This is a genomic window from Azospirillum oryzae (assembly GCF_900177515.1).
Lineage (GTDB): Bacteria > Pseudomonadota > Alphaproteobacteria > Azospirillales > Azospirillaceae > Azospirillum > Azospirillum oryzae_A.
Window position 1 is genome coordinate 110,001 of record NZ_FXAK01000002.1, and the last position, 57,671, is coordinate 167,671.

General features: G+C 68.5%; 41 protein-coding genes and 1 rRNA gene (2 of these 42 cut by a window edge). 21 read left to right on the forward strand and 21 right to left on the reverse strand.

The window, feature by feature from the left end:
* Positions 1–659: ribosomal RNA gene (locus B9N97_RS03650) — 23S ribosomal RNA — on the forward strand (it extends 2,087 nt beyond the left edge of the window).
* A gap of 148 nt (positions 660–807) precedes the next feature.
* Here B9N97_RS03650 and B9N97_RS03655 read toward each other — a convergent pair.
* From B9N97_RS03655 to B9N97_RS03705, 11 genes are all read right to left on the reverse strand, one after another.
* Positions 808–1,914, reverse strand: coding sequence for a GNAT family N-acetyltransferase (locus B9N97_RS03655; RefSeq protein WP_085083491.1), 1,107 nt, complete (start codon positions 1,912–1,914; stop codon positions 808–810).
* The gene (gene nadE, locus B9N97_RS03660; protein ID WP_085083493.1) at positions 1,911–2,915 is read right to left on the reverse strand and encodes an NAD(+) synthase; all 1,005 of its coding nucleotides are present in this window, start codon (positions 2,913–2,915) and stop codon (positions 1,911–1,913) included. The genes B9N97_RS03655 and nadE overlap by 4 nt, the downstream gene beginning before the upstream one ends.
* Before the next feature lie 54 nt (positions 2,916–2,969).
* Positions 2,970–5,021, reverse strand: coding sequence for an asparagine synthase (glutamine-hydrolyzing) (gene asnB, locus B9N97_RS03665; RefSeq protein ID WP_085083495.1), 2,052 nt, complete (start codon positions 5,019–5,021; stop codon positions 2,970–2,972).
* Positions 5,022–5,090: 69 nt separating this feature from the next.
* Positions 5,091–6,680, reverse strand: a complete 1,590-nt coding sequence (locus B9N97_RS03670; RefSeq protein WP_085083497.1) for a class I adenylate-forming enzyme family protein — start codon at positions 6,678–6,680, stop codon at positions 5,091–5,093.
* Positions 6,681–6,748: 68 nt separating this feature from the next.
* Positions 6,749–7,042: an acyl carrier protein gene (locus B9N97_RS03675; protein WP_085083499.1), complete on the reverse strand. Its 294-nt coding sequence runs from the start codon at positions 7,040–7,042 to the stop codon at positions 6,749–6,751.
* A 345-nt stretch (positions 7,043–7,387) separates the two neighbouring features.
* A complete protein-coding gene (locus tag B9N97_RS03680; protein ID WP_085084641.1) occupies positions 7,388–8,320 on the reverse strand; it encodes a polysaccharide deacetylase family protein in 933 nt (310 codons plus the stop codon).
* A gap of 80 nt (positions 8,321–8,400) precedes the next feature.
* Positions 8,401–9,567, reverse strand: coding sequence for a glycosyltransferase family 4 protein (locus B9N97_RS03685; protein WP_244560538.1), 1,167 nt, complete (start codon positions 9,565–9,567; stop codon positions 8,401–8,403).
* Between the two features lie 378 nt (positions 9,568–9,945).
* Positions 9,946–11,082: a glycosyltransferase family 4 protein gene (locus B9N97_RS03690; RefSeq protein WP_244560539.1), complete on the reverse strand. Its 1,137-nt coding sequence runs from the start codon at positions 11,080–11,082 to the stop codon at positions 9,946–9,948.
* 90 nt (positions 11,083–11,172) lie between these two features.
* A complete protein-coding gene (locus tag B9N97_RS03695) occupies positions 11,173–12,138 on the reverse strand; it encodes a glycosyltransferase family 2 protein (RefSeq protein ID WP_085083502.1) in 966 nt (321 codons plus the stop codon).
* Positions 12,139–12,220: 82 nt separating this feature from the next.
* Entirely contained in the window at positions 12,221–13,549 is a 1,329-nt protein-coding gene (locus B9N97_RS03700; RefSeq protein ID WP_085083504.1) for an O-antigen ligase family protein, read from the reverse strand.
* Positions 13,550–13,797: 248 nt separating this feature from the next.
* Positions 13,798–15,249 (reverse strand): exopolysaccharide biosynthesis polyprenyl glycosylphosphotransferase, encoded by a 1,452-nt coding sequence (locus tag B9N97_RS03705; RefSeq protein ID WP_085083506.1) that lies wholly within the window; start codon positions 15,247–15,249, stop codon positions 13,798–13,800.
* An 817-nt stretch (positions 15,250–16,066) separates the two neighbouring features.
* Here B9N97_RS03705 and B9N97_RS03710 point away from each other — a divergent pair.
* A complete protein-coding gene (locus B9N97_RS03710; RefSeq protein WP_085083508.1) occupies positions 16,067–17,572 on the forward strand; it encodes a lipopolysaccharide biosynthesis protein in 1,506 nt (501 codons plus the stop codon).
* Positions 17,573–17,602: 30 nt separating this feature from the next.
* The gene (locus tag B9N97_RS03715) at positions 17,603–18,250 is read left to right on the forward strand and encodes a serine acetyltransferase (RefSeq protein WP_085083510.1); all 648 of its coding nucleotides are present in this window, start codon (positions 17,603–17,605) and stop codon (positions 18,248–18,250) included.
* A gap of 85 nt (positions 18,251–18,335) precedes the next feature.
* Here the strand turns inward: B9N97_RS03715 and B9N97_RS03720 are convergent, their stop codons facing one another.
* The 5 genes from B9N97_RS03720 to B9N97_RS03740 form a co-directional block, all read right to left on the reverse strand.
* Positions 18,336–20,858, reverse strand: coding sequence for a cellulase family glycosylhydrolase (locus B9N97_RS03720; RefSeq protein WP_085083512.1), 2,523 nt, complete (start codon positions 20,856–20,858; stop codon positions 18,336–18,338).
* 221 nt (positions 20,859–21,079) lie between these two features.
* The gene (locus B9N97_RS03725) at positions 21,080–22,045 is read right to left on the reverse strand and encodes a class I SAM-dependent methyltransferase (RefSeq protein ID WP_085083514.1); all 966 of its coding nucleotides are present in this window, start codon (positions 22,043–22,045) and stop codon (positions 21,080–21,082) included.
* A gap of 158 nt (positions 22,046–22,203) precedes the next feature.
* Positions 22,204–23,484, reverse strand: a complete 1,281-nt coding sequence (locus B9N97_RS03730) for an endo-1,4-beta-xylanase (RefSeq protein ID WP_085083516.1) — start codon at positions 23,482–23,484, stop codon at positions 22,204–22,206.
* A 135-nt stretch (positions 23,485–23,619) separates the two neighbouring features.
* The gene (locus tag B9N97_RS03735; protein WP_085083518.1) at positions 23,620–25,962 is read right to left on the reverse strand and encodes a GumC family protein; all 2,343 of its coding nucleotides are present in this window, start codon (positions 25,960–25,962) and stop codon (positions 23,620–23,622) included.
* A 3-nt stretch (positions 25,963–25,965) separates the two neighbouring features.
* A complete protein-coding gene (locus tag B9N97_RS03740; RefSeq protein WP_244560540.1) occupies positions 25,966–26,802 on the reverse strand; it encodes a WecB/TagA/CpsF family glycosyltransferase in 837 nt (278 codons plus the stop codon).
* Between the two features lie 410 nt (positions 26,803–27,212).
* Between B9N97_RS03740 and B9N97_RS03745 the strand changes: the two genes are divergently transcribed.
* Positions 27,213–29,501 carry a helicase-related protein gene (locus B9N97_RS03745; protein ID WP_085083522.1) on the forward strand — a complete coding sequence of 763 codons (2,289 nt, stop codon included), beginning with the start codon at positions 27,213–27,215 and terminating at the stop codon, positions 29,499–29,501.
* Between the two features lie 31 nt (positions 29,502–29,532).
* Here B9N97_RS03745 and gpmA read toward each other — a convergent pair whose 3' ends face one another.
* Positions 29,533–30,294 carry a 2,3-diphosphoglycerate-dependent phosphoglycerate mutase gene (gpmA, locus tag B9N97_RS03750; protein ID WP_085083524.1) on the reverse strand — a complete coding sequence of 254 codons (762 nt, stop codon included), beginning with the start codon at positions 30,292–30,294 and terminating at the stop codon, positions 29,533–29,535.
* A gap of 279 nt (positions 30,295–30,573) precedes the next feature.
* Between gpmA and B9N97_RS03755 the strand changes: the two genes are divergently transcribed.
* The 4 genes from B9N97_RS03755 to B9N97_RS03770 all read left to right on the forward strand — a co-directional run bounded on the left by B9N97_RS03755 (position 30,574) and on the right by B9N97_RS03770 (position 35,530).
* The gene (locus B9N97_RS03755; protein WP_085083526.1) at positions 30,574–30,975 is read left to right on the forward strand and encodes a cyclic nucleotide-binding domain-containing protein; all 402 of its coding nucleotides are present in this window, start codon (positions 30,574–30,576) and stop codon (positions 30,973–30,975) included.
* Positions 30,976–30,995: 20 nt separating this feature from the next.
* Positions 30,996–31,340 (forward strand): hypothetical protein, encoded by a 345-nt coding sequence (locus tag B9N97_RS03760; RefSeq protein WP_085083528.1) that lies wholly within the window; start codon positions 30,996–30,998, stop codon positions 31,338–31,340.
* 573 nt (positions 31,341–31,913) lie between these two features.
* Positions 31,914–34,172 (forward strand): hybrid sensor histidine kinase/response regulator, encoded by a 2,259-nt coding sequence (locus B9N97_RS03765; protein ID WP_085083530.1) that lies wholly within the window; start codon positions 31,914–31,916, stop codon positions 34,170–34,172.
* A 62-nt stretch (positions 34,173–34,234) separates the two neighbouring features.
* Positions 34,235–35,530 (forward strand): pentapeptide repeat-containing protein, encoded by a 1,296-nt coding sequence (locus tag B9N97_RS03770; protein WP_085083532.1) that lies wholly within the window; start codon positions 34,235–34,237, stop codon positions 35,528–35,530.
* Positions 35,531–35,540: 10 nt separating this feature from the next.
* Here B9N97_RS03770 and B9N97_RS03775 read toward each other — a convergent pair whose 3' ends face one another.
* The gene (locus tag B9N97_RS03775; protein WP_085083534.1) at positions 35,541–35,759 is read right to left on the reverse strand and encodes a hypothetical protein; all 219 of its coding nucleotides are present in this window, start codon (positions 35,757–35,759) and stop codon (positions 35,541–35,543) included.
* 192 nt (positions 35,760–35,951) lie between these two features.
* On the opposite strand from B9N97_RS03775, the gene B9N97_RS03780 reads away from it, so the two are divergent.
* From B9N97_RS03780 to B9N97_RS03835, 12 genes are all read left to right on the forward strand, one after another.
* Positions 35,952–37,550 carry a glycosyltransferase gene (locus tag B9N97_RS03780; RefSeq protein WP_244560541.1) on the forward strand — a complete coding sequence of 533 codons (1,599 nt, stop codon included), beginning with the start codon at positions 35,952–35,954 and terminating at the stop codon, positions 37,548–37,550.
* A 109-nt stretch (positions 37,551–37,659) separates the two neighbouring features.
* Positions 37,660–38,718, forward strand: a complete 1,059-nt coding sequence (pseI, locus tag B9N97_RS03785; protein ID WP_085083538.1) for a pseudaminic acid synthase — start codon at positions 37,660–37,662, stop codon at positions 38,716–38,718.
* Complete coding sequence (locus B9N97_RS03790; protein ID WP_085083540.1) at positions 38,711–39,457, forward strand: cytidylyltransferase domain-containing protein; 747 nt, start codon at positions 38,711–38,713, stop codon at positions 39,455–39,457. Before pseI ends, B9N97_RS03790 begins: the two co-directional genes overlap by 8 nt.
* A 32-nt stretch (positions 39,458–39,489) precedes the next feature.
* Positions 39,490–39,723: an acyl carrier protein gene (locus B9N97_RS03795; RefSeq protein ID WP_085083541.1), complete on the forward strand. Its 234-nt coding sequence runs from the start codon at positions 39,490–39,492 to the stop codon at positions 39,721–39,723.
* 3 nt (positions 39,724–39,726) lie between these two features.
* On the forward strand, positions 39,727–40,578 hold the full coding sequence (locus B9N97_RS03800; RefSeq protein WP_085083543.1) for an alpha/beta fold hydrolase: 852 nt from the start codon (positions 39,727–39,729) through the stop codon (positions 40,576–40,578).
* A gap of 7 nt (positions 40,579–40,585) precedes the next feature.
* On the forward strand, positions 40,586–40,834 hold the full coding sequence (locus B9N97_RS03805) for an acyl carrier protein (protein ID WP_085083545.1): 249 nt from the start codon (positions 40,586–40,588) through the stop codon (positions 40,832–40,834).
* Positions 40,831–42,009, forward strand: a complete 1,179-nt coding sequence (locus B9N97_RS03810; RefSeq protein WP_085083547.1) for an AMP-binding protein — start codon at positions 40,831–40,833, stop codon at positions 42,007–42,009. The genes B9N97_RS03805 and B9N97_RS03810 overlap by 4 nt, the downstream gene beginning before the upstream one ends.
* Positions 42,006–42,779 (forward strand): SDR family NAD(P)-dependent oxidoreductase, encoded by a 774-nt coding sequence (locus tag B9N97_RS03815; RefSeq protein ID WP_085083550.1) that lies wholly within the window; start codon positions 42,006–42,008, stop codon positions 42,777–42,779. Before B9N97_RS03810 ends, B9N97_RS03815 begins: the two co-directional genes overlap by 4 nt.
* A 39-nt stretch (positions 42,780–42,818) precedes the next feature.
* The gene (locus tag B9N97_RS03820; RefSeq protein WP_085083551.1) at positions 42,819–43,877 is read left to right on the forward strand and encodes a 3-oxoacyl-ACP synthase III family protein; all 1,059 of its coding nucleotides are present in this window, start codon (positions 42,819–42,821) and stop codon (positions 43,875–43,877) included.
* 200 nt (positions 43,878–44,077) lie between these two features.
* Complete coding sequence (locus B9N97_RS03825) at positions 44,078–45,940, forward strand: flagellin N-terminal helical domain-containing protein (protein ID WP_085083553.1); 1,863 nt, start codon at positions 44,078–44,080, stop codon at positions 45,938–45,940.
* A gap of 142 nt (positions 45,941–46,082) precedes the next feature.
* On the forward strand, positions 46,083–46,526 hold the full coding sequence (locus tag B9N97_RS03830; RefSeq protein WP_085083555.1) for a flagellar biosynthesis repressor FlbT: 444 nt from the start codon (positions 46,083–46,085) through the stop codon (positions 46,524–46,526).
* Positions 46,523–52,492: a tetratricopeptide repeat protein gene (locus B9N97_RS03835; protein WP_085083557.1), complete on the forward strand. Its 5,970-nt coding sequence runs from the start codon at positions 46,523–46,525 to the stop codon at positions 52,490–52,492. The genes B9N97_RS03830 and B9N97_RS03835 overlap by 4 nt, the downstream gene beginning before the upstream one ends.
* 121 nt (positions 52,493–52,613) lie before the next feature.
* Here B9N97_RS03835 and B9N97_RS03840 read toward each other — a convergent pair whose 3' ends face one another.
* The 3 genes from B9N97_RS03840 to B9N97_RS03850 all read right to left on the reverse strand — a co-directional run bounded on the left by B9N97_RS03840 (position 52,614) and on the right by B9N97_RS03850 (position 57,273).
* On the reverse strand, positions 52,614–52,793 hold the full coding sequence (locus B9N97_RS03840; RefSeq protein WP_042694032.1) for a YdcH family protein: 180 nt from the start codon (positions 52,791–52,793) through the stop codon (positions 52,614–52,616).
* Positions 52,794–53,026: 233 nt separating this feature from the next.
* Positions 53,027–53,719: a tetratricopeptide repeat protein gene (locus tag B9N97_RS03845; RefSeq protein ID WP_085083559.1), complete on the reverse strand. Its 693-nt coding sequence runs from the start codon at positions 53,717–53,719 to the stop codon at positions 53,027–53,029.
* Positions 53,716–57,273 (reverse strand): tetratricopeptide repeat protein, encoded by a 3,558-nt coding sequence (locus B9N97_RS03850; RefSeq protein WP_085083561.1) that lies wholly within the window; start codon positions 57,271–57,273, stop codon positions 53,716–53,718. The genes B9N97_RS03845 and B9N97_RS03850 overlap by 4 nt, the downstream gene beginning before the upstream one ends.
* Before the next feature lie 150 nt (positions 57,274–57,423).
* Here B9N97_RS03850 and B9N97_RS03855 point away from each other — a divergent pair, with 150 nt between their 5' ends.
* A protein-coding gene (locus B9N97_RS03855) for a tetratricopeptide repeat protein (RefSeq protein WP_085083563.1) crosses the window boundary here: on the forward strand, positions 57,424–57,671 show its beginning. Its footprint extends 1,006 nt past the window's final position; only the first 248 of its 1,254 coding nucleotides appear in the window; the start codon lies at positions 57,424–57,426; the stop codon falls past the right edge of the window.

Here is a 57,671-nt window from a genome sequence, read left to right on the forward strand (position 1 = left end):
TGCATGGCGGGTAGTTTGACTGGGGCGGTCGCCTCCCAAAGTGTAACGGAGGCGCGCGATGGTGGGCTCAGAGCGGTCGGAAATCGCTCGTCGAGTGCAATGGCATAAGCCCGCCTGACTGCAAGACTGACAAGTCGAGCAGAGACGAAAGTCGGCCATAGTGATCCGGTGGCTCCACGTGGACGGGCCATCGCTCAACGGATAAAAGGTACGCCGGGGATAACAGGCTGATGACTCCCAAGAGTCCATATCGACGGAGTCGTTTGGCACCTCGATGTCGGCTCATCACATCCTGGGGCTGGAGCAGGTCCCAAGGGTTCGGCTGTTCGCCGATTAAAGTGGTACGTGAGCTGGGTTTAGAACGTCGTGAGACAGTTCGGTCCCTATCTGCCGTGGGTGTCGGAGTTTTGCGAGGATCTGTCCCTAGTACGAGAGGACCGGGATGGACATACCTCTGGTGCACCGGTTGTCACGCCAGTGGCATGGCCGGGTAGCTAAGTATGGACGGGATAACCGCTGAAAGCATCTAAGCGGGAAACCCACCTCTAAACCAGAGCTCCCTTGAGAGCCGTGACAGACCATCACGTCGATAGGAGGCATGTGGACGGACAGCGATGTCTGAAGCTAAGCCTTACTAATCGCTCGATCGGCTTGATCTCACCGGACGCCATGCACAGCGGTAAGCCGCTTCATGGACGATCTGAAGACGCATCCCGTCACTTAAAACTCGATTTTATCGCGATCAGCGAAAAGGCCGCCTCCCTCACGGGAAGGCGGCCTTTTCGCGTCTGGAGTTTCGGCTTTCGCCTACTCTCCCAAGCTCCTGAAGCCCATGTCGCTGTCGGCGACGGTGACGAACCAGTTCTTAGGATCGCCGACCGTGCCGGCAAGTTCCGGCTGGTCGAGCGCCGGCCGCACCATCATGCGGGTGGGCGTGCGCAGGCCGTTCTTCAGACACAGGAAGCCCATCATCGACAGCGGCCGCGCCGCCTGGGCGTTCAGCGTCCGGCACATCAGCGCGACCATGCCCTGCCGGCGCGCCAACTCGGTCATCAGCGAGAAGGCCGCCACCAGCCAGCCCGGCCGGGCCAGATAATCGCAGACCACGCCGACCGGCTCGCCCTTCCAGTAATCGACCCGCAGCACGACATAGGCCAGCACGGTCTCGCCCCGCATCACATAGAATCGGCGGAAGCGCTCGGCCTGCGGCGTGAGGTCGAATCGCCAGTTCAGGAAGGCCCAGTCGCGTCGGGCGATCACCGGATGCTGCGCCGAGGCCGCTTCCCACAGGTCGTCGACGCGATAGTCGAAGCGGTCGATCTCCACCAGCTTCGCGCCGAGCAGCTTGGCCGACAGTCCATAGCCCATGGAGGCGGTGGCCAGCGCCGGCTTGCCCACCCTGGCGACCAGCTTGGCCAAACCGCCGCCATAGGGACTAACGCGCAGGCAGCGCAGCGGATCGATCACCCGCAGATAGGTCGGCACATTGCCCAGATCGAGCCAGCCGGCGCGCTTGTACGACTTGTAGGCGGCCTCCGTCATCGACAGCGACACGGCGAGGTCGCTGGCCGCGGAGTGGGTCTCCGACAGGGCGGGCCCGACGCCGCGCAGGCGCCATTCCGGGGCGACCATCAGGTCGATCGCCCAGGAAGCCCGCCGGTTGCGTTCGCCCACCTTCAGGGCGAAGGGGATGCCGCCCTGTTGGCCGACCACCGCGCCATTGCGCTTGCACAGCCAGAGTTGCGGCCCCTCATGCTCCCGCTCCGGCGGTTCTTCGAACAGCCAGTGGAAATGGTCGGGACAGAGCTGGATCGCCTCGGCACCGAAATGCGCGCGCTGGAAGCTATCCAGTGCGGCATGGTCGCCCGGTTCATACCGGGCGACGCCACGTTGCTTCCAGTCGATGACGCTCATGCCTCATCCCCGACGGACACCGGCTGCACCAGATGGGCATTGCGCAGGATGCGGGCCGACGTGCGACGCTTGGCGATGATGTCCTTGTAGACGCGGTGAACCTGCGGAACGGTCAGGTTCAGCGCAGCCGCGGCTTCCTCCTCGCTGGCGCCGCGACCATAGGCGCAGAGCGCCAGGTCCAGCTTGTCGTAGGGCAGGGCGTAATAGAACTCCTCCTGCGACTGCGGCAGGGTATAGGTGTCGGTGCTGGGCGACTGCGCCTGGATTTCCGCCGGCAGGCCGAGATAGGCCGCCATCTGGTAAACCTGCGACTTGTAGAGATGGGCGATCGGCTTCAGGTCGGCCAAACCGTCGCCGCCGCGCACGAAGAAGCCCAACTCGTACTCCAGCCGGTTCGGCGTGCCGAGCACTGCGTAGTTCAGGCGATCGGCGTGGGTGTATTCGACCGTCTTGCGGATGCGCTGCTTCAGGTTGGTGGCGGCGACCACGTCGAGATAGACGTCCACCGGCATGCGGCTAGTCTGGCGCTCGCCCTCCGGCGACTCGACGGTCAGGGTGAAGTAGTTGACTCGGTCGGCGTCCAGCAGGTTGCCGGCCAGACCGATCTTCTGCTTCCAGCCCGGACCGAATTCCGGGAACAGCCGGCGGATGGCATTGTCGCGCCGCTCGTAGCAGCCGAGCGCCTCCAGCGGGCCGGTGATGTTTTCCATCGCCGGGGTGACGCCGAGATGCTCGCAGAGCAGGGTGCCGAGGCGGGTGCTCTTCGGCGAATTCTCCTTTTCCGGCATCAGGATGCACTGCACGCGCTCCGGCCCCAGGGCGCGGACGGCCAGCGTGGCGCAGACCGAACTGTCGATGCCGCCGGACACGCCGAGCACGATGCCCTGGCGGCGCAGATCATGGGCGACGATGCGTTGGATGGCGGCTTCGATTTCGCGCGCCGCGGACGCGCAATCCAGATCGAGGGCCTTGGAGTCGAACGAGGACAGGGCGTTCAGCATGGTCACGGTTCCCGATGGGGGTTGATGCATCGTCGGTCAAAAGGGGACGCGGCGTCAGGCCGCGGTAGGCTGGGCAATGGGCTGGGGCGTGCCGGTCCGGGCTTCGCCAGTCCGGTCCTCCAGCACATGTATTTCGGCGCGGTCCAAAGCATCGCGCTGGTCGCGGATTCGCTGGGGCAACTCGTCGTGCACGTAATGGGCGAGAATCTGCAGGGTCAGCGTGCCGACCAGGGCCATCTCCTCGCGCTCGCCGGCCATGCGGCCGTTCTGGCGGTGGGCCTTGTCGGCCAGCGCCGAGACGGCGTCGGTGTCGGTCAGGCCGTAGCGGGCGAGCGCCTCCGGCGACAGCAGGTCGCGGACATAGTCCGGGGCTCCGTCGCCGAACAGCGCGGTGGTCATCGGCGCGCGATAGGGCCGCTTCGGCCGCTGGAAGATCTCGGCCGGCAGGTGGCGGGCGGCGAGCCGGCGCAGTGCAAGCTTGTCGCGCAGCCCCAGCATCTTCACCCGATCCGGCAGGGCGGCGCACAGGTCGTCGACCGCCGGGTCGAGGAAGGGATAGCGGACCTCGATGCTGTTGGCCATGGCGACGCGGTCGCCCTGGGCCGACAGCAGATAGGGGGTCATGAAGGTTGCGATCTCCGCCCATTGGCTGCGCGCCAGCGGCGACCAGCGCGACCAGCCGTCCGGCAGATGGGCCGCCACATGCGCCTCGAAGGCGGAATCGTCGGCGGTGGCCTGGACATCGGCCGACAGCAGGCGCTGCGACCATCCGGTGTTCCGCCAGCGGGTGCGGTGGGCGTAAAAGGTCTCGTCGGTGTCCATCATCCCGCGCCTGAAGAAGGCCTGCCACAACGGGCTGTCCTTCTGGCCGTTGACGGCGGCGAAGGGATGGACGCGGCCCAGCAGCTTCGGCCGCGCCTTGCTGTCGGGCTGGCGCGCCCAGAAGCGGCGGACCTTGTCCTCCTTGAAGATGTCGTAGCCGGCCAGCCACTCGTCGGCACCTTCACCGGACAGCACCACGCGGATGCCGCTCTCGCGCACCAGACGCGACAGCAGGAACAGCGGAGCCGGAGCGGTGCGGACCAGCGGCGCCTCGCCGTGGCGGATGACGTCGGGCAACGCGGACTGGATGTCCTGCGGGCTGCAGAGGATGTCGTGATGGTCGGTCCCGACATGGCCGGCGACCAGCCGCTGCTGCGGAGTCTCGTCGAAGCCGGCGTCGGTGAAGCGGACGCCGAAGCTGTGCATGTGGGTGGTGTCGAGCTTGCGGGCCAGTGCCGCGATCACCGAGCTGTCGAGCCCGCCGCTGATATAGACGCCGACCGGCACGTCGGCGCGCAGCCGCAGGCGGATGGCGTCGAGCAGCTTCTCCTCCAGCCGGTCGGCCGCCTCGTCCAGCGACAGGTTGGCCAGCGACGGGTCGGTGACGAAATCCGGCTGCCAATAGCGGTCGACATGCAGCGCCAGTGTCGAGTCCACGCGGATGGCGGTGGCCGCAGGCACACTCTCCACCCCGGCAAAGACGCTGCCGTGCGGCGCGGTGCTCCAATGGGTGAAGACCTGGGCGAGGCGGGCCGGGTCGAAGGCCGGCGTTACGCGACCGCCGCCGAACAGAGCCTTGGCCTCCGAGGCGAAGACCAGATGGTCGCCGCGGCGGGCATAGAACAGCGGCAGGATGCCGAGCCGGTCGCGGACCAGCCACAGCTCGCGCCGGGTGGTGTCCCACAGGCAGATGGCGAACTGGCCGTTCAGCTTGGCCCAGGTGGCGGGGCCGTATTCCTCGAAGGCGTGGACGATCACCTCGGTGTCGGTCTGGGTGTAGAAGCGGTGGCCGCGCGCCTCCAACTCCCGCCGCAGTTCGACATGGTTGAAGATCTCGCCGTTGAAGCTGATCCAGAGGGTGCGGTCCTCGTTATGGATCGGCTGGAAGCCGCCGGCCAGACCGACGATGCTGAGCCGCGCATGGGCAAGCCCGATCCGGTCGTCACAGTAGAAGCCGTAGCCGTCCGGGCCGCGGTGGCCCAGCATGGCGATCATGCGCTTCAACTCGTCCAGACCGGCCGGTTCGGCACGCGATCCTGCGAGAACTCCGGCGACACCACACATGAGCGTGCTCTCTGTCCTGGGGTGGGTGTTGTTCTTGGTGTTCGAGGGTGGGAAGGCTTTGCCCTCTCCCTATCCCTCTGCCGCTGCGCGGGAGAGGGGACTGGTGCCGGTGTGGGACTGCACCTCCTCCACCAGCTCCGCCCGCCGGATCTTGCCGGAGTCGGTCTTCGGCAGGCTGTCGCGGAACTCGATGAATTTCGGCACGAGGTGGCTCTCCAGCCGGCCACGGCAATGCTGCCGGATGGCCGCCTCGGAAATGGCGGCGCCGTCGCGGGGGACGAGGAAGGCCTTGACCGCAAGACCGTCGGCATCGTCGGGAACGCCGATGACACAGGCCTCGAGCACGCCCTCCAACTCGTACAGCGCGTTCTCGACCTCCTTGGGGCTGACCTTCTCGCCGCGGCACTTGAACACGTCGTCCTTGCGGCTGACGAAGTAGAGGTGCCCCTCGGCGTCCTGGGTGAACAGGTCGCCGGTGAACAGCAGGGTCTCGCCCTGGGGGCCGCGGCGCAGGCGGCGGGCAGTCTCCTCCGGCCGGTTCCAATAGCCGCGCATCACGTTGGCGCCGCGCACCACCAGCTCGCCCACCTGACCGGGAGGAAGGCGGTTGCCGTCCTCGTCGGCGACGAACGCCTCGCAATTGGGGATGGCGCGTCCTACCGAGGCCGGCTTGACGTCCAGATCGGCGGGGTCGAGCGTGCTGATGCGTGTGCAGCACTCGGTCATGCCGTACATGGAATGGAAGACGGCCTGCGGGAAGCGCTCGCGCAGCCGGCGGAGATGGGCGGACGGCAGCGGGGCGGCGGCATTGGTCAGGTAGCGCAGGCTGCCGAGATCGGCGGTCTTCGCCGCCTCCAGCCCCAGAAGGGTGGAGAAGACGGTCGGGACGCCGGGCAGGCCGGTGACCCGATGCTGCACCATCCGCTTCAGCGTCTCCATCGGGAAGGCGAAGGAGCGCTCCAGCACCAGGGTGAAGCCGACGCGGGCGCCGGTCAGCACCTGCGACAGGCCGTAACCGAAGGTCAGCGGCAGCACGCACATCACCACGTCGTCGGGGGTGTTCCCCAGATATGTGGAGATCGACCAGCTGGTGTTGACGTAGTTGCCGTGGGTCAGCATCACGCCCTTCGGCCGGCCGGTGGTGCCGGAGGTGTACATGATCGCCGCCAGATCCTGGTCGATCAGACCGGGATCGGCCGGCCGGCGATGAGGAGCGGTCAGTGCGTCGGCGTAAAGCAGACCGGATGCGCCGGCCGGCAGCCCGGCGCCGACCCACAACACCGCCGGCGGCGTTTCCACCGCCTCCAGTGCCGGCAGGACCTGCCGGGCCAAGGCCGCCGGCGCGATCAGGACCCGGACGCCGGCATCGGCCAGCAGGTAGGTCAGCTTGTCGGACTTGGTCGAGGGGTTGACGGGCACGAACACGCCGCCGGCCTTCAGCGTGCCGAACAGGCCGGCGACATATTCGATCGAGTTCTCCAGCATCACCGCCACGCGGTCGCCGCGGGCCACCCCGGCCGACTGGAGCGCGCAGGCGACGGCGTCGCTCTCGCGGTCCAGTTCGGCGAAGCTGCGGCGGGCATCCCCGGCGATCAGCGCGGTGCGGGAGGGATCCCGACCGGCCGTCTCGCTGAGGAACTGGTGAACCAGATGGGCCATGGAACCGTCCTTCTTGCCGTCGCTCTTCCGCTGGGCCTGTCCGTTGGCGCCCGCCGCTCGACCTTCGTTCAGGCGGCGTTGCGGAGTTCCTGCTTGCGGTCGACGAAGCTGGCGATGCGGTCCACCGATTCCAGGTTGTCGGCGATCATGTCGTCATCGTCGACGGCGATGCCGAAGCGCTCTTCCAGGAAGGCGACGACGTGCATGATGCCGGTGCTGTCGATGATCCCCGACTCCAGCAGGGATTCGCTGTTGTCGAAGCCGGAGTCCTTGCCGAGCAGGAAATTCTCCACGATGAAGGCGCGGATTTCCGGCAGGGCGGGAGCGGTCAGGGTCGTGTCGGTCAGGGTGGCGGTCCGCATGTCTCTGAAAACTCCTGCTGGGTTCGGTCGACTTGGGTTGGGTCGAAACGATGTCTAACGAGGTCTGTCGAAATGGGTTCGGTATGGTCGGTGCCGGGTGGCTCGCGGGGGTTACGTCGGGGGCTGGGGGGTGTGGGTCCGGCCGTCCCCTTTCATCTGTCCCGCGGTGGATCGGCTCCTTGTTTTCGCATCCGCGTGATATGCAATTTTATTGTGATGATTGCGGCGGTTTGCGAGGGATCAAAGGATAGGAGTGGATTGAAGTCTGTGGTTAGCCACTCTGTTGTCCGGTAATAGGGCTTGTCGCTTGCCGCTTGACCTTCGGCTTGGCGCGATCGGTGCCGGTCATACGCCTGCGGATTTGGGCTTTGCCATGGACCCTGCCCATTCGGGCATGGCCTCTCCGGCCGGGCTGCCGGCGGTGGCGGCCTTGCGCTTGCGCAGCCAGGCCGGAATGCCGGTCAGCTGGACGCTGAGCCAGTCCACCGTCGCGTCGTCGGACACGGGGAAGGCCTTCAGGCGCAGCGGGTCGGTGGAGGCGTCGTTCCAGCCGGGATCGATGGTTCGGGCGGTGCGGTATCCGGCACGCCGGATCTCCTCCACCTCGCGGTCGCTGAAGTCGCCGTTGGGGAAGGCGAAATGGCGGCAGGGCCGGCCCAGCGCCTCCTCCAGCTCGGCGCGGCACAGCGCGATCTCGTCGGCGCAGCGGCCGTCGTCGCATTGCAGCAGGATCGGGTGGGTGCGGGTATGGGCGCCGTAGTCGGCGACATCGGTCATCCGCGCGATCTCGTCCCAGGTCATCGCCTGACGGTCGGCGCCGTCGCTGTCCGGATCGTCGCCGGCTTCGGCCAGCAGGCGGCGGCGTTCGGGATCGGGCACCCGCTTCAGCCGCTCCACGCCGATGTCGTCGGCGGCGGCGGTCTTCCACCAATAGGGGCGGGCGGTGCCGACGATCTGGCTGCAGAGATAGATCGTCGGCCGCAAATCGAACTCGCGGAACACGGGCGCCAGCGCCGTGTTGTTCCGATGCCCGTCGTCGAAGGTGATGACCAGCGGATAGGCCGGCAGCTTGTCCCAGCGGCCGGTCTCCATCGCGGCGGCGACGGCGTCCAGCGTGGTGAAGCCGTAGTGCTTGGCGTACCAGCGCAGATGCTCGCGCAGCACCTCAGGGGCCGGGTCGTGGTAGACCACGATGGTCACGGCGTGCCGCGCCTTCAGGAACCGCTGCATCGCGCCGAATCCCGACCAGCGCACCAGATTGGCGATGGCGTTTTTCATGGTGCCCCCCTCCTTCATGTCGATGCTTCCGGCTCCGGCCGCGTACGGCCTTGGCCGGAAGCGGCCTGCCGCTCTCCGCGTCAGCCGGTCGTGCTTTTCGTATGGCCTGCCGGTCCGGAGGCCGGCACCGGGCCGGCGGGAACGGCGGGCGTCGTAAGGCTGCCGCGGGCATTGCGGCGGTAGATCTCCAGCAGACGCTCGCGGAAGACGGCGACGTCGAACTGGCGCTCCCACCGCGCGCGGGCGCCGGCGCTCAGATTGCGGCGCAGGTTGCGGTCGTCGATCACCCGTGCCAGCGCGTCGGCCAGCGCGGCAACGTCGCCCGGCGGCACCAGCAGCCCGGTCTCGCCGTCGGCGATGGCGTCCGGTACGCTGCCGACGGGCGTCGCGACGATGGTCAGCCCCTCCGCCATCGCTTCCAGCACCGACATCGGCAGGCCTTCGAACATCGAGGGCTGGACCAGCACATGGGCGTTGGCCAGCTCGCGCCGGCAGCCGGCCTGATCGAGCCAGCCGGTGAAGCGCACGCGCTCGGCGATCCCAAGCTCGGCGGCAAGGCCGCGGTAGGTCTCCAGATCGCCGTCACCGGCGATGGTGACCTCCCAGTTGCGGTCGCGGCAGGCGGAAGAGGCCAGCGCATTCAGCAGGACGTCGATGCCCTTCAGCTTGATCAGCCGGCCGAGGAACAGCAGACGCACCGGACCGGAGAAACCCTCCTCCGCGTCGTCGCGCACCGGCGGGGATGCCGGGCCGGGCACGGCATTGTGCAGCAGGGTGGTGCGCTGCCGCATCTCCGGCCCGAAGGCCTCCGCCACCCAGTCGCGCCAGAATTCGCCCAGCACGACGATCTCGCTGGTCATCGCCATCATGCGGCGGATCGCCCAGCGCATCAGCGGGCTGCTGTCCTTGAAGTGCTTCGGGAAACGTCCGCCATGCAGATGCAGGACGACCGGCACGCCGAAGCTGCGGGCCATGGCGATCAGGATGCCCTTGCGCAGGACACTGCCATATTCCGCCATATGGATGTGGACGAGGTCGGCCTTGCCGGCGGCGAAGCAGCCGGCTAGACGGGCGGTCGCCCGTGCGAAATAGAGCGGCATCAGGTGGAATTTGCCGGGACCGTAGCTGTCGACCACCTCGAACTTCACGTCCGGGCAGTTCTGCCGCAGATCCGTCGTGAAGTTGTCGACCACACGTCCCATTCCGCCTTTCTCCTGCGTGCCGCCGGGGGAGACGATATAGATCATGTCCGCTCCTGATCCTTTCCCGGCCCGCCGTTCCTGCGTTGCGCCCCGGCTTTTACCGTGTGACGACCGTCCTGCGACGGCTGCGGCGGGCTTGTTATGTTTTTGGCCTCGGTCCCAGATCGGCTTGCTTTTCAGGCCGTGCCGGGAGGTGCGTGGTGGTGCGGCCGGTCGGCTGCCGCCGGTTGGGACATGCCGCGGCCGCAGGCCGGGCGACGTCCGCGTGCAAGTTTACGCGATACGTCACCCGCACGCTGTGGAGCGACCGAACGGGTTGGCTTGCCGGTATGGTTACCCAACCTGTGCATGTGCATCTTCCTTCCGGTCATACTCACCCTGATTGTTTTCCAGCCCGATCATCGAGGCCGCCATGACTTTGGATCACCGCCGTTTGGAGGCGGTGGCAGCCGATCCGGCCAGCTTATCCAACTCCCCCGACAGCTCGGCGCCGCTGCGGTCCAGCTCCTGGTAGATCGCCAGCAGGGACTTGGCGTAGGCGTCGATGACGAACTGCTTCAGGAACAGGCGCCGGCCGTTTTCGGCGAGGCGGCGATAGAGAGCCGGGTCGTGGCCGACCTGGACGACGGCCTCGGCCAGGGCGTGGGGATCGTTCACCGGGATGATCCGGGCGGTCTCGCCATCGGTCAGCACCTCCGGGATCGAGCCGACCGGCGTGGTGATGACCGGCAGCTGCGCCGACAGCGCCTCCAGGATCACCATCGGCAACCCTTCGTGGGTGGAGGGCAGCAGCAGCATGTCGTGGGAGCGGATGTGCGCATGCGCCTCCTCGCGGCCGATCCAGCCCAGGAAGCTGCACTCCTCCGCGATTCCCAGCTCCGCCGCCATCGCGCGATAGCCCTCCACGTCGCCGCCGCCGCCGATGGTGATGCGGAAGTGCTGCCCACGCTCCTTCAGCAGCGCGCCGGCGCGCAGCAGCGTGCCGATGCCCTTGCGCTCCGACAGGTTGGCGAGCACCAGCAGCGACAGGACCGCGTTCGGCTCCGGCGGCACCGGCGGGCCGAGGTCGGCGCCGACATCGGGCACGGCGTTGTAGAGGACCCGGATCTTGCGGGGATCGGTGCGGACCGACTGCACCAGGAAATCGCGCCAGTTGTCGCCCAGCACCACCACCCGGCCGCAGCGGTTGAACAGCCAGCGGCTGATGGCGCGCGCGAAGATGCCGCCCTCGAAGAATTCGACGAAGGACGCGCCGTGCAGGTGGACCACGGTCGGGCAGGACATCAGTCCCGCCACCGCCTGGACCGCCGCCTTGCGCAGGAAGCTTGCCCGCTCGGACACGTTGATGTGCACGACCGAGGCTTTGCGACGCGCCAGGATCCAGGCCATGCGCGTCAGGGTCAGGCCGAGATATAAGGGTGACAGCAGAACGCTACCGGTGCCGCGTGTATCGAGGATGATGGATCGGGTCGTGCCCGACTTGTCGAACTGGTCGACCACGTAACCCGTCATGCGGCCGATGCCGCCGCCGCCGTCGAGTGCACCCGGCGTCGCGAACACGATCGCGATCCGGTGGGATGCATCCGGCGGGCTTGCGGGGATACGGCTGTCGTTTGTGCTGTCCATAGGCGTCTGGGTCCTTTTTCGTGCTCAGGCGGCGTCGGACGCGGAAAACAAGGCTTGCCGCAGGCGGCGGCGCAGGCCGACCGGCATCAGCGAATGCATGGTGAAGGTGGCGAGCGCCATCGGCGTCGGCTGTCCGTCGCGCAGCGCGGAGTTCAGGATGCGCCAGCGCGTTCCGGCGGTGCGGGCAGCCTGTTCGCCGCCGGTCGCCTGCAGCAGAAGGCTGGCATAGGCGCGCGGCGACAGGTGGTCGCGCATCGACTCCGCCCATTCCAGGGCGTGGTTGATGTTGTGGCAGGTCGAAAGCGTGACGCGGTTGTTCTCGGTGTAATGGACGGCCATCACCTCGGGGATGTGGACCAGGGCCACGCCGTCGATCCGGCCGCAGGTGATCAGCCATTCCCAGTCATCGAACCGCGATTCGGGAATGGGGTTGCGCAGCAGCAGCGCCTTGGGCGCCAGCAGCGTGGTGGTGGGGGCGAAGGTCTCGCCCTTGAACAGGCCGCGGCGGACGAACAGGTAGTCGCCGATGGCGTCGGCCGGGGTGGCGAGCCGTCGCGGCCAGGCGAATGTGCCGCGGGCGGTCACCACCTGACAACGGCAGCTGACGATGGGAAGGCGGATGCCGGCCGGGCGGGCGGCCATCTGCAGCGCCACCTTCTCCGGCATCCAATGGTCGTCGTCGTCGAGGAAGGCGATCCAGTCGCCCTGCGCGCCGCGCACGCCGATGTTGCGCGCCTCCGCCGCCCCGTGGTTGGTCTCGAGTTCCATCACCGTCAGCCGCGGATCGGCGAGCGTCGCCAGATGGGAGGCGGTGGCCGGATCCGGCCCGTCGATCACCACGACGACGTCCAGGTCCCGATAGGTCTGGTCGAGCGCGCTGCGCACCGCCCGCATCACCATGTCCGGGCGATTGCGGGTCGGGATCACGACGGTCACCTTTTCATTGCTCGCCGGGTGGTAACTGTTCGCCGGTTCTTTCTTCGGGCTCATGGGTCTGCCTTCGGTCGAAGCAAAATGGGAAGGGTCGCTGGGAAAGGGGCCTGGGGCCCGAAATCGATGGTCAGGTCCGGGTCTAGAGCGCCCGGCTCTGGCCGGCATAGGCGGGGGCGACGGCCGTGGCGACACTGGCGGGCGCATGGTGGCGGCGCAGGCGATGCTGTTCCTCCGCCCGGTCGTTCAGCAGGCGCTGCCAGCGGCTTTGCTGGATCAGCCGGACCACGGCGATCGTCGCGATCACCCAGTTCATGGAATGGCGCTCGGCGAACACGCTTTCCGAAACCGACACCGCCAGCAAGGCGCAGCCGACGGCGAAGGCCCAGGCGGCCTCGGGCCGGCTGTTGCCGTAGCGGGCGGCGAAGAAGCCCTGGAACAGCATGCGGCTCAGCACCACCAGCACCAGCGCCACGCCGACGAGGCCGAGGTCGAGCGTCAGCTCCAGCCAGCCGCTGTGGGCCGAGGTGATGCCCCAGTCGCGGGTGAAGCTGGCGCCCGGCCCGTTGAAGCCGAACCAGTAGGCGGCATAGCCGTAGCCCAGCAGCGGCCGTTCGGTGACCGATTGGACGATGTGCTGCCACAGCACGGTGCGTCCGGTCAGGGTCGGGTCGCGGCCCAGGGCATAGAGCACGTCGTACCAGAAGGTGGCGCCGGCCGTGACCATGATGACCAGAAGGGCCGTCAGCAGCGCCATGGTCGGGGCGAAGTTGCGGATGCTGCCGCGCAGCATGGTGGTGGACAGCAGGGCCACCGACACCAGGACCGAGGTGACCAGACCGGTGCCGGACCGGCTCATCACGATCAGCAGCATCGCCAGCAGGATCAGCGGCCGGGTGACCCAGCGGCTCTGCTCCTTCTGCCAGTCCAGCCAGACCAGCGCCAGCACCAGCCAGACCATCATGCGGCCGGTCACGTTCTTCTGGAAGAACACGCCCTTCCAGGCGCCGACATGCTGGGTGCTGTCCAACCCGATCGAGGGCATCGCGAAAATCATGTAGAAGGACACGAACATCAGGAACGACAGCCCGATCACCAGCAGCCGCATGATCTCCGGGAAGCGGAAGCGCAGGGCGAGCCAGATGCCGAACACCGTCGTGAACATGAAGGCGATCGACCGGCGCAGCGTCACGTCCGGAAACAGCGACCAAAGCGCGGTCAGGAAGGCGAAGGCGATCATCGCCGTCAGCGCCGGGCTGGCGAAGGGAATCTGGAAGGCGATGCCCGGCCGCATCGCGACGGCGGCTAGCACCAGCAGATAGAGGCCGCCATAGAGGACGGTGACGCCGGCGGACTCAAGATCGCCGGCCAGGGGGTCGCCGCCGGTCAGCATCAGCGGAAGCACCGAGCCTCCGAAGGCGATGATGCCGATGACGGCGATGCTCTTTTCCAGAAAATCGAGGACTTTCATCGGCTTTCCCTTGCTGCCGTACCGCGTTCGGCTGTGCAGACCTGAAGATGCGGTTGGCACACCCCTTCTCGTAGCCGGGCGGTGGCATTAGACCGAAGGAGGCCGGACCCGAAAGAGGTAGCCGCTTTCGCGCTCTCCCCTTCCTTTGCCGGCCGAAAAAGGGAATGGAGCCGAAGCATTCCAACAAAGAGACCCCCGCGCGGGTGGCGCGGGGGTCCGGCTGGCATCCGGTTCGGGGGTGGGTCGGGTTACGACCCGTCGCCCTTCAGCACCATGACGGCGGTCTTGCAGAGGATGAAGAAGTCGAACAGCAGGCCGCAGTTGCGGACATAGAAGACGTCCATCGCCACGCGTTCCTGGAAGGTGGTGCGGTGGCGCCCCGATACCTGCCAGTAGCCGGTCAGGCCCGGACGGACGGTGCCGATCACCGCGGCGGAGTCACCCACCTCCGGCAGTTCCTTCGGCATGTAGGCGCGCGGGCCGATCAGGCTCATGTCGCCCATCAGGATGTTCCACAGCTGCGGCAGCTCGTCGAGCGAGGTCTTGCGCAGGAAACGGCCGAGCGGGGTGATGCGCGGATCGACCGTCAGCTTGTGGTAGGTCATGTACTCTTCGCGGGCGACCGGGTCGTTCTCCAGCAGCTGCTGCAGCTGCTCCTCCGCATCGACATGCATGGAGCGGAACTTCAGCAGGTCGAAGGTCTGCTTGCCGCCGGCCCAGCGCTTCTGGCGGAACATCACCGGGCCGGGGCTGTCCAGCTTGATGGCGACGGCGAGACCCAGCATCAGCGGCGCCACCAGCACCAGCAGGATCGCCGACAGCACGATGTCCATGGCGCGGCGGATGCGCAGGTAGCCGGTCGGCGGACGGACGCTGACGCGCAGGGCCAGCGAGCCGTGCAGATTGTGGTACGTCGCGTCGACCGCGCTGACATTCCCCTCGCCCAGCACGCAATAGACCTGGCGGAAGGGCAGGGTGCGTACCAGGCCGGTCAGGTCGCTGCCGTGGCGGCCCATGTCGGCGACGATGGCGGCGCTGGCCTGGTTGGCGACGGCGGGCGACTTTGCCAGCAGTTCCACCGGACCCATCACCGGCAGGCCGGAGACGCGGGTCTGCCACAGGCTGTCGTCGTCGTCGACGAAGCCGACCGGACGCATGCCGAGCCAGGGCAGGCGCTGCAGCTTCTCGGCGATGGCGGCACCCTGCGGGCCGGCGCCGACGATCACCACCGGCGTGCGCCAGTCCAGCGCGCTGGACAGCAGCCCCTGGATCAACAGCAGGTCGGCGACATAAGTGACCGCGAAGCCGAGCAGCGCGATCGACAGCGCCTCCACGAAGAAGGAGCGGAAGCCCTCCATCACGATGAAGGGAACGGCCAGCACGGCGCAGCACAGGAAGGCCGCCTGAAACGTCCGCCGCGTCCGTTCCATATAGTCGAAGCGGCCCAGCGTGTAGATGCCGAACACCGACTTGACCAAAGGCACCAGCATCAGGCCGGTCACCAGCGACCGCTGCCACGCCGCGGCCTCCAGCGGCTCCGTCAGCGCGTCGGCGCCGAGGAAATGGTTGAGCGTCCACCCCACCAGGGCGAGGACCAGCCCGTCGGACAGTGCAAGCAGCAGCCCGGGGGCGATCGTCGGGATCGTTGCCTTTTTCGCCGAGGTCAGATCGATGACCACATCTGGGTCCAGTTTGCTCATCGCAGGTCCCGTGGTTGAAGGGAATGCCAGCCACCGCACGGCCATTCGTGCGGATGGTCGCTCGTCATCAGCGTCTCTTGGGATTCGGCCGGTCTTTACTTTGCTGCGCCGCCTCAATCTCAGCTGCGCATTTATGTAAAGATCGCTCTTTCATGATTTCGATCGGCCGATCCGCGGTTCGTTGAGGACGAATTAGGATGAGGAGGCTCGGCCAGCAACAGTGCATACGGGCGTTGATTTCGCGTCCGCGATACCACTGGGGTTTCAAAGGGTGCGGGTGCCCGAATATTTAAGGGGATACTTTCGGATGCCGGCCCCGGCGGGGATAGCGTTTCGGGTTAGCGGTAAGGTGGTGTCGCACCCCCAGCGGCACGTCCGGTCCCCGCAATTTTTGGGTAGTGGTCGGCGAACCCCACCCCGACCGGCCGGAACCGGTGGGCGCGAAGGGGGGTGATCGCCGAACTTGTGGAGTGGGTCGGCCACCTGGATTTACCGAAGGGAGGCGCCGGGCAATTCCGAGCGGGGGCGTGGCGCGAACGCACCCTTGCCTGTTGCGGGGCGTAGGAGGCAGCGTGCGGGCTCGCCGGAAAGCCTAATCGGAACGTCCTGGTTCACTGACCGAAGCCGTGGTGACTAGCACCGAAGAGTGCTGCGGTCGCTTCAAGGCCGAATTGACGCTTTCTCAGCCGCCGCCAAGATTTGGCGCGTTCTTTTTCCTTATCTGCGTCCCCACCCCATGCGACTTGGCGGACGCAGGCGCTCCCCTCTCGGGCGGGACCGGGAAAAGAAGCGGACTATAGGGGGCGAAGGAAACCGGATGGCTCTCGAAGCTGGTACGATCATCAAACATGGCTGGATGTTCATGGTGGCGAATGTGGTCAACCGCGCCGCGGGACTGCTTCTGCTGCCGCTCTATACGAAGGTCCTGTCGCCGGCGGAGTTCGGCGTCTATGCCCTGATCAGCGTGGTGGGCGACATCGTCGCGGTCATGCTGATGATCGGGATGATCAACGCCTTCACCGTCGTCTATTTCGAACATGCCGACACCCGTGGCCGAAGCCGGGTGGTCAGCACCACCATGATCGGGCTCTGGGCGGCCTCGCTGCTCCTGCTGGCGGTGGCGCTGCCGGCGGGATGGGGTGCCAGCCACCTGCTGTTCGGCGGCGGCGAGCAGGCGCCGATCATCGCCTTTGCCTTCGCCGGCATCGCCTTCAGCGCGGTGTTCGAACTGGCGCTCGCCTATTACCGGGTCCACAAGCGGTCGGGCACCTGCCTGCTGATCTCGGTCGGCAAGGCGGTGGGGCTGATCGGCCTCAACCTCACCTTCCTGCTGGTGATGGACCTGGGCGTGACTGGCATCTTCCTGGCCAACGCGATCACCTTCGTCGGGCTGGGCATCGCGCTGACGGTCGCGATCCTGGGCGCGAACGGCGTCGGCTTCTCCTTCGGGATCCTGAAGCGGGTGTCGGTGCTGGGCCTGCCCTTCATGCCGCAGACCATGCTGGACATGGGCAACCAGTTCGCCATGCGCTATCTGGTCAACCTGCTGATGGGTGTGGCGGCGGTGGGCGTGCTGTCCTTCGGGCTGCGGCTCGCCACCATGCTCTACATGTTCCTGACCGCCTCCTTCCTGCAGATCTGGTCGGTCAGCCGGATCGAGGCCCAGCACGATGTCGGCGACAACAACAACGCCGGGCGCGAGCAGTCGGAATTCGTCTTCTACCTGTTCCTCGTCCTGCTCTCGGCGGCGGCGCTGGGCATGGCGCTGACCTCGCCCGAGGTGCTTTGGCTGATCGCCTCCAGCGAATACGACACCGTGCTGCCCTGCATGCCGCTGCTGGTGCTGGCCTATGTGCTGCACGGCGTGCGCATGCATGCCGAGGTCGGGCTGGTGAAGACCAAGAAGGTCGGTGTCTTGCCGGCGATCTCGCTGGGCGGGCTGGCGGTCGGCACCGCGATCATGGGGGTGACGCTGGGGCCGCTCGGCCTGATGGGCGGTGCCATCGGCGTGCTGGGGCGCGAGCTGGTGATGCTCTGCGCCACCGAGACGCTGTGCCGCCGCCTCAGCCCGAAGGAACCGCCGCTCAGCGTCCTGCGGGTGACCGGCATCCTGGCGCCGGCCGCCATCGCCTATCTGGCCGGCCTCGCCCTGTTCGGGTTCGAGGTGAACCCCACCTTCACCGCGGCCAAGGTCGGGCTGACCATGCTGTTCGCCGTCGTCACCCTGTTCGGGCCGAGCTTCGGCAAGACCGACCGCGCCATGCTGTTCCGCATGCTCGGCCGATTTTTTCGCCGGCCGCAGGCGGCCGAACGATCGGCCTGACAATCTTTGAACCGGGAGGATTCCACCGCGATGCAGGATGTTCCGCGCTACACATATCGGCAGACGGTCGCGGCGGATGCCATCCGCTATGGCGGCGGTTCCGGCCTCGGGGCGGTGCTGAAGCTGCTGGCGGGCAACCGCATGTTCCGGGTGACTTTCACCTTGCGCAGCTGCCAGGCGGCCGACCGGATGGGCGGGCCGCTGCGCAAGCCGCTGCTGGCCGCCTGCCGACTGCTGCACCGCTGGACCCAGCATTCCGCCGCCATGGATCTGCCGTGGGAGACGAAGGTCGGACCCGGCCTGCGCATCCTGCACGGCTGGGGGCTGGTGGTGAACGCCAATGCCCGCATCGGCGCCAACGTCACCTTGTTCCACGGCGTCACCCTGGGCCAGAAGGACGATCTGCTCCCCAGCGGCCGGGTCACCCATTACCCGGAGCTGGGCGACGGCGTCTGGGTCGGTCCGCATGCGGTGATCATCGGCGTCAGCGTCGGTGACGAGTGCATCGTCGCCGCGTCCTCCGTCGTCACCAAGCCGATGCCCCGGCGCACCGTCGTTGCCGGCAATCCGGGAAAGGCGGTGGCGGAGGTCACCATCCCCGACATTCCGCACCCGGCTCCTGTCGGCGTGCCCGCCACCCATACGACCGCCGCACAGGCGTCGCCCGTTCCAGGCTGATCGTCGGACGCAAAACGGAAAGGGGCCGGCAGCATCCTGCCGGCCCCTTCCGTCGTCGTTACACCGGTTGCGGTGAAGCCGGTCCTCAGGCCGCGTGGGCCATCGGGTCGTGCCACTCCACACCATGATAGGCGGTGTCGTAGGCGGTGTGCGACAGGTCGGTGACCGAGCTGTCGATGCTGGCGACGGTGGCCGTCGGCAGGTCGCCGCCGGTCGTGTCGTTGGCGGCCGTCACCGTGTGGGCCAGCAGGTCGGCCGAGCTGAGCGAAGCAGCGGCGGCCTTGGCGGCGGAGGCGTCGACGATGGTGCCGGTGCCGGTGGCGTCGGCCAGCGTCGCGGCGGTCGGGTTGGAAATCTTCAGGCTGAAGGTCTCGTTGCCTTCCGTCACGCTGTCGCTCAGCACCTTGACCGTCACGGTCTTACTGGTTTCGCCGGCGGCGAAGGTCAGCTTGCCGCTGGTGGCGGTGTAGTCGGAGCCGGCCTTGGCCGTGCCGTCCACCGTGGAGTAGTCCACCGTGACCGGGCTGCTGGAAGCAGCCGACAGCTTGACCGTGAAGGTGGCGTTGGCGGTGTTGGCAGTGGTGGTCGGGGTATCGAAGACGGCGCCTTCCATGGCGGGCTTGATGATGTTGATCTTGTTCTGGTTGATCGTCTTGTAGTCGTCCATCAGGATGCCGCCGACGTCACCGGATTCCGGGGTCCAGGCCCAGAAGGTCCAGCTCATGCCCTTGTCGCCGGCCGCGATGTCGCTCTTGCCGTCCAGGTTCCAGTCGCCGTTCAGGTACTTGCCCATGGTCCGGGCCCAGGTCTGCTCGGCCGAGCTGTTGAACAGGCCACCCCATTCGCCCAGCAGGATCGGCGCGGTGTCGTTCTTGTACAGGTAGCCCCACATCTTGTCGTACTGGGCCGGCAGGTTGTTCGGATAGGCCGGGTCGTTCAGCCAGCTGAAGTTGCCGACGCTATGGCCGTAGGCATGCGGCGAATAGACGAGCTTGTTGGGGGTGTCGAAGTGGATCGGGCGGGACTGCGCACCGGCCAGCGTGCTGCTCCACTCCGTGCCTTCGACGAACAGCAGCCAGTCCTTGTTCACGGTCTGGATGGCGTTGCCGATGCGCTCGGCGGCCGAGGCCCAGTCGGTGGCGGCGTTGCCGCCCCAGGTGGCGGTCACGCTCGGCTCGTTGTGCAGGTCGGCGCCGATGACGGTCTCGTTGCCGGCATAGTGCTTGGCCAGCATCTTCCAGTTGGCAATCACCGTCGATTCCGGGTGCTTGCTGGTGTACCAGAGGCCGTGTTCGTTGGTGCCGGCGCCGCCGTCGTTGCGGTGGTGATCGAGGATCACCTTCATGCCGAGCTTGCCGGCATAGTCGATGACCTTGTCATAGACCTGCAGGCGGGTCAGCCCGACCAGATCCGGGTTCTTCGAATAGTCGATGCCGTTGGTCACCGCGCTGCTGTCGAACATCTCGTCCGACATGGTCAGGCGGATGGTGTTGAAGCCGACCGACTTCATCTTTTCCAGGTGGCCCTGGTAGCTGTCGGCCCACAGGCCGGCGGGCACGTAGTTGTAGCCCTCGCCGCCGAACCAATTGATGCCGGTGAGGCGGACGGTGTTGCCGGCCTCGTCGACGATCTGGTTGCCCTGGGTGTGCAGGAAGCCCTCGATGCCGCCGGCGGTCTTCGAACCGGTCGGCTCCGTCACCGTCGCGTCGCTGACCGACAGGCTCGGCTGCGACGGGTTGGTGGGCGTGGTCGGGGTGGAGGTGCTACCGGCGAACCAGGACTTGTCGGCCTTCACCTCCATGGTGCCGTTCCACCACAGCGCCTTCTGGCCGGCGACGACGTCCTTGCCGTCCAGCGCGCCCTTGTCGATCGACACGATGCTGTCGGTCGGGGCGACGGCATGGCCGCCGATGGTGACCTTGTTGACGTGCAGGTTGCGGTCGACGCCGCCGACAACGCCGTCGTTGTCGTACTGGATCTGGACCTTGTGGGCGACGTCGGCGGCGACGTTCGCGTTGAAGGTGAAGTCCTTGGCGGCGGTGCCGGCGGTGCCTTCACCGATCTGCTTGCCGTCGACCAGGACCTTGAAGTGGGCGTTCACGCCGCCGGCCGCCGTGCCATACGCATTCACGACGATCGGCGTGCCGCCGGTGGTCGGGGTGGTCGGCGTCGTGGGGGTGGTCGGCGTGGTCGGGGTCCCGGCGGCGCTGGCGAACATGTCCTTGGACATGTTGAAGTCGAGCGAGCCGCTCCAGGACAGCATTTCGCGGCCGGACAGCGTGCCCTGGCCATCGGCGGCGTAGGAGACCGCCGAGTGGGTCGAAGCGATGGTCTTGCCGTTGACTTCGATCGACTTGACGATCAGGTCGCGGTACATGCCGGACTTATCGGTCGACATCCAGTCGTTGTCGTACACGACCTGGACCTTGTGCGCGGCGTCGGGGGCCACCTTCGTGGTGAAGCTGTACCGGCCGGCGCTGGTGGAATTGACCGTCGCCTGGCCGACGGCCACGCCATCGACGAGGAACTTGAAGTGCGGCCAGACTCCTCCGGCAGCCACACCCGAGGCATTGACTACGAAGGTCGTATCGACGGGGCTCGTTGCCATTGGAAGTATCCTCTTTTCCGTGTTTTCGCTGGAGCCCAGACTGGCCGGAAAAGGTTAACGAGCTATTTCAAATTTTAGCGAAATGCGGCTCGAATGCCACTGTCACTTGTGAAAAGAAAGAGACACGAAAAACCCCTTTGTCGATGCATCGCAGCAACAAAGGGGTGAATTGTCAGGTATGTATTTGAAATATAACGGACTTTTCTGTCCGCTTGGAACCGTCAGCGCGGTTTGTGCGCGACCAGGAACACCTCCGGGCGGAACAGATAGAGCTGGCCTATCCTTCCGAGCTTGCGATTTAGGGTTAACGGCAGCTGTCCCAAAAATGCCTCAACCACCCGCATGTAGCCGAAATAGGCGCGGCTGGCGAAATGCAGGTTCAGGTGGCGGCGCACCACCATCGGCACGACATAGGCCGCCTCCACGCGGTCGAAGCCGGCTTCGCGCAGCATCGCCGCCGTCTCGCCCCAACCATATTCGCGCAGATGCATGCAGACCGGCTCGTGCAGTCCGAACACCTCCGACAGGTCGGCGGGACCGGCGAACTTGTGCGGCATGCTCAGGACGTATTTGCCGCCCGGTTTCAGGATGGTGTGGACGTTCGTCATGTGGGTGACGACGTCATCGGGGTGCATGTGCTCCACCACATGGGTGGAGACCACGCTGTCATAGCGGCCGGCCGGTTCGAACTGGGCCAGATGCACGCCGTCGCTGTTCTTCCAGGCGACGTTGGAGTCCTGTTCGATCCAGCTTGCGCCGCGCTCGCGCGTCACTTCCGTCGCGACGCAGCGGTAGCCGTGGCGGGCGAGGTAGCGCAGCAGCCGCGCCTTGCCCGACCCGACCTCGTAGACGTCCTGCGGCCCGCCCAGCAGGGTCAGGAAATGACGGAAGTCCAGATCGTCATTGCGGGTGTGGGCATCGTCCTCCGCCTCGTTCAGCCAGGGGCAGCTGGTGTAGAGCGTGGTGTAGGCCTTCTCGAAGGCGTCCCACCGCTCTTCCGGCTTGGTCTCCATCAACTCGCGGGCAAGCTGACGTTCCAGGGTCCAGTGGCGCTGCACCATCTCCACGGTCAGCGGATAGGTGGGCGAGAGGTGGAATTTCCGCCGGTAGCGCTCGACGAGAGCGTCGTCGGTCCTTCGGCCGGCGGGCAGGCGATCCATCGGCAACGTGTCGGCTGTATTCTGCACGATCGACCTCTCCATCAGGGGGGTGCCGGACGCAATGAGGGACTCTAATCGGGCAGGGGAACCGGCGCCCGCACGCGAAGGAGAAAAGGCGTGAACCTGTCGGAGGGGGAGGCGGCCGACAGCGGCTTACCTCCCCTGCGCAATACGTCCGCCGGACATCAGCCCGACCGCACCCTGCCGGTGCGCGCCTTCTCCCGCAGCGTGTCCACGACCGCCGTGTAGAGCGGCAGCGGCCGGGAGTTCTCGTCGTAGGGGGAGGGGTGGGGGTGCAGGTCGGGATGTTCGCGCGCGATGAAATTCAGGTCGGAGCGCAGGTGCCACCAGCACAGCTCCTCCACCCGCGCATTGTCCAGCATGTCGGCCAGATAGCTGCGGGCCAACTGCGCCATCGCCCGGTCCTTCTCCTCCCGCGACCAGGAGCGGGGCAGGCGCGTCTCGTCGACGTCCATTTCCGTCAGATGGACGGCGAGGCCGAGCTTGTCGACGGCGCGCAGGAACTTGCGCATGCCGGCGCTGTCATAGGGCTTGCCGCCGATCAGGTGGCTCTGCAGCCCGATGCCGTGGATCGGCACGCCGCGCTTCACCGCCCCGGTCAGCCAGTCGAGCAGATAGGCGCGCTTGCGCTGCTGCCAGCCCTCGTCGATCTCGATGCCGAACTCGTTCAGCACCAGCTTCGCCTTGGGGAAGGCCTTGTGCACGTGGTGGAAGAAGGGATCGAGCCATTCCGGTCCCTTCTCCGCGCCGCCGGCCGCCACCCACCACATGCCGCGGCGGAAGCCGTAGCGGTCCTGCTGGCGCGGATGGCTTTCCGCCGTTTCCCAGAAGAAGACCTCGTTGGCGACGTCGATGCGGTAGAAGATGTCGCCGTAGCGCTGCCGGACCGCCTCGACCACGCCGGTGAAGCGCGGCCAGACATTTTCCTCGCTCAGCGTGCCCTCCGGCGAGAAATAGGCGTTCTCGGAGATGCCCAGCTCCGCCTGCCGGGCCGCCGGCAGCTTCATGTAGGGCGGCATGCCCATATGCTGCCAGATGATGGTGTGCCAGTTCGGCGTCGCGCCGATGCTGCGCGCCAGTTCCACCGCCGCATCGAAGCGGCGCCAGTCGAAATTCCCCTCCGTGTGCTGGAAGACGCCCCATTTGCCGCCGTTCTCCGGGGTGACGACGTCGCATTCGCGCGCCATCAGCCGGTCGAGCATGGGGTCTTCCGGATCGACGAAATGGTCGCGGGCGGCACCGTGGCGGATCCCCAGCGCCCGGCAGGCCTCGCGCAGGGTCACCGCCGGCTCCGCCGCATCCGCATGGCTGGCGGCGGCCTCCGCCGGGGCCGGGCCGCTGGCGCCGCGGCAACTCGCCAGCACGGCGCCTGCGGCGGCGGTCCACATCAGATCGCGCCGGCTTGGACGCCATTTGGGAAAACCGGACTTCGGACTCTCGGTCATGCGGAGGGACTCTCTCTTCCGGATTTAGGGGCCGGTCGCGGGTACCGGTCACGAAGAGACCCCTCCCTCCGGGCGCCGCAGCGACGGGGAGGGAAGGGCCTCTGGTCGAAGGAGCTTCAGGTCACCCCGCCTGCCTTACGGAGCGGTCCGCAGGGTGGTGTCGCCATAGTATTTCCGGGTCGCCATGTAGCTGTTGTAGGGACCCTGGTAGCCGCGCGAGGCCGCCTTCTTCAGGTTCACGTCGGTCATCACCGCCACGAACTTGCTGTGGTCGATCGGACCCAGGTCGGCGACCGCCTGCAGGTCGCTGGCCGTGGTGTGGCCCCAGCGGCTGACGAACATCACCTTCGACGCGGCGCCGCAGACGATGCGGGCATCGGACACGGCCAGCGCCGGGGCGGTGTCGAACACCACCAGATCGAAGTGGGGCGACAGGCCGGCCATCAGGTGGATCAGGCCGTCGACGTTGAAGCGGTCCAGCGTCTCCGACATCAGGCGGCCGGCCGGGATCATCGCATAGGGCGCGTCTTCGCTGCTGTGCACGATCTCGTCCAGGGTGGCGGTGCCGGAAATCCAGTCCGACAGGCCCTTCTTGGCCGAGAGGTTGAACAGGGCGTCGATGCGCGACCGGCGGAAGTCGGTGTCGACCACCACCACCCGGCGGCCGGCCTGGGCCGCGACCTGGGCGACGGCGAGGCTCATCGAGGTCTTGCCGTCCTGCGGGCGGGCCGAGGTGACGGCGATGGAGCCGACCGGACCCATATCCGCCAGATGGTTGCGGAACAGGGCGCGCATCGATTCGGAGAACAGCGAGAAGGGGTGGTTCTGGAAGATCTGGTCCAGACGGCCGCGGGAGCCGCGGGTGGAGTGGTGCGGGACGATGTGGACCGTGCCCACGCCCAGAATGCGGCGGACGGCTTCCGGGGTGCGGATGCGGCGCTGGAACAGCTCGATGCCGAAGACGATGAAGACGGCGACGGCGAGCGAGGCGAAGAAGCCGGCCAGCAGCAGCAGCAGGCGGTACGGACCCGACGGCTCATGCGGGACCTGCGGCGCCGAGACCAGCTTGACGGCGGTCGGAAAGGCGCGGTTGTCCTGTTGGGCCTGCACCTCTTCCAGACGGCCGAGCAGGCTGTCCAGCAGCTGGCGCTTGGCCTGGGCCTCGGCCTCCAGCGTGCGCAGCGGCACCGCTTCCTCGGCCATGGTCTGATAGCCGGATTCCAGCTTGGCGATCATGCCCTTCAGGGCGTTTTCCTGCTCGACGGCGACGTTGGCCGCCTCGCGGACGCCGGCGATCTCGTGACGGACCTCCTGCTGCAGCGAGGAGTTCGCCTCGTTCAGGCGGGCCTGCAGTTCCTGGATGCGCGGGTGCTTCGGACCATACTGGCGCGACAGCTGGGCCAGCTCGGTGGAGATCGAGGCGACGGTGGCGCGCAGCTGGGCGACGACCGGGGAGGCGAGGCTGCCGCCGTTGCCGACGCTGCGTTCCAGCGTCTGGGCCTGGGCGACGGCGCGGGCGCGGTTGGCCGAGGCTTCGGCCAGGCGCAGGCGGGCCTGCTCAAGCTCGGTGGTGGCCATCAGGCCGTTGGTGCCGTTCTTGACCAGACCGGCCTTGAAGCGGACAGCGTCGACCTTGGTGTCGGCCTCGGCCACTTCCTTGCGCAGGGTGGCAATGCGGTCTTCCAGCCAGGCGATGGCGCTGGTGGACAGGTCGCGGTCCATCTGCTGGCGGGTTTCCATGTAGCGGTGGACGACGGTGTCGACCACCTTCTGGGCGATTTCCGGATCGCGCGAGGTGTAGCGGACCTGGATCACCCGCGACCGGCCGACGATGCCGACTTCCAGATTGCGGCGGACGCGGTCCAGGACGCCGTCGATGCTGTCGGCGGCGCGGGTCTCGCGCAGGTGGGTGTCCTTGGTCATGTCGTCGCCATGGGCCAGGACGGCATCGACGACGCCCGGCAGGTCGGGACCGAAGACGGCATGGGCCTGCTCACGCGTCCAGGCGGTGGCGCGCTCGACGAAGGGCTTGCTGTCGTCGGCCTGGACCGGCGGGTTGAATTCGGGGTTGGTCGCCAGCCCCAGATCGGCGATCGTCTGGGTCAGCACCGCCGTCGACTTCAGGATCTCGATCTCGCTGAGGATCGCGCTGTCTTCCGGCGTGATCGCGTTCAGCGCCTGATCTTCCGCGCGGACGACGCGGACCTGCCGGTTGTCGACCAGCAGAAGAGCCTCGGAGGTGTATTTGTCCTTCATCAGCGAGACGCCGAAGGCCGACAGCGCGGTCAGCGCCAGCACGATGGCGGCGATCAGCGTCTTGTGGGCAGCCAGCACCCGCAGGATGAAGCGGAAGTCGGGACCCATCGCGGGGGCCGGGCCGTCAAACTCGCGCGGCGTGTGATGGCCGACCTGGGCGGGCCATGACGGAGCCGGCGGGCCGCCCGGGCCACCGTTGTTGATCTGGGGAAGGTTTTCCACGTCTCAAAGCTCCTTCTGGATAGGCGACCGGCGGATCGTCGATTGGGTGATCCGGGGGGAGATCCGGGTGGAAGCGGGCGCTGCGGCGCCCGGTCCGCGGGTGCGGAGGGATGCGGCACGGCGAAGGCGGATGGTGCTCCAGGCGAAGCCGAAGGCACCGATGCAATAGCGGCGGAACAGGCGGCGGGGCTCCTGCGCCAGACGGAAGGCCCATTCCAGGCCGGAGCGCTGGACCGCCTCCGGGGCGCGCTTGAAGCGGCCCGCCAGGAAATCGACGATGGCGCCGCCGTTGACGATCAGCACCGGATGGTCGAGAGCGCGCTTCAGCTCAGTCGCGACCTCTTCCTGCTTGGGCATGCCCATGGCGAGCAGGATGACGTCGGGGCGGGTGGCCCGCGCCTGGGCGATGTAATGCTCCGTCGGGTGGAAGCCGTGCTGCAGGTCGGCGTAGCGGTGCGGGGTGGCCGCTTCCAGGACGACGCGGGCACGGTCCAGCCACGGGGTGGCGGTGCCGTAGATGGCGACGCTGCGGGGGGGCAGCGATTTCAGCAGCAGCGGGATGAAGTCGGTGCCGTTCATGTTCAGGCCGGCCGGCCGGCCGAGCACCGGCAGCACCGCCTGCAACCCGATCCCGTCGCGCAGCAGGACGTCCGACGAGGCGAAGGCGGCCAGCGCCGCGTCCGAGCCCATGCAGACGTTTAGGCCATGCGCGTTCAGGAAGGACAGCACCGTCGGACGGTCCACCGCGCCCAGATGGTCGATCAGGGCCCGGCGCTCGCCGTCGTTCGAAATGCACCGCATGCGCTCGATCAGTTCCAGGACCTCACGAGGGTTCGGCATGCGCATCTCCCAAAAAAATTAATCGGAACAAAGCATTGACCGGTTCGCGACCGATGCGGCCCGGCCCGGTGCCGGGCCTGTCCGCCGGGCGGCGGCGGCTAACCCGTTGGGGCCGGCCACCAAACCTGCGTGGCTCTATGTGGCCGGTCCTCCCCCCTTTTCGCACGGGCGAGATCGGCGAAACGGCGACGGATTCGAATTAGCCCGGGCTTGCTCCCTTCGGGGGATTCGGCTTGCCGAATCGACCGGTCAGACCCATAAAGAGGGACCCCTGCCATAAAGAGAGACCCTGGCGCTCTATGGCTGTTGTCCGGGGCAAGGGCGTATCCGCGCCGCCGGATCGGCCTCCCGGCCGATGATCCTGGCCGAAGCGCTTGCATGACCGGGGCAATTCCAAGAAAAGACGATCCATGACCGACGACACTTCCGACAACGCCCGTTCGGGCCGCACCCCCGGCACCGCCGACGAATTCGACCGCCGCGACGCCCTGCGCGCGGTGGCCGCGGTGGTGCGCGGCGACGGGATCGAGGTGGACGCCGACAGCACCCCGGCGCGCTGGTCGGTCGCGGTCAACCACGTCGTCCAGATCCCCGGCACCGACCGCAAGCTGAAGCTGCGCTTCAAGGTGGCGCTCGGCCCGTTGCCGGACATCGAGGCCGACCTGTGGGGCCTGCTGACCATCGACGAGGGCTTCGGCCGGCCGCAGGCCAAGGCGCTGGGCAAGCGGGTGAAGGGCGCCTGCCTGTCCTCTCCCGCCATCCCCAAGGCGAAGGACCGGGTCGACGGCTGGTTCGCCTCGATGGCGCAGCGGGCGGCCGGCTTCGGCGAGTCCTGGCGGCCGAAGGGCTTCGCCGACGAGTTGGGCCGCGTCGTCGGCTTCGGCGGCCGGATCCCGCGCCTGCAGACCCTGCTCGACGCGATGGAGGAGGCCTTCTCCACCGCCGCCGCCCGCGCCGGCCTGAAGGTCCGGCGGGAACGGCTGGAGAATGCGTCCGGCATGGGCGTCTATCTGGACAGCTTCGCCACCGCCCGCGCGATGATCCGCAAGCTGCGGCTGTTCGTCGGCCCGACCAATTCGGGCAAGACCCACGCGGCGATGGACCGGCTGGCGGAGGCCGAGAGCGGCTGTTACCTCGCGCCGCTGCGCCTGCTGGCACTGGAAGGGCAGGAGGCCCTGGAGACGCGGGGCCGTCCCTGCAGCCTCGTCACCGGCGAGGAGCGCGACGTGCGGCCCGGTGCCGCCTTCACCTCCTCCACCATCGAGATGGTCAACACCTCCAAGGTGTGGGGCGCCTGCGTCATCGACGAGATCCAGATGATCGGCGATCCCGACCGCGGCTGGGCCTGGACCCAGGCGGTGGCCGGCGTGGCCGCGCCGGAAATCCTTATGACCGGATCGGCCGACGCCATCCCCTACGTCAAGCGTCTGGCCGACGCGATGGGCGAGGAGCTGGAGGTGGTCGAATTCACCCGCAAGTCGCCGCTGCGCGTGCAGGAGGAGCGGGTCAAGCTGGAGGATGTGAAGCCGGGCGACGCCCTGATCGCCTTCTCGCGCAAGGACGTGATGGCGCTCCGCCACGACCTGCTCGGCCGCAACCACAATGTCGCGGTGATCTACGGCGCCCTGTCGCCGGAGGTCCGCCGGGCCGAGGCGCGCCGTTTCCGCGAGGGCACCGCCGACGTGCTGGTGGCGACCGACGCCATCGGCATGGGGCTGAACCTGCCGGTCGCCCGCGTCGTGCTGTCCACCACCCGCAAATATGACGGGCGCGAGGAGCGCGAACTGACCGCGTCGGAGATCCGGCAGATCGGCGGGCGCGCCGGCCGCTTCGGCATGCATGAGGAAGGCCGCGTCGCGGTGCTGGAGGGGGAGAGCATCAACCCGGTGCGCCGGGCGCTGACCTCGCCGCCGGTGCCGCCGGAAGACCCGCGCTCCTGGATTTCGCCCAACCTCAGCCATGTCGAGGCCATTGCGCGGGAACTGGACACCGACAGCCTCGCCAAGGTGCTGCGCACTGCGGGTCAGGAGCTGCTGCGCGCCAACCAGACCTTCCGCATGACGGACCTGGAACAGCGCATCCAGGCGGCGGCGGCGGTGGACCGCGCCAAGCTGCCGCTGGCGCAGCGCGACATGCTGGCCCGCTGCCCGATCGACACCCGCGACCAGAACAACCTGCGCCTTCTCGGCGGCTGGGCGGTCAACCAGGGCAAGGGCATCCCCAACGCCGCCCCCGACGCCGCCGAGCGCTTCCGCCACAGCGTCGGCACCGATGTGGAATTGGAAAAGGCCGAGCGCGCGGTGAAGGAGCTGACCGCCTATGCCTGGCTGGCCTACCGCTTCCCCGATGCCTATCCCGAGATGGATCTGTGCCAGGAGCGCCGGGCGCATCTGAACGCCTTCATCGAGCGGACGCTCGCCGAGCGCTCGCTCGCCCGCGCCTGTCCGGTCTGCGGCACGCGGCTGAAGGCCAACCACCGCTTCCGCGTCTGCGACAATTGTTACAGCAGCCGTGTCGAGGAACGCCGCGGCGGCCGTCGCGGCGGGCCGGAGCGCGGCAACGGCGAGAAGCCGGGCGGCCACCCGCACCATTTCCACCATCCGGTGGCGAAGGAAGGCGGTCGCGACACCGGCCGGGGCGGGCCCCGCACTGGCCCCCGCACCGGACGTGGACCGAAGCGGCGCAGCGCGACGCCGTAAGGCGCCCTCTCCCGCACCGGAAGAGGGAAATTCACGCCGCCGCGCTGCTGCCCGGGTTCGCCCCCTCGCGCTTTGGCCAGTTGATCTCCTCGACCGTGCCGTCTTCGCCCAGGAAATAGCGGCGAAGCGGCGTCAGGTCGGCGCCCAGCTCATAGACCAGCGGGCGGCTGGTGGGAATCTCGAACAGCGGAATGTCGTGGTCGGCGACATCGTCCAGATGCTTGACCAGCCCGCGCAGGCTGTTGCCGTGGGCGGACACCAGCACCCGCGCACCCAGCCGCAGCGCCGGGGCGATCTCGTCGCGCCAAAAGGGGACCACCCGCTCCGTGGTGTCCTTCAGGCTTTCGCCGCGCGGCAGGTTGGCCTTCGCGAGGCCGGCATAGCGGCGGTCGGTGACGGCGGACCGCGGGTCGTCCGGCTCGATCGGCGGCGGCGGGACGTCCCAGCTTCGCCGCCACTGGAACACCTGCTCCGCCCCGTGGCGTTCCGCCGTCTCCGCCTTGTTCAGCCCCTGCAGCGCGCCGTAATGCCGTTCATTCAGGCGCCAGTGCTTGTGCACCGGCAGCCACAGCCGGTCCATGTCGCGCAGGACGATGTGCAGGGTCTCGATCGCCCGGCTCAGCACCGAGGTGAAGGCGATGTCGACGTCGACGCCGGCGGCCTTGAGCAGGTCGGCCGCCTTGTGCGTCTCGGCGATCCCGCGGTCGGTCAGGCCGACGTCGGTCCACCCGGTGAATCGGTCTTGCGCATTCCACACGCTCTGGCCGTGGCGCAGCAGGATCAGTCGGTGCATGGCGGGTCTCCCTTCGGTAGCCGGCCGCTCTTCGGGCACTTCCCTGTTGAAACAGACCGGTAGACGCACCGGTTCCCGCGGCAAATCAGCGCACGGCCGGGCGTGAGGGAGCCTGCCGGACCGTGCGCGGCGGTTTCAATCCGGTTTCATGATTGCCTCCGGAGACACCAATTATGTCAGCCGCGAAATCTTGGCGACATACTCGGACAATAATCGTGCGGTACGGTCACCTCACCTGAAATCACCGGCCTCGCCGGCCGCAGCGGATGGGAAGGGACGATGACCGAGCCGAACACGGGATCGCAGACTTCACACGGCGCAGCAGGCCTGCCGGGCACCCCGCCGAACCATTCCGATTATCGCCCCAGCAACCTGACAACCTTGCGTACCGAGGCCACGATGCTGCATCATCATGACGTCATCTCCAGAGCCGTGTCGACCGACCGCGAGATCACTCTGGAGGCGCTTCGTGTGTTCACTTATCTGAGCCGGAGGCTCCATTTCGATCGCTCCGTTCCGGTGCTGCAGTCCGAACTGGCTGACGCGCTGGGCATGCAGCGGCCCAATGTGAACCGGGCCATCAAGCTGCTGGAAACCAAGCAGATCCTTCTGCGGGAATCCAAACTGGGGCGCGCGATCACGTTCCGGCTCAACCCGGGACTGGAGGGCGGCCGGGCCTGAGTGCTTCGTCAGGGTATGGAATGATCGTCGAGACCCGTGAGCTGTTCTTCACCAATTCCGCCCTGAAAAAAGCCCTCGCCTGGTACCAGAAGGCCCCCAATCAGACGGACCTGCCGCTGGGCGTCGTCACGACGGTGACGCCCACCTCGGAAGGCGGTCTGTCGGTCCAGATTCAGCAGAGCGGCGCCTCCAGAACGCGGGAGGTCCTGTTCACGCCCAGCAAGACGCTGGCGCTGCTTCTGCTCTTCTGTCGCCGCCAGAAGGTTCCGATCCCCCGCGATGCCGGGAAGGAACTGGAGGCTGCGGACGACGGCCTGATCCTGATCGTGCGTGCTGAGACGCCGACCGTCGCACCACCTCCCTGAATTGCCGCCCTGACCGACATCATGCCGCCGCGCATCCTGCGCGTGCGGCCTTTTGCCGTTCACCCGGCTTGCCATGCGCCCGGTGACGCGGTGCCTGCATGGCCGTTCGATCCTGGGGGCGGTCTTTGCGAATTGCGGCAACAAAACGAAATATTAAAAGTGGAGGCCGGCGCGACGATTGCGCGTCGGAAGCTATGGTATCGGTGAAGCTGCATTCACCGGATGGGCAGGGTGGTTATGATTATGGTCATAGTCGCCAAGACCGGTCGCGCTGCATTGCTTTATGTGATAAGGTTCCTCCGGCTATTGGGGCTAAGCTATAGTTCCGGTCCACCAACCGAACGGGGATGTGCAGGCCGATTTGTCGTTCGAACATTCGGAACAGTCGAAAACGTGACCTTGTCCGGTACAGTTTGGGCAGGCCGCGTCTCATGCCCGCCGACCGCCGCTTGACCCCTTCGCCACCGCCGAGGATTTCCCGCCGATGATCGTCATCCGCCTGTCGCTGCCGCTTTGGAAGGAGCTTCGGTCCCATGGACCGCGGGTCCGTCCGATGCCTGCCTGACCGGGCCGATGTCATCGCCGCAGATGGCCCCACCACCCACGCCGTCCTCCGCCTTTGTCCGCCGGATCACCGCCTCGCCGCGGACGCTGGCCGCTGTCCTCTGCACCATGCTGGCATTGCTGGGAACGGCATCCTGGGCGGCCGTCACCGCGCTCGATTACCGGGACACGCTTGAACGCTCCGAGGACGACGCCCGGCAGGCGGCCATCCTGTTCGACAGCCATGCACGTGGCGTGCTGGACGCCAGCATCGACCTGCTGGAGCAGATCGCCGGCCGGATGGATGGCCGGGGGCTGAAGTCATGGACGGAACGCGGCCTGCCGGAAGCGATGGCGGTGGAACGCAACGGCCGCATCGCCCTGCTGGGTGCGGACGGTTCGCTGCGCTATGGCTCCACCGTCGCCTTTGCCGAGCCGGAAACCAGTGATGGACTTTCGCTGCTGGTCCGCCCCTTACCGCCGGGGGATGAGCATGGCATTCTTCCGGCCTTCGGACATATGGCCGGTCAGCCCGCAATTCTCTTCGCCCGCCGCATCCACACCGCGGCGGGCGTTTTCGACGGTGCCGTCCTGGTGGCCGTTCCGGTGTCGGCCTTGAACCCGGTGCTGAACGCCTTCGGCGACGGCATGGCGCGGTCCGTCGGCCTGTACCGTCCCGACGGCATCCGGCTGGCCGGCATCGGCGTCCCGTCGCTCGGTCCCCTGCCGCGGCTGGATGACGGGACGATCCGGGTCGATGCGAACTGGACGGGGACAGGCAAGGCGTCGGTCATCGGCGTGAAGCGGATGGCCGATCTGCCGATCCTGTCGGCGGTGACGATCCCGCGCAGCGCCGTGCTGGAGCCCTGGTATATCCGGATGGAGCGCGGCCTCGTCGTGGTGGTCGCCGGGGTCGCGGCGCTTGCCGGACTGTCGATGCTGGGGGCCGCCAGCCTGCGGCGCGAGGCGCTGGCCCGGCAGGCCCTGACCGAGGCGAACGCCCAACTGGAACTGGCAAATGCGCAGCTGGAGGAACGGGTGGAAGAGCGCACCGCCGCCCTCAGCACCCTCAATCTGAAGCTGAGCCGGGCGCTGGAGGAAAAGGAGCGGGCCAATCAGGCCAAGGGCCGCTTCCTCTCGGCGGCCAACCATGATTTGCGCCAGCCTTTCCAGGCCTTGCGGCTGTTCCATCACATTCTGATGGAACGGCTGGCCGAAACGCGCGACCGCAACATCGCCGAGAAGATGGGCGAAGCGCTGGATGCCGGGGAAAAGCTTCTGCACGCCCTGCTGGAGGTGGCGACGCTGGACGCCGGCGTCGTCCGGCCGCAGCTGGCCGACGTCCCGGTGTCGGCGGTCTTCGAGGAGCTGTTGGCCGAATTCCGCTCCATGGCGGCGGAAAAGGGGCTGACGCTGCGCGCGATGCCCACCCGCATGGTGATCCGCACCGACCGGACGCTGTTGACGCGCATGCTGGGCGATCTGCTGCGCAACGCGATCCGCTTCACCGACAAGGGCCGCGTCACCATCGGCTGCCGCCGCCATGGCCGCTGGCTGCGCATCGAGGTGTGGGACACCGGGACCGGTATCCCCGCCGAACAGCTCGACAACATCTTCGAGGATTTCGTCCAGCTCGGCAATCCGGAGCGTGACCGGCGCCAGGGTCTCGGCCTCGGGCTGGCCAAGGTGCGGCGCAAGGCGGCGCTGCTGGGCCATGCGGTGGAGGTGCGGTCGCTCCAGGGCCGGGGTTCCGTTTTCGCGATCAATGTGCCGGTGGTCGGGACCGAACGGCTGCCGGCTCAGGCGCCGGTACAGGATCCCGATCCGGTCCAGGCCGGCGACCGGCTGATCCTGGTCGTGGAGGACGATCCGATCCAGCGCGACGCCGTGCGGCTGCTGCTGGAAAGCTGGGACTATCGGGTGATCGCGGCCATCGACGGTGAAAGCGCGCTGGCTCTGTTCGGCGGAGCGAATGGAGGCGATCGGTTGGACAGCCCCATACCCGACCTCATCGTCAGCGATTTCCGGCTGCCGGGGCGGCTGACCGGCGTGCAGACCGTGGCGGCGGTGGGGGAGCGGCTGGACCGGCTGGTGCCCGGCCTGATCCTGACCGGCGATACCGCCCCTGAACGCATCCGCGAGGCGGTCGCCACCGGCTGCCGGCTGCTGCACAAGCCGGTGTCCCCGGACGAGCTGCGTGACGCCATCGCCGCCATCCTGTCGGAACGGCCGGGAAGCCGTGCAGCCGAGGGCGGCGAACAGGCGCTGGAGAACGAGTCCGCGGCCTGAATTAACCCTTTCTGAAGCCGGGTTGCCTCAAACTGGCGCAGAAAAGGGGAGTTCACAGGGCCATGGTGCAGAATCGCACGCTCAGGCGTCTCGATCAGACGCAGCTCGATCTGGCGGTGCGGAAGCACGAGATGTTCCGCAATGCCCGGGTGGGTGGCGCGCGCGCCAATTTGTCCTTCTGCGATCTGTCCGGGCTGGACCTGTCCGGCCGCGACCTTGCCCACGCCGATTTCGTCGGCGCCAGCCTGAGGGGCGCGAATCTTGCCGGCGCGCGGCTCGACTGCGCCTCATTCTTCGTCGCTGATCTGCGGCAGGCCAACTTCGACGGCGCCAGCCTGATCAAGGCCGACCTGCGCGGCGCCTGCCTGCGCGGCGCGATCCTGGTCGGCGCCAACCTGTTTGAGGCGGACCTGCGCGACGGATCCCTGGCCGAAAAGGACCGGTCCGGCCATCTGCACATGGTGCAGATCGACTCCACCCCGGCCGAGGCCGACGGCGCCGACCTGTCGGGTGCCAACCTGACCAATGCCCGGATGTCGGGCGTCATGGCGATCCACACCGACTTTTCCGATGCGGTGATGCGCGGCTGCAAGCTGGTGCGGGCAACCATGCGCGGCGCCAACTTCACCGGCTCCAACATGGAGGGCGCGGATCTGTCCGGCGCCGACCTGCGTGGCGCCTGCCTGCGCGGTGCGGTGCTGACCGGCGCCGTCATGGTGATGACCGACCTCACCGACGCCGACGTGGAAGAGGCGCTGACCGACAAGCCGGTCGGCCGCGTGGTGGCGGAACTGGGGCGGTCACTGGAGGACCTGCTGGCCGACCATATGACCTGGGTGGGGTCGAGCGGGGCGCAGGGCGCGATGCTCGACCTGTCCGGCTTCGACCTGCGCCATGCCCCGTCGCTGGCCCACATGTGCCTGACCATGCTGCGCGCGGTGGGGGCGACGCTCTACGGCCTCGACCTGTCGGGCGTGCAGCTTCAGGCCGCCGTGCTCGACAGGGCCGACATGCGGGGGGCGAAGCTGGCGGACGGCGACCTGCGCGGGATCAGCCTGCGGAACGCGAAGCTGAACAACGCCGACCTGCGCAACCTCAATCTGCGGCCCCTGGTGTTCGACGAACATCGCTCCCGCCCCGCCGACCTGTCGGGGGCGAAGTTGCGCTATGCCGATCTCAGCGGCGCCTGTCTGCGGTCGGTCAATCTCGGCAACGCCGACCTGTCCTTCGCCAACCTGCGTGGCTGCGACCTTGCCAGGACCGACCTGACCGGGGCCAAGCTGTTCGGCGCGAAGATCGAACGCCGCGCTCTTGCCGAGGGGGCAGTCCTTGACGGTGTCGCTGGGCTGAAGCTTTAGCGCCTGGACGTCAGGCCGTCGCCCGCGGCAGCTTCTGGAGCAGACGGCGCAGGTCCAGTGCGGCACGGTCGGCGATGCGCTGGGCTTCCACCAGCACGCTGGTCAGATCGCCGACCTCCGGCGCAATTTCGCCCGCCGCATCCGACATTGCGTCCAGTTCGGCGGCAGCCTTCTCGATCAGCCCGGTCACCACGCCGGCCGGGCCGGCGGCGGAATCGAAACCAGCCATGCGAACATCCCTCCAATAATTGTGGATATAAGGAGTGTGTCGCAATCCGCTTGGCGGTGCAACGACTTCCGCTGCGGCGCACAAGGGCCCTGCACCGCGCCGCCATCGGAGGACCGGGAGACAGTGCCCGCTTGCCCTGCCGGTGGCGGCGGCGGTACACACGGGGAGGCTGTCAGTCGAAAGGTCCAGAAGATGCCGGAAACGGTCCCGTCCGACCGCGTGACCGCGGCCGCCGCCGCCATGATGGTCTATCTGACCGACCGGCAGTTCGACGCCGAAAAGATCAACCGTTTCACCGCACTGTGCGAGGAGATCCGCCGCGACCTCGACCTCGACGGGCGTCTGGCGCTGGCCGAGCGGCTGGAGCGCGAGGCGCCGTCGAACGACAATGTCCGGCTCCGCTCGGTTCTGTTCCTGCTGACCGGCGATCTCTATCACTATGAACGCATTCTCCATTACCTGATCCTCGGCGGCGACAGCGCCGATCCGGCGGCGCTGCACTACACCCACTGGTGCATGTCGCGGCAGCTGTTCCTCGGAACGGCCAGCGGCGACAAGCTGGCGAGCTTCGTTCCCTGCGACCAGTTCCGCTATTACACGGCGATGGTCCGCCAGATCGCGCGGCGCTGGGGCCTGACGCCGCCGCGGGCGATCTTGCGTGACGGGCCGATCCGTCGTGTCGCGGTGGTGACCAACCAGTTCACCAACCAGGGGCATCAGCCGACCCGCGACTGCTTCGATTTCGCCGCCCGTATGCAGGACGAGTTCGGGCTGGATGTCGCCATCATCAACGTCAACGGCCTGCCGGCGCGGGTCGAGAGCGTCTTCATCCCGCCGATGGTGGCGGAGGTCGCCGCCGATCTGGAGGGCGTGTACGCGCTGAGGATGTTCGGCCGGCAGGTCAAGGTCGCCTCCTTCACCCATCCCGCCTTCAGCCAGGACAAGCTGCGCGTCATCGTGGAGGCCATCGACGGCTACGACCCCGACCTGATCGTGTCCTTCGGCGGCTCGAACATCGTCGCCGACCTGTTCGCCGACGCCGGCGCCCGGCCGGTGGTGGCGCTGCCCACCAGTTCCGGCATCACCCTGTCGTTGGCCCCCATCGTGCTGGGATTCGAGGAGCGCGACCACACCCAGTCGATTCCGGCACTGTATCGCGCCCCCTTCGCCCGCCGGTTCCGTCCCTTCACCTTCGGCTACACCTTGCCGCCATCGGAGGGAGTGCGCGTGGACACCGGCTTCGCCGACTGCACGCCCCTGTTCGTGGTGGTCGGCACCCGCCTGGACCTGGAAGTGACGGGGGAGGTGCTGGGCCTGCTGGACGATATCCTGGACCGCTGCCCCGACGCCGGCCTCCTGTTCGCCGGGGAGGTGCGGGAACTGCCGGCGCGTCTTGCGCCGCTGCGCAACAGGCAGCGCATGCGCTGCCTAGGCCATGTTGCCGACATCCGCGCGCTTTATGGCCGCTGCCGCGTCTTCCTCAACCCGCCGCGCCAGGGCGGCGGCGGCGGCGCGGCTTTCGCCCTGGCCGAAGGGGTGCCGGTGGTCACCTATGGCTGGGGTGACGGAGCGGTCGTCTCCGGTCCCGAATTCTCCGTGTCAGACCGCGACGCCTATCTGGAGCGCGCCGTGACGCTTGCCACCGATGACGCCGCCCACGCTGCGGCCGGAGCCGCCGCCAAGGCGCGCTTCATCGAGATCGGCGACCGCAACCGCTGCGTCGAACGGCTGATTGCCTATGGCGAGGAGGCGCGGTCCCTGCTGCGCGCCGAACGCGCCGGAGCGAATTAATCTTCCTTCACATTTTCGTGGAAGACTGATCCCGTCAGCCCGCATCCCGTTGGAAACCCGCCCCTTGCCGAACGTCGCCCCCAGCCATCCTTCCCCCGGCCGTCCCCCCATGTCCATCGCCGGACGTGCGATCGGGCCGGGCCATCCGCCCTACCTGATCGCGGAGATGTCGGGGAACCACAATGGCGACCTGGGCCGCGCCCTGGCGCTGGTGGATGCGGCGAAGGAGGCGGGGGCCGACGCGGTCAAGCTGCAGACCTACACCGCCGACACCATCACCATCGCCCATGACGGTCCCGGCTTCCGGCTGGAGGGCGGGCTGTGGGGCGGACGCACCCTGCACGACCTCTATCGCGAGGCGCACACCCCATGGGAGTGGCATGTCCCGCTGTTCGAGCGGGCGCGCGCGCTGGGGCTGACCATCTTCAGCTCCCCCTTCGACGAGACCGCCATCGAGATGCTGGAGGAACTCGACGCCCCTGCCTTCAAGATCGCGTCCTTCGAACTGATCGACCTGCCGCTGATCCGCCGTGCCGCCCGCTCCGGCAAGCCGCTCATCATCTCCACCGGCCTCGCCACGCTGGGCGAGATCGAGGAGGCGGTGGCGGCGGCCGGCGACGTGCCGCTGGGCCTGCTGCACTGTGTCAGCGGCTATCCGACACCGCCGGAGGACTGCAACCTCCGCACCATCCCCCATCTGGCGGAGACCTTCGCCGGCGTCACCGCCGGCCTGTCCGACCACAGCCAGGGCATTGCCGTGCCGGTCGCCGCCGCGGCGATGGGCGCCACCATCATCGAGAAGCACTTCACCCTGTCGCGTGCCGACGGCGGGGTCGACAGCGCCTTTTCCCTGGAGCCGGCGGAGTTCAAGGCGATGGCCGAGGCCGTGCGCACGGCGACCGCCGCCATGGGCCGGGTCGACTATACGGTGAAGCCCAGCGAGGCCGGCGGGCGCGACTACCGCCGCTCCCTCTATATCGTCGCCGACGTGGCGGCGGGGGAGCCGCTGACCGCCGCCAACGTCCGCTCCATCCGTCCCGGCTTCGGCATGGCGCCAAAGCATCTGCCGGACGTGCTCGGCCGCCGCGCCGTCCGCCGCCTGAGCCGGGGGGAGCCGCTGTCCTGGGACATGCTGGCGCCACCGACGCAGGAGGGGCCGCATGGATAAGCCGCGCGTCGTCGCCATCTCGCAGGCCCGGATGACCTCCACCCGGCTGCCGGGCAAGGTGCTGATGCCGGCCGCCGGCCGGCCGCTGCTGGCCCACCATCTGGAGCGGCTGTCCCGCACGCCCGGCCTGGATGCGGTGGTGCTGGCGACGACGGTGAACGCCACCGACGATCCGGTTGCCGATTGCGCTCAGGGTCTTGGCGTCACCGTCTTCCGGGGGGACGAGCAGGACGTTCTGGGCCGCTTCGCCGGTGCGGCGGCGCTGGCCCGGGCCGATCTGGTGGTGCGGGTCACCGCCGACTGTCCGCTGATCGACCCGGCGCTGGTCGGCCGCCTGATCGCCGCCTTCCGGGACGGCCAGCCGCTGGATTACCTGTCGATCGACAGCACCCGCTACCCGCGCGGCCTGGATGCCGAGATCTTCCCGCGCCACCTGCTGGACGAGGCGGCGGCCAATGCCACCGACCCGGCGGAGCGGGAGCATGTCACCCCCTACCTCTACCGCCGCCCCGACCGCTTCCGGCTGGGGACCGCGCTGGTGCCCGACGTGCCGGTGGAGCCTGCCGATCAGCGCTGGTGCGTGGACGAACCCGCCGATTACGAGCTGGTGCGCCGCCTGCTGGAGGCGTTGGTCCCGTCCAACCCCGGTTTCGGCTGGCAGGATTGTTGCAAAACTCTTCGAGACCACCCCGATTGGGTGGACATCAACCGTTCGGTCCGGCAAAAGACGCTGCACTGATCCGGTCCCGGTTCGACCAAGGAGAAAAGCTTATGGATCGCAAGGAATTCCTTCTCGCTCTTGACGAGATGCTCGAACTGGATCCCGGCACGCTGACCGGCGACGAGACCCTGGAATCGCTGGAGGCCTGGGACTCTCTGGCGGTCATCAGCTTCATCGCGCTGGTGGACGAGAAGACCGGCGTGGTCGTCGAAGGCGAGAAGCTGGCCAAGGCGAAGACGGTCGCCGACCTGCTGGCCCTGGCGGGTGCGCCGGTCGCGGCCTGAGCGGTGCCGGTTCCCGTTTCCCGACCTGTCTCCGAAGGTAGCCGCCTGCGCGCCGGTGTCGCCACCGTCGCCGGCGGCCCTGCCGCCTACCTGTCGGTCGGCAGCGGCGGCGTGCCCGTTCTGCTTCTGCATGGCTTTGCCGGCGACCGCCTGACCTGGCAGTTCAACTTGTCGGCCCTGTCGGCCCGGCGGCGCGCCATCGCCGTCGATCTGCCGGGCCATGGCGGATCGACGCCGGATGTCGGCAGCGGCCGGGTCGCCGACTTCGCCCCCTGGCTGGTCGAATTCCTCGACGGGCTGGAACTGCCGCGGGTGCATCTGGTCGGCCATTCGATGGGCGGCTATGTCGCGCGCGAACTGGCCGGGCTGGCGCCCGACCGGGTGGCGAGCCTGACCCTGCTGTCGAGCGCCGGGCTCGGCACTCCCTTCGACCTCGACTTCCTGCGCCGGGCCATCGCGCCCGCCGACGTGGCGGAGGGGCGCGCCTGCGCCGAACGGCTGTTCGCCGGTCCGTCGCCGCTGATCCCCCGCTTCGGCGAGGTGCTGCACGCCCAGGGCGCCGACCCGGTTCGCCGGGCCGGGCTGGAGCGCATCATCGAGGTGTCCTTCGCCGCCCATGCCGACGGCGGCGGGCCGCCGGTGGACTGGAGCGCCTATCCGATGCCGGTCCAAGTGTTGTGGGGCCGCGAGGATCGCATCATTCCGCTGCCGCCCGCCGACCGGCTGCCGCCGGACGCTCCGTTCCGGGTCTTCGACAATGCCGGCCATCTGCCGCACATCGAGACCGCCAGCCCGGTGACCGCCGCCATCCGGACCTTCCTGGACGGCTGCGATGAGTCCCTTTCCTTGAGCTGACCAGACCATGACCGACAGCATCTTCGCCCTGATCGCCGAGGAACTCGGCCGCATCGCCGCCGACAAGGGGGAGGTGCTGCCGCCCCTGACGGCGGACAGCCGGTTCCTCGACGGCGATCTGCCGATCGACTCCCTCGACCTCGCCACGCTTCTGGTGGTTCTGGAACAGCGCACCGGCCAGGATCCCTTCCGCGAGGGCTTCCGTCAGTTCACCACCGTCGGCGAACTGGCGGCGCTCTACACCGTTCCTGCATGACGGGCCGCCGCCCCGACTGGATCCATCCCGCCTTCCGCCTGATCGAAGGGGAGGAGGCCTTCGGCTGGGCGGAAATCGCCGCGCTTCCGGTGCCGGCCGGGGGTGTCGTGCAGGCCGACCGGCCGTCGCGCGTGCTGGCGGCGCTCGCCGCCGCGGAGGCGGCGGGGCAGGGGCTTCTGCTGGCCCGTGGCGCCGTGGCGCCGAATGGCTGGCAGCCGGGGCAGGGTTTCTCCGTCACGCTGGAAAGCTCCGGCACCACCGGCACGCCCAAGCGCCTGCGCCATGATTTCGACCGGGTGCGCGGCCGACTGCGCGGCGTGGCTGAGGAGGGGGCGCGCTGGCTGCTGACCTATGATCCGGGGGCTTTCGCCGGCCTTCAGGTGATGCTGACCGCCGCCGCCGCCGGAGCGCTGCTGGTCGCCGTGCCCAACAGCGGCGCCGGGACCATCGCCGCACTGGCAGAGGCGGCGCGGCGCCATGCCGTGACGCATGTCAGCGGCACGCCCAGCTTCTGGCGAGCCTTCCTGATGGCGCTGGGCGGGGCGGATTTGCCGCTGGCCGCGGTGACGCTGGGGGGCGAGGCCGCCGACCAGCCGCTCCTCGACCGGCTGGCGGAGCGGTTTCCCCATGCCCGGCTTCGCCACATCTACGCCTCGACCGAGGCGGGAGCGCTGTTCGCCGTCGCCGATGGCCGGGCCGGTTTTCCGTCGGCCTGGCTGGACCAGGCCCCCGACGGGCTGGATCTTCGCATCGCCGACGGCGTGCTGGAGGTGCGCAGCCCGCGCGCGGCACCGGGGGCGGTCGATGCCGACGGCTGGCTGTCCACCGGCGATCTCGTCGAACGCCGCGGCGACCGGGTGCTGTTCGCCGGCCGGCTCGACGGGCTGGTCAATGTCGGCGGGGTGAAGGTCTCGCCGGAGGCGGTGGAGCAGCGCCTGCTGGCGGTGGATGGGGTGGCGGACGCCGCGGTTCTCGCGGTGCCGAGCCCGATCACCGGCCATCTCCTGACCGCCACCATCGTTCCGGTCCCGGGCGCCGGGGAAGCCGCCCTGCGTGCGGCCCTGCGCGCCGCCACGGCCGACCTGCCGCCCGCCGCCCGGCCGCGCGCCCTGACCTTCGCCGATCACATCCCGCTGAGCGCCGCGGGCAAGAAAAGCCGAAAGGGATCCCAATGACCGCGTCAGTCGCCGCGTCAGTCGCCATCGGGCCAAAGCGCCACGTCATCGTCACCGGCGGCAGCCGCGGCCTTGGCCTTGCGCTGGTGGAGGCACTGCTGGCCGACGGCTATCGGGTTTCCACCTGCAGCCGCTCCTCCTCCGAAGCGCTGGAGCGGTTGGCCGGCCCCGACCTGTTCTGGCACCCCTGCCGCATCGGCGATGGCGGCGAGGTGCGCGCCTTCTTCGATGCCGCGGTCGCCTGGGGCGGCGAGGCGCCGCTGTGGGGGCTGGTCAACAATGCGGGCATCGCCCGCGAGGGCGTGCTGGCGACCTTCCCGGAGGTGGATGCCGAAGCGGTGATCCAGACCAACCTGACCGGCGCGCTCCAGGCCGCCCGCGCCTTCCTGCGGGCCAAGCTGGTGGCGCGGGGGGCAGGCGCCCACGGTGGGCGGATCGTCAACATTTCCTCCATCATCGGCCAGCGCGGCTATGTCGGGCTCGCCGCCTATTCGGCGTCGAAGGCCGGGCTGGACGGGCTGACGCGGGCACTGGCGCGCGAGGTCGGGCGGCGGGCGATCACCGTCAACTCGGTGGCGCCGGGCTATCTCGACACCGAAATGTCGGGCACCCTGTCAGACGGGCAGCGCGACCAGATCGTCCGCCGCACGCCGCTGGGGCGGCTCGGCACCGCGGCGGACGTGGTTCCGCTGGTCCGTTTCCTGCTCGGCGACGGCGGTGGCTTCATCACGGGGCAGACCCTTACGGTGGACGGCGGCATCACCTGCTGAAGCCGCAAGAGACGCTGAAGGCAATCGGGGGAGGCGGAGATGGTCGCCAGCCGGATCGACGGGGTGGGCATGCGCGGCGTCGTCGGCTGTGTGCCGGAAGGACGCGAGACGGTCGGGGATCTCGCCCGCCGCTTCGGCGAGGACGCGGCCCGCAAGATCGCTACCGCCACCGGGATCGAGGAGCGGCGGATCGTCGCCCCAGGCCAATGCACCAGCGACCTTGCGGAAGCCGCCGCCCGCCGCCTGCTCGACGGGCTGGGCTGGGAACCGGGCAGCATCGACCTGCTGGTCCTGGTGACCCAGACCCACGACCAGACGCTGCCGGGCACCGCTTCGCTCCTGCACCGGCGGCTCGGACTGCGCAAAGGGGCGGCGGTGCTCGACGTCACCCACGGCTGCTCCGGCTTCGTCTATGGGCTGTGGACGGCGGCGGGGCTGCTGAAGGCGGCCGGGCGGCGGGCGCTGCTGCTGGTCGGCGACACCACTTCGCGGCTGGTCGATGCGGAGGATCGCGCCGTGGCGCCGCTGTTCGGCGACGGCGCCGCCGCAGTCGCCCTGGAACTGGACGAAACCGTTGATCCGATAGCCTTCGACCTGGGCAGTGACGGCGCCGGTGCGCCCTATCTGGCGGCGGAGGGCGGCGCGATGCGCCATCCCGACCGGCCGCCGCGGCTGTTCATGGACGGAACCCAGGTCTTCGCCTTCACCCTGCGCGAGGTGCCGGGCAGCATCCGCGCCGTGCTGGAAGGCGCCGGCTGGAGCACGGACATGGTCGACCACCTCGTCCTGCATCAGGCCAACGCCCAGATGATCCGCCATCTCGGCCAGAAACTGGGGGTGTCCGCCGATCGAACCGTCGTCGCCCTGCGGGAGGTCGGCAACACCAGCTCCGCCTCCATCCCGCTGGCATTGGCCGGTTCGCTGGCTGAACAGCTGACCACAGGCTGCCGTCGGCTGCTGCTGTCGGGCTTCGGCGTCGGCTGGTCCTGGGGCAGCGTGGCGCTCGCCGTCGGACCCCTGGCGGTGTGCGAAACGGTTGTCCTGCCCGGCAGGAAATACCCGGCAGAATCTGCCGCCTCGGCAACCCCTGCCCCCTGACCGGCAGAATTTGCCGATGGATAGGCAAAATTTGCCGGGGTTAGTCCTGCCCATAGGCACGGATTACCAAGGAAACCCGGCAAATTTGAACTGGCCCGCTTCTTGCCTACCCCTTTGGCGGGGGAATTAGTCCCCTTCCGGGCCAAGCGTTCCGAAAGCGGTGCGCATCCGGACATTGATCCTCCAAAGGAGTGGCTGTCATGGCTGGCAACGTTACCCTCTCGTCCTCCATGCGGACGAACCTGCTGCAGCTGCAAAGCACGCAGGAACAGATCAACAAGAAGCAGAACATCCTGTCGACGGGCAACAAGGTCAACACCGCCCTCGACGGCCCGACCGCCTTCTTCTCGGCCAAGGGTCTGAACCAGCGCGCCGGCGACCTGACGTCGCTGAAGGACGCGATGGGTCAGTCGATCAGCACCATCCAGGCCGCCGACAAGGGCCTGACCGCCATCGACTCCATGGTCGACCAGGCCAAGGGCCTGACCACCGCCGCCTATGCGGCGCTCGGCAACGATGCCGCCTCCATCGCCACTCGCAAGTCGCTGGCCGCCCAGTTCAACACGCTGCGCGGACAGATCGACAAGCTGGCCGCCGACAGCGGTTACGGCGGTAAGAACCTGATCGCCGGCAACGGCCTCAGCATGGACAGCACCAGCTCGTCCCGTGCGGCCGTCAACACCATCGTCGGCGTCGACAATGCCCGCGTCACCAACGTGCAGGCGCCGGACACCTATTCGATCCGCATCAAGGGCGACGGCTCGATCGAAGGCAAGACCTCCGACATCAATTCGGCCGAGAATGCGCACGGCCTGACCGGCCTGAAGCTGTCGGGCACCATCTCCAGCACGTCTGGCAGCTTCTCCAACGTCCAGATCGAGGTGCGCGGCGCCAACGGCCGCACCCGCGACTTCATCGTCTCGGACGGCAACGAAAGCCGCACGATCTCCTACTTCGATAACACGCAGACGACTTCGACCAACCTGCAGACGGCGGCGACCTCGAGCCAGGCTCAGGTCTCCACGGTTAACGTCAGCGGCACCATCGAAGAAGGCGACATCTTCTCGATCACGGTTGAAGGCCAGACCTTCAGCTACACCGCCACCAGCGGCGACGTCGCCGTCGGCCAGAACGCCGCCGTGAACGTGGCGACCAAGCTGCAGGCCTCGATCAGCGGCGCGATCGCCAGCGGCGGCCGTCTGGCCGGCAAGGATGTCGCCACTGCGTCCATCGGCACCAGCGGCACCATCACCCTGACCGGCAACACCACGAGTGGCGTGGTGCGCGACTTCTCCCTGACCTCCAGCACGACCAACGCGCTGACCAAGAAGATCTCGGAGAGCTTCGCGTCGGGCACGATCGTGTCCTTCACGGTCGACCGCCGCCTGCTGGAAGCGGCGAACAACCAGGGCAACGGCATCTCGACCATCGAGAAGAAGGTCGACCTGCAAATCCAGGTCACCAACTCCAACGGCGCCCAGGTCACCCGCGACGGCACGAGCGATCAGGGCGACGGCAAGCTGGCTTCCGGCGATCAGGCTTTCGCCTTCGACAGCGGCACGGTCCATCTGAACGTCGACGCCAAGACCATCAAGCAGGCCGCTTCGGCGAACTGCTCGGCCAACATCGTCACCAAGCAGATCTCCGACGCCAACTCCAAGAACGACATCACCGTCCAGCTCAACGAGACGAATACCAATTCGATCACGGTGGGCGCGGTGAACCTGACCACCAGCGGTCAGGGCCTGAAGCTCGACGAAGCGCAGAACGACTGGACGGACCGCGCCGACATCGACAAGGCCGTCGCCGGTCTCGACAACGCCAAGGCGACGATCCGTTCGGCCTCCCAGTCGCTGTCGACCAACCTGAACATCATCACGACCCGCGAGAACTTCACCAAGGAGTTCAGCGACGTGCTGACGGAAGGCGCCAGCAAGCTGACGCTGGCCGACCAGAACGAGGAAGGCGCCAGCCTGCTGATGCTGCAGACCCGGCAGCAGCTGGGCACCATCGCCCTCTCGCTCGCCAACCAGTCGCAGCAGTCGATCCTGCGCCTGTTCTAAAGCGTAGAGTTCGGACGGCAAGTTCGGGTAGGATCACGCCCGGCGGGCGGCGGCATCAGGCCGCCGCCCGTTTCTTTTTTGGGCCGGACCGGGCCGGCAAAGGCCGGACGGCGACGGCCCGCAAGCCCCGGGTTCCTCACTCATGCCACTCAAGTTCGTGCTTCGTCCCAACGAGAAGGTCATCATCAACGGTGCCGTCATCGGTGCCGGCGACCGTCCGGGCTCGTTCTTCCTCTACAACACCGCCAATTTCCTGCGTGGACGCGAGGTGCTGAAGGAAGAGCAGATCGATTGCATCGAGAAGAAGCTCTATTTCGTCATTCAGCTCGTCTACATCTTTCCGGAAGACTCGACGCTGAACCTTCAGCGCTTCGCCTCGATTCTCGACGAAACGCGCGAGGCGCGGCCCGACGCCGCCAAGACGCTGGACGAGATCGCGCGGCTGGTCGAAGGTCGCAACTATTACCGGGCGCTCAAGCTCTGCCGCAAACTTTTCAGGGCGGCGGACGGCAGGACGGCCGATGGCGGCGCCGACCAGATTGGCGGCGACGATGACGACACCCCGACGACCGACCGGATGCCGTGACCGCCGCCGAGCTGCTCGACGCCGCATTGCCGCTTCACCGCGCCGGCCGCTTCGCCGAGGCGCTGGCGCTGTATCGCCGGATCCTGGTCGACGATCCGGCGCATGCCGACTCGCTGCACCTGTCGGCGATGATCGCCTACCAGACCGGCCGGACCGCCGAAGCTCTTTCCGGCCTGGGCGCGGCCCTGGCGCTGCAGCCGCGCTTTCCCGCCGCCTACAACAGCCTCGGCAATGTCCTGGCCGATCTGAACATGCCGGAGGAGGCGCTTGCCGCCTATGCGGTCGCGATCAGGCAGAACGACCGCTATGTCGAGGCCTATGGCAACCGTGCCACCGTGCTTCAGCAGCTCGGCCGGCGGGAGGAGGCGGCGGACTCCTATGCCCGCGCGCTGACCTTCGACCCCGACAATCTGACCGCCCGTTTCAACTACGGCGTCCTCCAGCGGGAAATGGGCCGGATCGCGCCGGCGGCCAACGCCTTCTACGCGGTGGTCCAGGCCGATCCGTCGCGGTCCGTCGCCTGGCGCCATCTGGCGATCTGCCTGCGCGGCCTGGGCCACCCGGATGCGGAGGCCTGCCTGCGCCGTGCGCTGGAGGCTGCACCGGCGGACGAGGAACTGTCGCTGGAACTGGGCGTGCTGCTGAACGGCCGGGGCGACCATGGGGGAGCCTGCGACGTTCTCGCACCGGCGGTCGCGGCGCATCCCGGCAATGCGCAGTTGCACTTCACCTTCGGCACCGCCCTGCAGGGCATGGGGCGGCTGCGGGAGGCGGTCGCGCAGTTCCGCCTTGCGCTCGACCGCGAACCGACGATGCAGGGCGCCTGCAACAATCTGGGCGTTGCCCTGCTCGAACTCGGATTGACCGGCGAGGCCATCCCGGTGCTGCGCCGGGCGCTGGTCCTCAGCCCCGACGACCTCGTGGCGGTCAACAACCACGGAACCTCGCTGGAGGATCGATACGACCCCGCGTGCGATTTCGAACGGCCGGCGCGGTGGTACCGGCGTGCCCTGCGCCTGCGTCCGGATTACGGGAAGGCGCTGGTCAATCTCGCCGGCATCCACATCGGCAAGCGGGAGACCGGCCGCGCCGAGCATCTCTGTCGCCGCGCCGCGGCGGCCGACCCCCGAAGCGTGGAGGCCTATTCCAACCTCGCCGGCCTGCTGCTCGAGCGCGACGATACCGCCGGCGCGATGCGCATATACCGGCGCGCTCTGGCGGTCGACGCTGCGAACCCGACCGCATTGACCGGCTACGGCCTGGCTCTGCAGATTCTCGGCCGCATCGGGGAGGCGGAGGCGGCCCATCGGCGCGCGCTGGAGATCGACGGCAACCATGCGGAGGCTGCGGGCAATCTCGGCATGATGATCTGGCAATACCGCCAGGATCACGCGGCGGCCGAGCCATTCATGGATCTCGCCCTGTCGGTCAATCCGTCGCTCGGCACGGCGCACCTCAACCGCGGTATGATGCGCCTCGCCCGCGGCGATCTCGCCGGCGGGTGGGAGGGATACCGCTGGCGCTTCCGGGCCAAAGGCTATGTGAACCGCCGGATCGCCGCCCCGCTGTGGCGCGGCGAGGAACCCGGCGGCAGCCGTCTGCTGGTGTGGCGCGAGCAGGGGGTCGGTGACGAGATCCTGTTCGCCTCCTGCTATCCGGCATTGATCGCGCGCGCCGGCCATGTGGCGATCGAATGCGACCGCCGGCTGGTGCCGTTGTTCGCACGGTCCTTTCCGCGGGCGACCGTCCGGGCGGAATCGGTCGATTCCGGCGGCCGCGAGACGATTTTTTCGCCTGACCGGCCGCCGGCGGTGGATTTTCATGTGCCGGCCGGCGACCTGCCGGAACTGCTGCGTGGCAGCCTGTCCGCCTTCGAGCCGCAGGGATCCTGGCTGGTGCCGGACCCGACGCTGGTGGAGCGCTGGCGGGAGCGACTGGCGGCGCTTGGTCCCGGCTTGCGGGTCGGCATCGGTTGGCGCAGCCAGCTGATGACGGCCGAGCGCAAGGCCGCCTACGTGCTGCTGGAACATTGGGGGCCGCTGTTCGCCATCCCCGGACTGGTGTTCGTCAACCTTCAGTATGGCGACTGCGAAGCGGAGCTACGGGCGGCGGAAGAGCGCTTCGGCGTGACCATCCACCGCTGGGCCGATTTGGATCTGAAGGACGATTTCGACGGGGCGGCGGCGCTGACCGCCAACCTGGATCTGGTGATCTCGCCGGCGATGTCGGCGGGGGAACTGGCGGGGGCGCTGGGCGTGCCGGTCTGGCGTTTCGGCAGCCGCGACTGGACGCAGCTGGGCACGAGCGTGCGTCCCTGGTTCCCGTCCATGCGCCTGTTCCAGCCCGGCCCCGGTGAGGGTCTGGAGACCATGATCGCCCGAATGGCGCAGGAGTTGGCGCACGCGGCATCCTGCAAGCCTGCGGCGCCGCGCCCGATCCCCGATGCTGACGGAAAGCCGGGAAGCGAGGCTGACAGACTGACGGCGGATGCCGTCGCCCATTACCGCGCCGGCGACGCGGCGGCGGCGGACGCCCTGGTGCGGCAGGTGCTCGACACGACACCCGGTCATCCGGTCGCCCTGCATCTGGCCGGTGTGCTGGCGAAGCGACGCGGAGCGTTGGAGGAGGCGCAGGCCCTGCTGGTCCGCGCCGTCGCCGCCGACCCGGTCAATGCCTCCGCCCATGCGGCCTTGAGCGAGGTTTACCAGGAGTTGGCCCGCTTCGACGCGGCCGAGCGGGCCTCGCGCGCCTGTGTCGCCGTGCAGCCCGAGGGCGCCGGGCACTGGGTCAACCGGACTGCGCTGCTGCGCCGCATGGGGCGGGATGGCGATGCGCGGACCTCCGTTGTCCATGCGCTGCGCCTGCGCCCCGATCTGGCGCCCGCCCACGGCCATCGTGGCGAACTGGCGCTGCGTCCCGAGGATGCGGTGGCGGCCCATCGCGTCGCGGTCGCCCTGATGCCGGGGTCCGCCGATATGCTCAGCAACCTCGGCACCGCTCTCCACAAGCTTGACCGTTTCGCTGAGGCCGTGCGCGCGGCGGACCGTGCGACCCGCAGCGACCCCCGCCTCGCCGTCGCCTGGACCAACCTGGGCAACAGCCTGGAAGCGCTCGGCAGGGTCGCGGAAGCGGAAACCTGCCACCGCACAGCGGTTGGCCTCGACCCGTCCTTTGCCGAGGCCCAGGGCAATCTGGCCTATCTGCTGAAGCGGCAAGGCCGGCATGAGGAGGCGCTGGCCGCCTTCGATGCGGCCCTGCAGGCCGATCCCCGGCATGCACAGTCCCATTTCAACCGCGCGCTCGTGCTTCTGGAGACCGGCGCCCTCCGGTCGGGCTGGACCGGCTATGACTGGCGCTTCGGCACGCCGTCGTTCCGGAACCAGCGGCGCCGGCTGTCCATACGGGCCTGGCGCGGCGAGAACATCGCAGGGCGGCGCCTGCTGGTGTGGCGGGAGCAGGGCGTTGGCGACGAATTCCTCTTCACCTCCTGCTATCACGAGGCGATGCGGCGCGCTGGCCGGCTGGTGATCGAATGCGACCGCCGGCTGGTGCGGCTGTTCGCACGCTCCTTCCCCGACGCCGATGTCCGGCCGGAAAGCACCGACCCGCGCGACGCCGACGTCCAGATCGCCGCCGGCAGCCTGCCGCGCCTGCTGCGCACCGAGCTGAAGCGCTTCCTCGAACGGACATCCTGGCTGGTTCCGGACCCGGCGCTGGTGGAGCGCTGGCGGGAGCGGCTGGCGGCCTTGGGGCAGGGCTTGCGGGTCGGCATCGGCTGGCGCAGCCAGCTGATGACGGCCGAGCGCAAGGCCGCCTACGTGCTGCTGGAACATTGGGGTCCGCTGTTCGCCATCCCCGGTCTGGTGTTCGTCAACCTGCAATATGGCGACTGCGAGGCGGAGCTGCGGGCGGCGGAGGAGCGCTTCGGCGTGACCATCCACCGCTGGGCCGATTTGGACCTGAAGGATGATTTCGACGGGGCGGCGGCGCTGACCGCCAACCTGGATCTGGTGATCTCGCCGGCGATGTCGGCGGGGGAGCTGGCGGGGGCGCTGGGTGTGCCGGTCTGGCGTTTCGGCACCCGCGACTGGACGCAGTTGGGCACGGGCGTGCGGCCCTGGTTCCCGTCGATGCGCCTGTTCCAGCCCAATCCCGGCGAGGGGTTGGAGGCGGCGCTGATCCAGATTGCGAAGGCATTGCGGGCCACCGCATCGCCGCGCGGGAAGGGGAAAGCACCTGCCGGGGCAGGGGATGGCGAAGCCGCGGACCCCGACCCGGACCAGCTTCTGGAACAGGCGGTCGCCGCCCATCGTTCCGGTTCCTTCGCTGCGGCAGCCCCGCTTTACGAACGGATTCTGGCCCACCGCCCACGGGATCCGGTGGCGCTCCATTTGTCTGGCCTGCTCGCCCACCAGACCGGCGCGCCGGAACGCGGTGAAGCGCGCATCGCAGCGGCGGTCGCCGCCGCCCCGGATTATGCGACGGCGCATATCAGCCTGGGGAATGTCCGCTTGGCTCTCGGACGGGCGGGTTTGGCCGTCGCCAGTTTCCGGACCGCCCTGGCGCTCCAGCCCGGCAATGCCGCGGCACTGACCAACCTCGGCAATGCGCTCGACGCGCTGGAGCGGAGCGGGGCGGCCGTGCCGCTCCACCGGCGGGCGATCGCCGCCGACCCCGCCCTTGCGGAGGCCCATGACAATCTGGGGGCGTCTCTTGCGCGTCTCGGCTGCTGGGGCGAGGCGGAGCGGGCGCATGCCCAGGCGCTCCGGCGGGCGCCGGCGCTGGAGGCGGGATGGGTGAACCTGTCGGTGGCCCTGCGGCGGCTTGGCCGGCTGGATGCCGCGGAGCGGGCGGGCCGCTGCGCCCTGGCGCTCTCCCCCGCCCTGGCCGACGGAATGGCGAACCGCGGCCGGCTGCTGCGCGAGATGGGAAACGACGACGCGGCGGCCCTGTGGTGCGGCCGTGCGCTGGCGGCTGAACCCGGCCACGCTGCGGCGGCCTTCAACGCCGGAGTTCTCGATCTTACCGCCGGCCGGCTGGCGGAGGGATGGGACGGTTATGACCGGCGGTTCGACACGCGCGACCTGATGTCCGCCGCCCGCAGTCCGGCCGTCCCGTTCTGGACGGGCGGCAACCTGTCGGGCAAGCGCCTGCTGGTCTGGCGCGAGCAGGGGATCGGCGACGAGTTGATGTTCGCCCAGCGCCTGCCCGAACTGATCGCGCGGGCCGGCCGGGAAGGGGGCCGCATCATGGTGGAGTGCGACCCGCGCTTCGTGCCGCTGTTCACCCGCTCCTTCCCGCAGGCGACGGTACGGGCGCTGCCGGCCGATCCGGCTGAACCGACGCCCGACGTCGACTGCCACATCCCGATCGGATCGCTGTCGCGCCATCTGGTCGCATCCCTGACAGGCTTCGCCGGGCTGGAGCCGGCCTTGCGTGCCGATCCGGCGGCGGTCGAAGATTGGCGTCGGCGGCTGGCTGGATTGGGGCAGGGCTTGCGGGTCGGCATCGCCTGGCGAAGCGGTCAACTCGATCCGGACCGCATGCCCGATTATACGCGGATCGAGGATTGGCGGCCGGTGCTGACCCTGCCGGGCCTGATCCCGATCAATTTGCAATATGGCGATTGCGAAGCCGAACTGGCCGCGGCCCGGGAGGCGTTCGGCCGTGCCCCTCATGCCTTTCCCGACCTCGACCTGCGCGACGACCTCGACGGTACGGCGGCGCTGATGTCGGCCCTGGATCTGGTGATCGCGCCCGCCACCTCCACCGGAGAATTGGCGGCGGCGCTGGGCGTGCCGGTCTGGCGGCTGGCACGGACGGGTGATTGGACGACGCTCGGCACCGCGGTGCGGCCTTGGTTCCCGTCGATGCGTCTGTTCCGGGCCGGCCCCGGACAGCGGGTGGCCGATCTGCTGCCGGCGGTGGCGGCGGAACTTGCGCGCCTCGGTCGGGCCATCGGCTGAAAAGGCCGGCAATCAGATAGGCGGGCATCAAAAAAGCCGGGTGAGGCGATCCGCCTCAACCCGGCCTTTTGAAACCCTGTTCAAGGGTGATGTCTGAAGGTCGATGCTGTGATTGGGGGGATTAATTCATCGGTCCGGTGCGCGTCAGGCGGTCGATCTCTTCCTTGACGTGCAGCTTTTCAAGCTTGAGGCGCTTCACTGCGCTCTCATCCGGCCAGGAGCGCTTTTCCTCGTCGAGGATCGCCCGGTCCAGGCGCATGTGCTTGTCTTGCAGAGACGAAAGGCGAGCTTCAGTGTGCATGAGTCGCTCTCCATAGGATCAGTCCGTGTCCCGCCTCAATGTGACGGGCCGGTGACACCAGTGTTCACCCATCCGAAGCGCCGAACAACCCTAATCTTGCGTTTTATGCGGTCAAACCATGCGAAAAAATGCCTCAACCGTTCAGACGTATGACAGTGGGTCGCAGGGGTAGGATCTTGAAATCATTTCGCGCAACACCATCCGGAGGTGGGCCGACCCTTTGAAACAAAGGGTTATGCCGCCGATGGCGGTTCCCCCGCCGAGGTGCCGGCGCCAGTGATGACGGAGAGGGACCGGCGCGCCTCGGCATGGCCGGGCTGAAGCACCAGCGCATGGCGATACCAGCCTGCCGCCTCGCCGCCTCGCCCCATCCGCTGGAGAAGTCCGGCCAGCCGCAGGGCCACCGACGGAACCGTCGGGTCGAGGTGGGCGGAGCGGCGCAGGGCCTCAACCGCCTCCTCCGCAAGGCCGATGCCGTCCAGCGCGACGCCCCACTGGTGAAGCACCGCCGGCCCTGCGCCGGCCAGCGCCGCCCGGCCGTAGGCGGTGGCCGCCGCGGCGGCATGTCCACCTTCGCGCTCGGCATGGCCCAGCCCTTCCTGCGCCGTCAGCAGGGCGGGGGCGAGGGCGAGGGCATGGCGAAAGCGGCGGGCTGCCGCCCCGGGACGGCGCAGTGCGCGCAGGATCTTGCCATGGTTGACCGCCGCCTCGGTCTCCGCCGGGTCCAGTGCCAGCGCCCGGCGGAGCAGCCCGTCGGCCTCCTCCAGCCGGCCGAGTTGGGCGACCAGCAACCCGGCCCGGTGCAGGGCCTCCGCCTCGGCCGGCTCAATGGCGAGGATGCGGCGGTACAGCCGTTCCGCCTCTTCGAATCCGCCGGTCTGGTGACGGTCGAACGCTTCGGCAAGCAGGGTGTAAAGGCCGGTCATCCGGCCGGCGCCAATGCCGCCAGCGCGCGCACCGCCTGCCGGGCGGCGGCGGCCAATCCTTCACCGTCCGGCGGCTGGATCAGCCGCATCGACGGGAACCAGGGCCGCACGCCGGTTCCCATCTGCGTCCAGTCGCGGGTGCCGAGCCGCCAGACCGGGACGCCCAGGGCGCCGGCCAGTTCGCCGACCGCGGTGGCCGGCGAGATCACCAGATCCAGGTTGGCGATCAGGGCCGCCACCCCCTCGAAATCGTCCTTCAGATCCAGATCGTCCCAGCGGTGCAGACGGCGCGTCGCCGTTTCCACCCGTGCCAGTTCGGCGCGGCAGTCGCCATATTGCAGCATGACCACGCTGACGCCGGCCAGATCGAGCAGGGCCGTCCAATCGGCCAGACCGGTATAGGCGGCGGCGCGCTGGGCGGTGACGATCTGGCTGCGCCATGCCAGTCCCACTTTCAGGCCGGGCAGGGCGGCCAGGCGGTCGCGCCACAGGGCGAGACGGCCGGGATCGGGGCGCAGATAGGCCGGACGGCCGGGGAAGCGCTCCACCCGGTCGCGGACCAGGGCGGGCAGGGTGCCGGCCGGCATCTGCAGGTCGCAATCCGGCGGGTCGATCGTCTCCCGCCCGGCGGCATCCGCCGTTTCCGCCCGCACCGCGACCCAGGGGAAGGAGCGGGCGAACAGGCTGACCAACCGCCGGTCGCATTCGACCGTGACCGGACCGTCCAGCCCCTGCAGGGCATCGAAGCAGGAGGCGAACAGGATCTCGTCACCCACCCCCTGTTCCGACCAGGCCAGCAGCCGCCGGCCCCGCAACGGTTCCCCCGTCCACACCGGCCGGTCGATGCGGCGGGCCCGCTGCAGTTGACGGGCGGAGAAGCGGCGGCCATAACCGGCCCAACCCTCTGCGATGCGCCCGTCGGCAAGATCCAGCAGGCCGAGGTTCCAGGCCGCCAAAGCAAAATCCGGGTCGATCCGCAGCGCGCGGCGCAGATGGGTCTTCGCCTCCTCCTGCCGGCCGGCCAGCATGGCCATGGTGGCGAGGTTGTTGCCGGCTTCGGCGGACTCCGGCTGCAGGGCCAGCGCCCGGCGGTAATGGCCGTTCGCCTCCGCCATGCGCCCCGTCAACTCGCAGGCATGGCCGAGATTGGCATGGGCCGGCAGATGCTCCGGCTGGAGGACGATGCAGCGGCGATGCAGCCGCATGGCCTCCTCCACCCTCCCGCAGGTCTGGTGAACGAGCCCCAGATGGGTCAGCGCCTCGGCAAAGGCGGGGTGCAGGGCCAGCGCGCGGGTGAAGGCGCGGGCGGAGTCGGCATGGCGCTTGTCCGCCTCCTGCACCAGTCCCAGATGGTTCCAGGCCTGGGGGAAGGCCGGGTCGGCCCGCAACGCACCGCCGATCAGGGCGAGCGCCTCGCCGTTCCGCCCGATCTGGTGCATCAGCAATCCCAGCAGATGCAGCGCGTCGGCATGGCCGGGAGCCTCCCGTCCGGGATCGGCCGCAATGGCGGCGCGATAGGCGGCCTCCGCCTCCGCCAGCCGGCCGGTGCGGTGAAGGTCGGCGGCCCGGTTCAGCAGGGTGTCGAAATCGGGCTGAGGCTCTCGCTCCGGCGACGTTGCAACCAGCGGTACGGACTTCGGCACTGGCACCGGCAAGATGGCCCGCAGGGCTCCGGCCATCGCCCGGATGGTCGCTTCCAGCCCCTCGCCGGGATTGGGCTGGAACAGGCGCATCAAGGGGAACCAGGGCCGGACGCCGGTGCCCAACTGCGTCCAGTCGCGGCTGCCGAAACGCCAGACCGGCACGCCCAGCGCACCGGCCAGCTCCCCCGCCGACATCGCCGGCGAGATCACCAGATCCAGGTTGGCGGTCAGCGCCGCCGCCCCGTCGAAATCATCCTTCAGGTCCAAATCGGCCCAGCGGTGGATGGACACGCCGAAGCGCTCTTCGGCCGCCCGCAGTTCGGCCTCGCAGTCGCCATATTGCAGGTTGACGAACACCAGACCGGGGATGGCGAACAGCGGCCCCCAATGCTCCAGCAGCACATAGGCGTCCTTGCGCTCGGCCGTCATCAGCTGGCTGCGCCAGCCGATGCCAACCCGCAAGCCCTGCCCCAAGGCCGCCAGCCGCTCCCGCCAGTGCTCCACCAGCGCCGGGTCCGGAACCAGCCAGGGCCCCTGCGGCTCGAAGACGGACAGGCTGCCGCGCAGCAGCTCCGGCAGGTCGCCCGCGGGTATCTGCAGGTCGAAGTCCGGCGGCACGATGGTCTCGCGCGGGAAGTCGCCGAAAGCGTCACCGGTGCAGCTTTCGGCCCGCACCGTGGCCTTGGGGAAGGAGCGGCGGAACAGCGGGACCAGCCGCGGATCGCATTCGATGGTGACCGGCCCGCCCGCCCAAGCGACCACGTCCGGATAGCAGGAGGCGAACAGGAATTCGTCGCCCACCCCCTGTTCGCGCCAAACCAGCAACCGCTTGCCGCGCAACAGCTGCCCACCCCAGCGCGCGATGCCGAAGCGCCGGTCGGGCATCGCCTCTCCGGCGGCGAAGCGCCGCTCATACCCCGCCCAGCCGCGCGTCAGGTCGCCGTGAAGCAGCGCCAGAAGCGACAGGTTGTAGGTCGCAGTGGCGAGGTCGGGCTGCTGGGCCAGCGCCTCCTCGAAGCAGGCCGCCGCCTCGTCATACCGCCCCTGTGCCTGCAGCGCGTTGCCGAGGTTGTACCGCGCCTCCACGAACTCCGGATGAAGCTCCAGCGCCTGCCGGTGGCAGATTTCCGCCTGATCGGGACGGCCTAGCCGTTTCAGCACGCTGCCGAGGTTGTTCAGCGCCGCGCTGTGGCGCGGGTTGCGCTTCAGCGCCTGACGATAGGCGATCTCCGCGCTCTCCAGTGCGCCCTTCTGCTGCAGGACGGCGCCCAGATTGTAATGGGCGGTGGCGTCGTCCGGACGCTGTCGGGCCACCAGCCGGTGCTGGGCGATGGCCTCGTCCAGCCGTCCGCTCATCGCCAGCGCATCGCCCAGGTTGTTGTGCGCCTCCACCATGCCCGGCGCCAGCCGCACGGCGTGGTCGAGCACCGTCACTGCATCGCCATGGCGATGGCGCGCGGCGTGGCCGTTGCCGAGATTGTACCAGGCCTTGGCATAGTCGGGCTTCAGCGCAAGGGCGGCGGCGAAGGCCCGTTCCGCCTCGTCATGGCGGTCGAGAACGGCCAGGGCGTTGCCCAGATTGTGCCGGCGCTGCGCCCCTTGCGGGTCCAGGGTCGCGGCGTTGCGGTGGGCCTGCACCGCGTCGTCCGGCCGGCCGGCGGCGGACAGTGCGCTGCCCAGATTGTCCCAATAGTCGGCGACGCCCTTCGCCTGCGCCAGCGCCTTGCCGATCAGGGTCACCGCCTCGTCGGCGCGGCCGGATTGAAGGGCAGCCACCCCCAGCAGATGCAGGGCGTCGGCATTGCGCGGGTCCGCCGCCAGCACCGCGCGATAGCCGCGCTCCGCCTCGGCGATGCGCCCGGCCTGATGGTGTGCCACGGCCTGTGCCAGCATGTTGGTGTGCTTCGCCACGTTCCGGCCCCGTCCCCGACTGTCCGCACCCTCAAAGGGAGTGCCATCATCGGTGGATCACGGTAAAGATGCCATTGATAAAGATGACATTGATGTCGGCGGCAGATCGGCCGGCGCAGGCGCCGGCGGCGGGAAAGAGGAGAGCACGCGATGGCGGGGTCACGCTTGTCCTTGCGCGGTGGACTGCGGGGAGCTGCCCTGCCGCCGGCGGTCAGGCTCAGCCGGCAGGCGGACGCGCTGGCGGCGGCCGGCGACGCGGCGGGGGCGGAACCGCTCTATGCGCGGGCGCTGGAGGCCGATCCGACCCTGGCGGGGACCCACAACAACCACGGCAACGCCCTGCGCGCGCTCGGCCGTCTGCAGGAGGCCGCCGCCGCCTATCGCGCCGCCGTCGCCCA

Bases quoted from the DNA above. Each gene is read 5' to 3' on its own strand.
- B9N97_RS03655 (WP_085083491.1), bottom strand. From the start codon at position 1,914: ATGAGCGTCATCGACTGGAAGCAACGTGGCGTCGCCCGGTATGAACCG.
- nadE (WP_085083493.1), bottom strand. From the start codon at position 2,915: ATGCTGAACGCCCTGTCCTCGTTCGACTCCAAGGCCCTCGATCTGGAT.
- asnB (WP_085083495.1), bottom strand. From the start codon at position 5,021: ATGTGTGGTGTCGCCGGAGTTCTCGCAGGATCGCGTGCCGAACCGGCC.
- B9N97_RS03670 (WP_085083497.1), bottom strand. From the start codon at position 6,680: ATGGCCCATCTGGTTCACCAGTTCCTCAGCGAGACGGCCGGTCGGGAT.
- B9N97_RS03675 (WP_085083499.1), bottom strand. From the start codon at position 7,042: ATGCGGACCGCCACCCTGACCGACACGACCCTGACCGCTCCCGCCCTG.
- B9N97_RS03680 (WP_085084641.1), bottom strand. From the start codon at position 8,320: ATGAAAAACGCCATCGCCAATCTGGTGCGCTGGTCGGGATTCGGCGCG.
- B9N97_RS03685 (WP_244560538.1), bottom strand. From the start codon at position 9,567: ATGATCTATATCGTCTCCCCCGGCGGCACGCAGGAGAAAGGCGGAATG.
- B9N97_RS03695 (WP_085083502.1), bottom strand. From the start codon at position 12,138: ATGAGCCCGAAGAAAGAACCGGCGAACAGTTACCACCCGGCGAGCAAT.
- B9N97_RS03700 (WP_085083504.1), bottom strand. From the start codon at position 13,549: ATGAAAGTCCTCGATTTTCTGGAAAAGAGCATCGCCGTCATCGGCATC.
- B9N97_RS03705 (WP_085083506.1), bottom strand. From the start codon at position 15,249: ATGAGCAAACTGGACCCAGATGTGGTCATCGATCTGACCTCGGCGAAA.
- B9N97_RS03710 (WP_085083508.1), top strand. From the start codon at position 16,067: ATGGCTCTCGAAGCTGGTACGATCATCAAACATGGCTGGATGTTCATG.
- B9N97_RS03715 (WP_085083510.1), top strand. From the start codon at position 17,603: ATGCAGGATGTTCCGCGCTACACATATCGGCAGACGGTCGCGGCGGAT.
- B9N97_RS03720 (WP_085083512.1), bottom strand. From the start codon at position 20,858: ATGGCAACGAGCCCCGTCGATACGACCTTCGTAGTCAATGCCTCGGGT.
- B9N97_RS03730 (WP_085083516.1), bottom strand. From the start codon at position 23,484: ATGACCGAGAGTCCGAAGTCCGGTTTTCCCAAATGGCGTCCAAGCCGG.
- B9N97_RS03740 (WP_244560540.1), bottom strand. From the start codon at position 26,802: ATGCCGAACCCTCGTGAGGTCCTGGAACTGATCGAGCGCATGCGGTGC.
- B9N97_RS03745 (WP_085083522.1), top strand. From the start codon at position 27,213: ATGACCGACGACACTTCCGACAACGCCCGTTCGGGCCGCACCCCCGGC.
- gpmA (WP_085083524.1), bottom strand. From the start codon at position 30,294: ATGCACCGACTGATCCTGCTGCGCCACGGCCAGAGCGTGTGGAATGCG.
- B9N97_RS03755 (WP_085083526.1), top strand. From the start codon at position 30,574: ATGACCGAGCCGAACACGGGATCGCAGACTTCACACGGCGCAGCAGGC.
- B9N97_RS03760 (WP_085083528.1), top strand. From the start codon at position 30,996: ATGATCGTCGAGACCCGTGAGCTGTTCTTCACCAATTCCGCCCTGAAA.
- B9N97_RS03765 (WP_085083530.1), top strand. From the start codon at position 31,914: ATGTCATCGCCGCAGATGGCCCCACCACCCACGCCGTCCTCCGCCTTT.
- B9N97_RS03770 (WP_085083532.1), top strand. From the start codon at position 34,235: ATGGTGCAGAATCGCACGCTCAGGCGTCTCGATCAGACGCAGCTCGAT.
- B9N97_RS03775 (WP_085083534.1), bottom strand. From the start codon at position 35,759: ATGGCTGGTTTCGATTCCGCCGCCGGCCCGGCCGGCGTGGTGACCGGG.
- B9N97_RS03780 (WP_244560541.1), top strand. From the start codon at position 35,952: ATGCCGGAAACGGTCCCGTCCGACCGCGTGACCGCGGCCGCCGCCGCC.
- pseI (WP_085083538.1), top strand. From the start codon at position 37,660: ATGTCCATCGCCGGACGTGCGATCGGGCCGGGCCATCCGCCCTACCTG.
- B9N97_RS03790 (WP_085083540.1), top strand. From the start codon at position 38,711: ATGGATAAGCCGCGCGTCGTCGCCATCTCGCAGGCCCGGATGACCTCC.
- B9N97_RS03795 (WP_085083541.1), top strand. From the start codon at position 39,490: ATGGATCGCAAGGAATTCCTTCTCGCTCTTGACGAGATGCTCGAACTG.
- B9N97_RS03805 (WP_085083545.1), top strand. From the start codon at position 40,586: ATGACCGACAGCATCTTCGCCCTGATCGCCGAGGAACTCGGCCGCATC.
- B9N97_RS03810 (WP_085083547.1), top strand. From the start codon at position 40,831: ATGACGGGCCGCCGCCCCGACTGGATCCATCCCGCCTTCCGCCTGATC.
- B9N97_RS03815 (WP_085083550.1), top strand. From the start codon at position 42,006: ATGACCGCGTCAGTCGCCGCGTCAGTCGCCATCGGGCCAAAGCGCCAC.
- B9N97_RS03820 (WP_085083551.1), top strand. From the start codon at position 42,819: ATGGTCGCCAGCCGGATCGACGGGGTGGGCATGCGCGGCGTCGTCGGC.
- B9N97_RS03825 (WP_085083553.1), top strand. From the start codon at position 44,078: ATGGCTGGCAACGTTACCCTCTCGTCCTCCATGCGGACGAACCTGCTG.
- B9N97_RS03830 (WP_085083555.1), top strand. From the start codon at position 46,083: ATGCCACTCAAGTTCGTGCTTCGTCCCAACGAGAAGGTCATCATCAAC.
- B9N97_RS03840 (WP_042694032.1), bottom strand. From the start codon at position 52,793: ATGCACACTGAAGCTCGCCTTTCGTCTCTGCAAGACAAGCACATGCGC.
- B9N97_RS03845 (WP_085083559.1), bottom strand. From the start codon at position 53,719: ATGACCGGCCTTTACACCCTGCTTGCCGAAGCGTTCGACCGTCACCAG.